Here is a 56,672-nt window from a genome sequence, read left to right on the forward strand (position 1 = left end):
ATCGCGCACAGCCTCGGCGCCACGCTGGGCGGAGCTGTCGGTTTGCCGGGAAATCTCGTAGGCAACGTCTGCCGCCGAGTTGACCTGCTGCTCGTGTTCCACCTGCTCGGTGATATCCACGGCAAACTTCACGATCTTGTAAAGCTGCCCACGGGTATCGCGCACCGGGTTGTACGATGCCTCCAGCCACAGCTCACGCCCGTGCTTGTCGAGCCGCTTGAACCGCTCGGCAACGAAGCGGCCGTCATTAAGGCTGGCCCACAACTGCTGATACTCCGCAGACCTGGTGTAGACCGGGTCGCAGAACAGGCTGTGGTGCTTGCCGACGATTTCCGCCAGGGTGTAATGCACGGTGTTGAGGAAGTTCTCGTTGGCCGTAAGGATGGTGCCGTCGAGCTTGAATTCGATCACCGCCGTCGAGCGGGACAGCGCCTTGATCAGCTCTTCATTCTCGCGCGCCTGGTCGATGCCAGCCGTGACGTCAATGGCGTAGGCAGACATGTGCGTGACTTCACCTGTGGGCGACTTCACAGGGCACCAGGCTGCACGCATCCACACCATGCGGCCATCGGCGGCAAAGTAACGGTAGGCGTCGCTTACACCGGTACCTTTGGCAATAGCCGCCTGGAAGTTCTTGTAACACGGCAGCTCCTTGACGTAGCTGGGCGCCAGCGTACCCAGAGAACTGCCTACCAGCCGCGAGGCGTCGATGCCGATGAACTGTGCGAAGCGTTCATTGACTGCGGTGATCTGCATGCCCCGGTCCACGGTGATTTCAAGCATCTCGTCGGACCTGCTCTGTTCTGCAGCGCGCAGCCTGGCCAGTTCCTGCCTGAGCGCCTCGACCTCTTCCTTAAGCCGTTGGTTGAACATGGAACACCTCGCATTGTTGGGCAGCAACTCGCGGGCCTGCACAGCCCCGGTAATGGTAGGACACTGGAAACAAGCCTCAGGTTTGCCGCCCCTGCTGTAGCCACGCGGCAAGGTCCGCTGCCGGCATGGGCCTGGCGTAATAATAGCCCTGCCCCTGATCGCAGCCCCACCCACGCAACACATGGTGATGCAGGTCGGTCTCTACGCCTTCGGCAACCACGGTCAGGCGCAGGTCTCGCAACAGGCTGACCAGGCCACGTACGATGTGCCAGTCATTGCCGCCCGGTTGCAGCTCCACCAGCAGGGAGCGGTCGAGCTTTACGCTGGTGGCGGGGATTTTGCGCAGGTAGATCCAGTTGCTGTAACCGCTGCCGAAGTCATCGATGCCGATCGCGACGCCCAGGGCGCGAAAACGCTGAAGCTGCTCATGCACCGTGTCGAAGTCGGTGACCAACGCGCTTTCGGTGAACTCCAGCTCGACCTGCGCAGGGCTGACGTCATATTCAGCCAGCGCCTTGTTCAGGTCGTCATACAATTGCCCGTCACCGAGGTCGAGCGCCGAGATGTTGAGCGACACCTGCAGGGTGATCTGGTGGGCCCGCCAGTCAGCGATCTGTTGGCACACCTGCCTGATGACCCAGCGCGTGATGCCGCGGATGGACGCCGTGGTTTCTGCCAGCGGAATGAACTCTGCCGGGCTGATCTGGCCCAGGGTTGGGTGCACCCAGCGCAACAGCGCCTCCACCGCCACGCAGCGGTTGCTGTTGAGGTCCATGCGCGGCTGGTACACCAGGCTGAGCTGGTCTGGCGCGGCAAGTGCCGCTTCCAGGGCGTTGAGAATGGCGGTGTTGCGCCGCAGGCTGGCATCCACCACCGGGTCGTAGGCAAGCCAGCGCTGGTCGGCCTTGCGCGCGGCGTCCGTCATGCTCGCCATCAACCGCAGAATGTCCAGCGACGGGTCGACATCCACGCCCAGTGCAAGCACGCTGATGCCCACGTCCGGCACAACGGGCACGTTACCGCTGTGTAGCGGACCGCTCAGGGAACGCACCAGTTCACCCAGCCGGGCGGCCAACACGGACGCGTCACAGGCACCCACCACGGTCATGAAGCCCAGGGTGCTGGGCCGGTACAGGCGGCAACCCTCCGGTAGCGCCGCCATCAGTACCTCTTTCACCGCCAGCATGAAATTGGTGAAGAACTCGATACCCAGTGCCTTGAACAGGCTGTCCATGCCGGCAGCCGATATCGGCTCGATGAAGATAGCCACCTGGCCCGTCAGCGCCGCAGCATCCTTGAAGTCGGCTTCGAAACGGCGGCGGTTGGGCAGGCCGGTCATGGGGTCGTAGAAGTTCTGCTGGTGGATCGACTGCAGCCGCTCGACCACAACCCTGGCGGCGTTGCTGAGCAGGTTGCGGTCCCGCTCGGACAACGCCGGCCGAGTCTCATGGTCGATGATGCAAAGGCCACCCAGGCTCACCCCGGGGCGAATCACCAAGGGGGCACCCGCGTAATAACGAATATGCGGGCTGGCCTTTACCAGCGGGTTATCCACAGTGCGGGCGTCCTGCAAGGTGTCGCAGATTTCCAGCACCGACTCCTGCCAAAGCCCGTGAGCACAGATCGACACTTCCCGGGGGGTACGGTCATCCGCCAGGCCGATCTTGGCCTTGAACACCTGATAGTCGCGGTCTACCACGCTGACCAGTACGGTGGGCACGTCGAAGTAGGCACACAGCATGTTGACTATGCTGTTGAGTACCGGGTCGGAGCCGCTCGCCAGCTCGGAAGTCAGGCGGTCCACTTCAACCAGGCGCAAGCGCTCGTCTTGCAGGATCGTTAAATTGTCCATGAAAACTCCGGTTGAAGTACCTTTGAATCGTAGCCTATAAGGCACAATGCCAGCTTATCTGGCATTTATTGTTAAGGACAATGAAAGCCCGAGAGGGCTGCGGCCAAAAAAATCTATTGGACGGTGCCTGTTATCTCGCCTATGAGTCCCTGAGGCTCTGCTGTTGTGTTGCAGGTTCGTACTGATGAATTCCAGACTATTCCGGAGTGATTCTTGACCTGGTTGAAACGTGTAATCGTCGCCCTTTTGCAGCGCCTGGAACGGGTGCAACTGAGTGTTGCCAGCCGTTACCTCGGCGCCGTGCTGGTAGTGGCCTTGTGTTGCGCCGCCCGTGCGCAGATGTCGCCTGCCGCACTCCCCTACCTGTTCTTCATACCCGGCCTGATGCTGATCGGCTTCTGGTTCGGCGCCGGGCCTTCGGTACTGGGTTGCACCCTGGCGGTGCTGGCTGCGCAGTACTTTTTCATCGGCCCACTGGGGTTCGCCGCAGACTGGACAGCCTGGGCCAACAGCCTGAGTTTTGGCCTGGTGACGCTGGGCATGGCGACGATCTGCTCGCTGCTGCGCAGCAACCTCAACGCCGTGGACCATTTGAACAGAACCCTGGAAGACGAAGTGGAACGCCGTACCGATGAACGGGACAGTATCTGGAACGTATCCCCGGACCTGATCTGCACCCTGTCCGACAGCGGCCAGCTACTGGCCATGAACCCGACGTGGCAGCTGGCGACAGGCTGGAGCGAGGAGCAGCTCAAAGCCGGCGCATTCTACAGTTTTATCTCGCCAGCGCAGCTGGCAGATGCATTGCGCGAACTCAACGGCAAGCCCATCGCCGAACTGGACACGCAAAGCGTGCGCAGCAACGGCCAGCCTTTGCTGCTGAACTGGCGCATCACCAGCCTTGCCGGCCTGTATTGCGCCGTAGCCCGGGACGTTACCCAGTACCGCGAGCGCCAGCAGGCCTTCGAGCGGGTGAGTTCGCAACTGCAGCAAAGCCAGAAGATGGAGTCGCTGGGGCAACTGACCGGTGGCCTGGCCCATGACTTCAACAACCTGCTGACCGTGATCAGCGGCAGCCACGACATGATCGAGCAGCGCCTGGCCCAAGGCCGCCACGGCGAGCTGGACCGCTACCTCGCGCTGGCCAGAACAGCCACGCGCAAGGCCAGCACCCTTACCCACCGGCTGCTGGCGTTCGCCCGCAGGCAGCCGCTGGCCAGCGCGACCGTGGATGCGGTGTTGTTGATCGAGGACATGAAAGACCTGCTGTCCAGAACCCTTACACCGCGCATCGAATTCCAGTTCGAGCCCTCGCAGGGTTCGGCGCTGTGCTACTGCGATGCGCATCAGCTGGAGAACGCCCTGCTGAACCTGTGCATCAATGCCCGCGACGCCATGCCACAGGGGGGCCGCCTGCAGGTGCAGGTGAGCAAGGTGGCGATCGGGGCGGGCCATGCCGAGCTGGCAGCCGGCGAATACGTGGAAATCTGTGTGACCGACACGGGCATGGGCATGCCGGCCAGCGTGGCGGAGCGAGCGTTCGAGCCGTTCTTTACCACCAAGCCGCTAGGCTCGGGTACCGGGCTGGGGCTGTCGATGGTCAAGGACTTCGCCCGCCAGGCGTCGGGCACGGCCCTGATTGACTCGGTGATGGGCGAAGGGACGTCCGTCAGCTTGCTGCTGCCAATTTACCGTGACCCCGCACCTGCCGCTGTTGCGGCGCCTGTAGACGAATCAGCAGGTGAGCCCGCCAGCCAGCGTGGGTGTGCCATGGTGATCGAGGATGAGGCAGCGATCCGTGAACTGGTTGCCGAGTCCCTGAAAGAGCTCGGCTTCGAGGTGATCGAGGTGACCGCCCCTGCTGAGGCCTTGCAGCACATCGACCAGCGCCCAGACCTGCAGCTGGTGGTGACCGACCTGGTGCTGCCTGGCAGCCTGGCCGGTGACCGCATTGCCGAAGGCGCCAGGGCACGGGTGCCGGGGTTGCGGGTGCTGTTCATTTCCGGGTTGATCGACGGTGCCGCCGAACTGGCAGAGCGCCAGGACCGCACCCGTCTACTGCCCAAGCCGTTCACCCTGCAGCAGTTCAAGGCCTGTGTGGAAGGCATGTTTACCGAGGCGAACACCACAACCCAACCGTGATCGCAGGGCGACTGTACGGCGCCCGCACCCGGTCACCGACAAATCAGAACGTACCCCGCAAGGTGAGGGCAAAGTTACGCGGCGCGCCATACCAGTTGCCGTAGGAACTGGAATCAACCGTCTGGTAGTACTTCTTGTCGAAGATATTGTTGGCGTTCACCGCTGCCGTCCAGTGCTTGTCGATGCGGTATTCGACCAGGCTATTCCACACCGCGTAGCCAGGCTGAATGTAGTTGTAGTCATCCACCGCATCGCTCAGTGACCCGTCTGCCAGCCGACGCTGCACCGAGCCACTCACATAGTTGGCACTCTGGATGGTCGCGCCGAGGCCGACCTTGAAGCGCTCAAGGTCCCCGCGCAACTGGTAGGTGGTGAAGAACTTGAACAGGTGCTTGGGCGTTTGGGTGCTGATCGGCTTGTTCTGGTTGGCCGCGTTGGCGGCGTTGGTCTGGCGGTTGATGTTGAAGGTGTAGCCAGCGCTCACCATCCACCCCGGCATCACTTCACCGCTGATTTCAGTGTCGATACCTTTGCTGACCACCTCGCCGGAGGCACTGTAGCAACAGTTGTTCTGGTTACCCGCAGGGCCCGAACCGTAGAAGTCGGCGATCGCCTCGTTGTTGCGCTTGATGTAATAAAGCGCGGACGAAATGTTCAGCCTGCCATCCAGCAACTCGCCCTTGGTACCGAACTCGTAAGTGTTGCCCGTGATGGCTTTGAGCGGGGTGAATGCGCTGTCGATGTACTCGGTTTGCGGTTTGTAGATTTCCGCATAGCTGGTGTACAGCGACCAGTCGTTACCCAGGTCGTACACCAGGCCGCCGTAGGGGGTGATGATGCCGCTTTCTTTGCCGCCGCGGGTGGTGTCGGCGTCTACCGAGGGCACCAGCACCTGGTTGAAGCCGTTATAGTCGGTATAGCGGGCGCCAACGATCAGTTTGAGCGGGTCTGCGAGCTGGGCCTTGAGGGTGGTGTACACACCGGTTTTACGCGCTACCCACGACGGGGTGTCGTAATACAACGGCGGCTTGGCACCCTTGGGCATGCTGGTGAGGTCTGCGTACGGGTCTACGGCAGGCGCCGAGGCGAAGTCGCTGTGGTCAGTGTAGGTGCGCCGGCTTTGGGTGTAGTCGCTGCCCACGATCCATTCATGCGTGCGGCCAAAGGCTTCGAAGGTGCCATCGAAGTTGACGTCCACCAGGTCCTGGTTGTTGGAGAAGTCACGCACGAAGCGCTGGAACGTGCCGCCCTTGGCCACCGTGGGGTCGATCGGGCCTTCCAGCTGGCCCAGGTCTGCGTGGCTGTCGAACTTGGTCTTGGTGTAACTGGTGTTGAACTTCCAGCTGTCGTTCAGCTGATGTTGCAGTTTGAAAAAGCCTTCGGTCTTTTTGAAGTTACCTGAGGACCAATCGGCGCTCGTGGACCTACTGCGGCTGATGTGCAGAGGGTCACCGGTCACATAACGCGGCAGGCCTTCATCCCAGTAGCCGTCGATGTCGCGCCACTCGTAGGTGCCGCCAACCGTTACCAGGGTGTCGGGGGTTACGTCGGCTTCCAGGGTTGCAAACACCACGTGCTTTTCGCTGTGGTAGTTGTCGTAGAAGGCCTTCTTGTCATCGTAGGCCATGGCCACACGGCCGCGCAGCTTGCCGTCGAAGCCCAGCGGGCCGGTGACATCGACTTCCTGGCGGTAACTGTCCCAGCTGCCAGCGGAGGTCTGCACCACCACCTGGTTGTGCGCCAGGGCACGCTTGCGCACCAGGTTGATGGTGCCGCCCGGGTCGCCGGTACCGCCATACAGGCCATCGGACCCACGCAGCACTTCGACGTGGTCGTAGGGCAGCATGTCCGGCAGGCTTTCGTAGTTTTGCTGGCGCAGGCCCGCGGCGCCGCCATCGGTTTGCACGTTGGTGAGCGCGAAGCCACGGGAGAAGATGCCGGTATTGGCGTCGTTACCGCCCGTGAGCGTAACGCCGGTGATCTGGTCCAGCGTGTCACGCAGGGTATCCAGGTGCTGGTCCTTGATACGCTGCTGGGTCATGACGGTGACCGACTGCGGGATTTCCCGCAGGGCCTGCTCGCCCTTGCCACCTACCTGAGCCAAGCCCGTGGTGTAGGCGCCGCTGTTCTCGGTCATTACGCCAAGGGGTTCCAGGCCCACCACATTGGTCGGCGACAGTGCGATGCCGCCATCGGCAGTACGGCCAGACACCGGCGCCAGTTGATAGCCACCGGTGCTCAACGGCTGGGCCTGCAAGCCCGTGTCGCGCAGCAACTGGTGCAAGGCCTGGTCGACGCTGTAATGGCCGCTCAACCCCTGGCTGCGCTTGCCGGCCAGGTCAGCCGGGTCGAAAACGATATTAAGGCCGGTTGCCCGGCTCAGCTGGGTCAGCGCTGCATCCATGGAGCCTGCAGAAATAGACAGCGCGTAAGCAGCGCCAGCCTGCGCAGGTTCGGCCGCCTGGGCGCAAGGCAGCGCAACGAGGCCAAGCCCCAGGCAGACGACAGCCTGGCGAACAGCCAGGCGCAGAGAGAGGTGGTGGGTCACGATAAATCCCGAGGCAGATGAAGGGGTATGATCTGTATGCCGGGCCAGATCCGATTTCCCCTCACGCCCCACGGGAGTTTTTTATCGGCTGGCTTCAAGCGCTCAACCGCACCCAATAGCGTGTGAGTGAGTGCAGGCGCAGCCCGTGGGCATTGGCCAGAAACGCCAGCGTGGCGTCGATATTCCGCACGTTGAAATTGCCGCTGATCGGGCGCTGGGCAATACCCGGTTCACAGCCCAGGTAGCCTGCGCGATAGCGGCTGAGTTCGGCCAGTACGTCGGCCAACGGCATGCCCCGTGCCACCAGCAGGTCATCTGTCCAGCTCACCGCCTGCGCAGCCATGCCAGCTTGGCGCTGGACACCGTTGCGGCTGAGGTCCCACACCTCGCCAACCTGGGCGACAGCACCCTCACCCGCTTGCGGCTGCATGCGTACCGCCCCTTCGGTCACCCCCAGGCGGCAGGCGTGGTCGTAAAGGCGCACCGTGAAGCGGGTACCCAACGCCTCGAACTGGCCCATCGACGTCAGTACGCGCAAGGGCCGGTGGCGTGAGGCGACCGGGTCCTTGCCGCTGACGAGGTACAGTTCGCCGCGCAGCAGCTCGACCACACGGGCGTCGCCATCGAAGCGCACCCGCACGGCGCTGTCGGTGTTCAGTTCCAGCAGGCTGCCATCGGCCAAGGTCCAGTGACCGTGCTCGCCCACCTGGGTGGTGTAGTCCGCCAGCAGGCGTTGCCACGGTTTGGTCGACTGGGTGGCCCAGGCGGTCACCCCCACAGCGCCCAGCAGCGAGAGCAGCTTGAGCATCTGGCGCCGCTGTAATCGGGCTTCCGGCAGTTTCTGCAAGGTCAGGCGAGTAAGGCTGGCTGGCACGGCTTCGAAGTGGCCGCCCAGGCTCTGCATGCGCGCCCATGCCTGGCGGTGGGTTTCTGCAGCGGCCAACCAGTGCTGGAACGCCTGGCGGGTGCTGGCGTCGGGCTGGCTGTAGGTGATACGCACCGACCAGTCGATCGCCTGGTCCACCACTGCCGGCGGCAATGACGTGAGGGCAGGCTCGGTCACTGGTCCGCCTCGAACTGCACCCGGTAACAGTGGCGCAGCGCCTTGGCGATATCCCGTTCAACGGTTGCCAGCGAAACGCCGAGCCGCTCGGCGATCAGCGGGCATTTCATGCCATCGAGCTTGGCCAGCAGAAACGCGGTGCGCACCCGCCCTGGCAGGTCGTCCAGCAACCGGTCAATCGCCACCAGTGCCTCGATGGCCAGCAACCCGACCTCGGGGGGCGGCACCTGGTCTTCGGGCAGATGGGCCAGGGTTTCCAGCCAGGCCCGCTCGATATCCCGATGCCGCCACAGGTCGATCACCAGGCCGCGGGCGATGGTGCGCAAGTAAGGGCGCGGCTCATGCACTGTGTACATCTGACGCCGCTGCATCACCCGCACGAACGTGTCCTGAGCGAGGTCTGCGGCATCTTCGGCATTTTTCAGCCGCTGCCGAAGCCAGCTTTGCAACCAGCCATGGTGGCTGACATAGATGTCTTCGAGCGAGGAAGCACCAGGCATGTCGAGTCTTCCGTTAAGAGCATGAATGATAATATGTCGTATTATCACCCGCCCTCTACAAAAGAAACCAGTGCCCTACCCCTGGCAAAACCGAATACGGTTGCCAAACGGGTCGTAAACCTCCAGCACCTTGCCCCACCCTTGCTCGACAATATCCGGCCGCCCATACCCATACCGCTTGGCGGCCAACTCATCGCGCAGGCGTTCGATGTTCACCATGGGTACAAACAGCGTGCTCCCCGGGCTGGCATCCCCATGGTGCTCGGACAGATGCACTTTCAGCCCGTCGCGCTGAATACCCATATACAACGGCAGGTCCGCTTCAAAGCGGTGTTCGAACTCGACTGTGAAACCGAGGAACTCCAGGTAAAACTCCCGGGCTTTCGCTTCATCGAACATACGCAGAATGGGGATGGCTGTTTCGAACCGGATTGCTGAAGGGTCGGGTGCCGGGGGGAGCATTGCCGAAGCGGTGTTCCAGTCCTTGTAACCCAACTGTTGCGCCACAATTTCCAGCGCCGCGGAATGGGGCAGGTTCTGGTCCCGGGTTGCCAGGGATGCACGCAGTGCCTTGGCCATGCGCTTGGCGGTATCAATAGTCGACATCTTGCCTCCTGAAGCCGAAGCAGACCGGTGCTCGCCTTGCCAAACCTCGGCTGAAGAGAGGATGTGCAGGAATGAGGTGTTGAAATGCTTTCACCTTTCCGGGACGGAGCGAGCGGCAGGCAGCATTGGCCTGGGGGCGATAGTACAGGGTGTGAGGGTGGGCCGGAAGGCGGGGCGGTGTTAAGTGAGCACTGGCCCTACTGACGCCAGAAACTCTGTGGTTTCCCGGTTGGAACGCAAGCGCACCACCCGGCAACCCGCAGGTGCGGTGGCCGCCAACTGTTCCATCTTGGCACGCGCAGTGTTTCTCGATGACCAGATGTACTTGAAGAACTCGGGAAGGTTGCCGAGTAATTCCGGGCAATTCTCCGGCAGGTCTGGGCGCGTGTGGCCCCGGTTCGACAAGGTTCTGAAAACCACGCGCCAGCACCTGAGCGCGAGGGAGCGGTCGACCCAGATGAGAACGTCGGCACGTGCCAGGCGGGTATCCCAGGTTTGCGAGTGACCGCCTTCGAAGATCCATCGCTCACCGGCTTCTACTTCATGGCACAGGCGGGTTTTCTCGTCCCGGCTGCGTTCTACCCAGCCAGGTTGCCAATGGATGGTATCGATGTGGATAACCGGCAGGCCCGTGCGCTCGCCCAGTTGGCGGGCCAATGTGCTTTTGCCGGCGCCGGGTTGGCCGACGATCATGACCCTTTGCACGTGAACTCCTTTTCTAATGGGGGGTGTTGATGTCGGTGCGGGAACGGCAACTTCGATAAGGGTTGATCATTGGCCTCAAGACCAATGATCAACCCTTCGTCACTACGCTTCGCCAGCAGATGATCCCATCGAGCTCATGAGCTTGCCGCAGTGTTCGCTGGCGCTCTGGCTGATGATACGGACTGCCTGGTGAATCCCGGCCGTGTTGCGAAAGCTCAACTGCGGGTTGTGCTCACACTCCAGCATTTCGTCGTGTTGCACCAAGGCTTCGCCCAACAGCTCGAGGGTCCAGGCGTAGCTCTGGATGATGGTGAGGCGTTCTTGGTCAGTCATGGCAAACCTCCGACAATTCGATTGAGAAGCGTGATCGATCGTAGGACAACTTAGCCGTGTGCGACGGGCTGTAGCGGAGGTGACCGGATACGGGGATTTTCAGCGGGTTTGCGGTAGTCATGCATGAGTTCCTTTCGTGATGGAACTGCCACCGCTCGCGGCCAAGCAAGTTGAGGTGGCAGCAGTACGCGGGTTGGCCGACCGGGACGAAAGGAGCCCGGCACACCCGAAGGTGTCCCGCGCACCACCGCCATAACGCAACATCGCTGGCACAAAAAAAGCGCCTGCGATGAAGACTGAGCGCTGATGCGCCTTTCGATTCCGACCGGCCAAGGTCGCATCGCCGATGCTTCGGCGACTGCAAGACTTTATTACCCTATGGCTGTCTAGGCAAGTTTCCAGATGTCGGAGAGGACGCACCTTGCCGTAGGAAAACAGAGTTTGCCGTTGACACCCGCGCTGAACGCACTAGCATGGGATATACAGACAACATATCCCAGGAGATAGACCATGGAGCAAGGTGCCGTTTTTCAAAGCAATCGCAGCCAAGCGGTGCGGCTGCCTAAAGCAGTTGCGCTTCCTGACGATGTGAAGCGCGTCGATGTGGTGGTGGTGGGCCGAGCCCGAATCCTCACCCCGGCGGGTGAATCATGGGACAGCTGGTTTGACGGCAGTGATGTGAGTTCCGACTTCATGGCAGACCGTGAACAGCCAGTAGATCAGGAGCGAGAGGCGTTCTGATGCTCAAGTTCATGCTGGATACAAATATCTGTATTTTCACAATCAAGAACAGGCCCCAAGAGGTTCGGGAAGCCTTCAAACTGCACCACGGCCAGATGTGCATTAGCACGGTGACCCTGATGGAGTTGATCTACGGAGCGGAAAAATCCTCCAATCCGGAGCGTACATTGGCGGACGTGGAAGGCTTTGCCGCTCGCTTGGAAGTCCTTAAGTACGATCACGATGCCGCAGCTCACACAGGCCAATTGCGCGCTGAATTGGCGAGAATTGGCAAGCAGATAGGCCCGTATGACCAGATGATCGCGGGGCACGCCCGCTCTCAAGGTCTGATTGTCGTTACCAATAACCGGCGAGAGTTTGATCGCGTTCCAGGTTTGAGAGTCGAGGATTGGGTCCACAGCGTTGAGTAACTGTCGATCCACGAGTTCAAAACTAGACTCATCGCCCCATCAATGCTGATGCCGATGATGAATATCCGGAAAGTGCGCATGGCTGTGGCGCATCGGCAGGTGCTCATGCCGATGGCTGTGAGGCTCCGCCCCATCCCATTCGAAGTCATGGTCGTGCTGATGGTGTTCATCATGTACATGCCGGTGATCATGTAGCTGGCGCAGGTGCTGGTGTTCGTGGGCATGGCTTTCGGTCAGGTGTATCCAGACGCCAAGCGCCATCAGCGCAGCAGCTACCCAGAACAACCCGGTCACCGCCTCGCCCATGAACAGAATCGAGATGGCAGCCCCAAGGAACGGCGCAATCGAGAAGTACGCCCCCGTACGTGCAGTCCCAAGTCCTCTCAACGCCAGCACGAAGAGCACCAGGCTGAAACCATAACCCAAAAAGCCCACGATCAGGATCGGCCCAAGCCGCGCCAGTTCTGGTAGATGCGCGCCAAGCGCAATGGCCAGCACTGTGTTCACCACACCCGCTACCACGCCTTTGGTGCCCGCAATGAACAACGCGTCGGACGCCGAGATCTTGCGCGTCAGGTTGTTATCCACAGCCCAGCACATGCACGCGATCGCCACTGCAAATGGCCCCAACCAGCCCTGGACGCCAGTGGGGCCCTGCGGCCAGGCCAGCAACACGCCCCCCGCGACAATGGCCACCATGCCAGCGACAATCCGGCGGTCGGCGTTTTCCTTGAACACGATCCAGGCCAGTACCGCCGTCAGCACGGCCTCAAGGTTGAGCAGCAGCGACGCGGTAGTCCCTGAGGTGAGGGCCAAGCCAAACATCAATGCGACCGGCCCCAGCACTCCACCAAAGGCGATTGCGCCCAAAAACCATGGCCACTCTGCTGCTGCCAGGCCGGTAGGCGTCCAGCCACGGTCGCGAACTAGCCGGGTGATGGTCAGCCCTGCGCCGCTACCCAGGTAGAGCAAGCCGGCCAGCAGGACCGGAGACATGCCCAGCCCCAGGAACTTGGCCAGTGGGGTACTCGCACCGAACAGTAATGCGGCGCCCAGCGCGTAGACGATGCTGTTGGTCATGGTACGGTCCGTAGTGCAGTTGGCTTGGTATGAACGATACCCCTCCCATGCCCTGCCCGCACGCACGCACTAGCCATCCTTATCAGGGAGCAACCTTCGCGGGATCCACCTGTAGCATCCAGCGGCTCCGCTGGGACTGGAGCGCATCCTCAAGCACCGAGGCTTCCCAACCGTTCTGCGCATGGCGGCTCTGCTCAAATGTATCGTTCAGAACCTTCAGCAAGTTACGCGACTGAGTAACAGCTTTGGGCGTGGTCACATCGTCCTTGAGATCGCCCTGGATGTAAGTAAGCACTCGCTCTTTCTGGCTTGCCTGCTGAGTGGCGCTGGCCTCTACCAGAATCCCCTCATCGTAGGCCAGGCGCGTACTGCTGCTCGCCTGGTCATCGATCAGGTGATAGGTGTAGTTCTGCGACTTGCGGTCGTTATCCAGATTGAGGGCTCCCTGCTGGCCAATGGCGCGATGGAACGAAGCCTGCAGTTTGCTCTGCTGATGCTGCTCAACGGACAAGTTCTGCAAGGCCCGCCCATTGATAGACGTGGTCTGCGACAGGTTGAAGCTGAAACTGTCCACTTCATCTGGCCGCATCGGGTTTGAACTGCGTGCGCTCTCGCTGATCGATGCTTTGAAGTCTGCCAAGCCACTCAACAGGGCACGGTCCTTATCGGTCAGCGGCAACGGCCGCTGAGTAACCGGCTGGCGGTTGTCATCCATGCTGTTGAGCGCGGTGAATGCATCCTTGAGCAGGCCCACCAGGTGCCTGTCGCCATGCCCTCGATCCTGTGCCGCGTCAAACTGGTTCAGGTAGTTGTCGATTGCGGTTTTGCGTTGGGCGCGGTTACCCAGTAGTTCAGCATCCTGTGTGTCCAGGCTAAGTTTCACCTGGCCGGATGGGCCCTCGAGGCTGAGGCTTCGCGCCTTGTCATTGAGTGCCAGATCAAAGGCCTGCTCGCCGCTAGGGGTTTCCAGCTTTGCCGTCATTTGCAGTGACGTGAACACCGCTGGATCAAGCTTTACCAGGCTGCCCAATTTCAGTTGCGGCGGTACTTCATACAAGCCGTCGATAGCGGACTGGAATGAATCTGCGAGTTCGCCTAACCCCTTCAGCTCATCAGCAGTGAGTTCAGTACCTTCAACTTCGGCGCTGACAGCCAAGCCCTTTTCGCTGCTGGCCAACAACAGCTTTACAGTGGCCCCGGAGGCGGTGGTGAGGTTGAACGTAACGCCGTTGTCCGGGTGATTGCGCAGGTTCTGTTGCTGGAGCTTGAGCTCATCCGCAGTTAGCGGCGCGTTATCTGTGTAGGTGAATAGCGACTGGGAAATGCTGTTACCGCCATTCAGCGCCAGCTGCTGCATGAGCGCGCCGCCGATACCCTTGAAGCGGCTGGCGGTTCTGGACGACTCGAACGCAGTTTGCAGGGTTGTGGATAACGTATTCTGGCTGTCACTTTCCCAGGCATAGCGGGTGCGGGCTGAGAGCAGGCTATGGCGGGAATAGATGTCTGGATCATTGCCAGTGGGGATCTGGCCGAGAACGACGTGGCTGCTCGGCGAGGATGGCGTATCGGCGACTGGGGTAGCGGCCTGCTTGCTCGCGATCGCCGGAGATGAATGCGAAAGGGTGGCGCTTTGGTCCAGGTGATAGGTTGCTGTTATCGAAACCATGGGGGCGTCCTGCCGGGCGTGGGTGTTGCAATGATATCGGCAGGCCATCATGTTTCATTAGGGGAACGACGGAGCTCGTGCAGATTGCCCCTACATGATCCAGCGAGAAGCCTTACAGGAGCGCGACTTGCGAACAGCCACAGCCAGCGATACGTTGCTTTAGTCGACGTACATTGCCTGATCGCGCTCGGCGACCTGAACGAGAAGGCGCGACAGCATTACAACCACAACTGCAGGCGCTTTTTTAGGGGTGCTGTTTCGAGTAATGGCGGCTGTGCGTGGGAGACCTTGGGGTCTGCCGGGTGCCTTTTCCTCGGTTCGCCAACCTGCGTACAGCGGCCACCCTAACCGTTCGGCGACGGGGGTGGGGGGTGAGGACTTATGCGAGGTGCAACATGGAGAAGTCTAAAGTAATGGCGAGTGGCGAGGACCAAGCACTGAACCAGTCCGATGCGGTTTCGCTGACTGACGGTTCAGCGCTGGATGGTGGGATCAACGCAGATCGAGACCAGATTACAGCCACCGGTACCGAAATATGGGACGCTTGGTTCGACGGGGTTGGCATCAACGCCGATGCCATGACGGATCGCAAACAGCCGCTCATTCAGGAACGTCAGAAACTTTGAAGGAGCGGCGGACTCGTCACCATGATCCATGTCTGGAAGGATTTGACCAGACATGGGCCCTCCCCTTCTAGCCCTTGTCCTGAACAGAGTCTGGATTGCTTTCGTACCGCAACCACCCCGCAACATTGGAGCCTCCCCCTGCGCGATCCTTGGGATGAACGCGCCCTTCATTAACAGGCACCTCTGCAAAATCAAACGGGCTCATTCCCTCAATGCACGCAACATTGACCCCGTACTGGTCGGGCGAAGAGCGGCGCTGGTGGAAGGTATAGATACCGCACTTCGAGCAGAAGTAGTGCTTGGCTTCGCGAGTGTTGAACTGATAAAGGGCTAGCGCCTCTTGCCCTTGAGTAACAGTGATATCCCCCAGATTGGCCGATACCGCCACAGCGCCTCGCATACGGCAAAGCGAGCAGTTACACCTGCGTGCGGTTCGCAGGCCGTGGGTCAAGCGCAGCGAAAACCGCACTGTCCTGCAATGGCAGGCTGCTTGGTAAACAGGGCGATCATCGCTTTTTTCATCAGTCATGGTGTTTCTCTAATATAGGAAACTAACTTGAAGACTCACGGCACAGGCTCTGAATGTATACCCATCGGCCTGAACCGTGAATGCCTCCCACGCGCAGCCGCTAGCGCAGCAGGTTGGTCTTCGCCAAGTCCAGTACCTCGTCACCACGCCCACTCATTACCGCTTTGAGCATGTACAGGCTGAAGCCCTTGGCCTGCTCCAGCTTGATCGCCGGCGGCATGACCAACTCCTGAGTAGCGGTGACCACGTCGACCAGCACCGGGCCATCGTGCGCCAGTGCACGGCGCAGGGCGTCTTCCAGGTCTTCCGAGCGCTCTACGCGAATCCCCAGGATGCCCATGGCATTGGACATGGCGGCGAAATCAGGGTTGTGCAGGTCGGTGCCGGTGTCGAGATATCCAGCCGCCTTCATTTCCATGGCGACGAAACCCAGTGAGGCGTTATTGAACACCACTACCTTCACAGGCAATTTCAGCTGCGAGAGCGAGATAAAGTCCCCCATCAACATGCTGAACCCACCGTCGCCACTCATCGAGATGACCTGACGACCCGGGAAGGCTGCCTGCGCGCCCATGGCCTGGGGCATGGCATTGGCCATCGAGCCGTGGTTGAACGAGCCGACCAAGCGACGCTGCCCATTCATCTTCAGGTAACGCGCCGCCCAGACGGTAGGCGAACCCACGTCAGCGGTAAATATCGCGTCTTCGGTGGCCAGTTCGCTGAGCAGACGCGTGACATATTGCGGATGGATCGGCCGGTCGCCCTTGGATGGCTCCGCCAAGTCGTCCAGGCCCTGGCGCGCCTTGCCGTAGGCTTTCAGTGAGTCGTCCAGGAAACGGCGATCAGTTTTGCGCGTCAGGCGCGGCAGTAGCGCGTTGAGGGTTTCGCCGACATCGGCAGCGATGCCAAGCGACAGGGTTGCGCGGCGCCCCAGCGCTTGCGGGTCACGGTCAACCTGTACGATCTTGGCATCGCTCGGGTAGAACTGCCGGTAAGGGAAGTCGGTGCCCAGCATCACCAGCGTGTCGCAGCCCAGCATCGCGTGGTAACCGGAGCTGAAGCCGATCAACCCCGTCATGCCAACGTCGAAGGGGTTGTCCCACTCCACGTGCTCCTTACCCCGCAGCGCATGGACCACCGGCGCGCCAAGCGCATCGGCCAACGCCACCACCTGGTCATGAGCCCCCGCGCAGCCACTGCCGCACAGCAGGGTTACCTTGTGGCTGTCTTCCAGCAACTCGGCCAGGCGCTGCAAGTCGGCTTCCGCTGGCAGGATGCGCGGCTGCTGCAAAGCAGGCCAGGCTGCCGGCTTTTCTTCAACCTCCAGCAGCGATACGTCACCGGGTATCACCACCACCGCCACACCGCGATTGAGAATGGCCGAGCGCATTGCCCGGTGCAGCACCTGCGGCATCTGCGCCGGGTTGCTGACCAACTCGATGAAATGGCTGCATTCCTTGAACAGTTCCTGCGGGTGGGTTTCCTGGAAGTAGTTCAGGCCAATCTCCGAGGATGGGATTTGTGCAGCGATGGCCAGCACTGGCACCCGGTTGCGGTGGCAGTCGAACAAGCCATTGATCAAGTGCAGGTTACCCGGCCCGCAACTGCCTGCGCACACCGTCAGCTCGCCGGTGACCGCAGCCTCTGCACCGGCGGCGAAGGCTGCGACTTCCTCATGGCGCACGTGCATCCACTCGATGCTGTCCATGCTGCGCAGGGCATCGGTCAGGCCGTTGAGGCTGTCGCCGGTGAGACCCCAGATCCGTTTGATACCGGCCTGTTCGAGGGTGGAAGCCAGTTGCTGGGCCATGTTGATCTTTGCCATGAGAACTCCTGGTGCGAACGGGAAGAAGTGATCGATGGGAATAGAGACAGGCGTGGGGTGGGGGGTGTTCGGTTAGGTGTGTGAAGGAATCGTCATGTGGGGTAGCAGGGTTGGGGCGGGATGGGCTGCAGAAAGATATTGGGCCCCTTTATCGAATCTACCCCATCCCAAACGGTACCCCTAAATCGGCTGGCAGCTGCCAGACTCAGGCGGAACGCCATAACGAAAAAACCCGCCAGAAGGCGGGTTTTGCGGGGGTTCCAGAGATTTTGGTAGCCTTCACTGGAACGTGAACTGGTGCGGAGACAGGAATCAAACAATAGGCAAAAACCCCAGTGTAAAAGCCACTTTCTAGCAAATCAGAGCTAAGCGTATCCCTAAACGTATCCCTAAAGCGAAAACCACCTTCGCGGCATCGAATCGGGGATCAGGTCGAGGATTAGCTGGGCCGAGGTAGAGAAAGAGATTCTCCACCGCCTTACCCGCCTCTCTTGGATGAGCGCTCCCAGCTCAAGGCCAACCAGGATCGACGCCAAGGGTTGCGAACCGTGACGTCCTCAATTGCAACAATACAGATAGCCCGGGTAGTCTTCGCAATAGCCAAATGAAATCACCGTTCGGAAAGGATCATCCGTGGCCGACTACATCAACAAAAGCATCATCTGCCAAGCCTACCTCCACTTGGACCCCGCGCCAGAGGATTTGAACGACGATGAGCTGAAGGAGGCCCTGCAAGAATTTCTCGGCGTCCGAGCGGAGTTTTTCCTCTACAAAGAGGTTGGGACCGATGTTGAGCTGAAGGAAGGGTCGCTAAAAATCTATCTAACCATCGCGGGCAGTATATACGCAGGCATAAGCCAGTACCCGAGCTTCAGGGAGGGAATAGACCTGTTCGCGACGGATGCAAAAAGGATGTCCGAGTATGCAATATCGGAAAGCCTCTTCATTACTAAATCCCGCCACGACTGCATTTTGCGGACCGAAGCTCGAACTGGTGTATGCGGGACCCTGAAGAAAATTGCTGACGAGATTGATGCCATCAGAAGACAAAATGGTGAGATTGATCCAAGTAGGCTGATCGAGAAAATGGAGAAGCTTAAGAAGGTAATTTTTACTTTCAAGGACAATGTCAATTCGGCCGAGGATAAAGCTTGGGTTTTCCCGCAGCTAAAAGGCTATGCCGAAGAACAGATTCCGAAGCGGGCAAAAGCACGTCCTGGTGAAGCCGTGAGCCAGGAAATCCAAGAGGCGTTCACGAAGGAACGGCGGTTGTTAATGCGCTCCATGAATCTTGACGGCTAGCTAAGAAGACCGCATTTGCAGCCCCGCGCAGGCCAATAGGCTGAGAGTAAGCGGAGCTCATTCTTGCAGTTGACAAGATAATTGACAGTTAACCCGCCATTTGAGGGGGTTCACCCAGTGAAACAGTTCACTAAGCTGGGAGCTCTGTCGCTAACAAGAAAGCGCGGGTTTCCTGCCCCGTATGCTGCCCATACTCCCAGGGTCCCCGGCTGGTTACAGAAAACGGGAGATCGGGACTACCTGTACCGCTGAAGGCGTGAACATATAGGGGCATGGGGTTCCTAGCTAGCCAACTCTATCCAGCGGTGTAACAGGTGTAATCCGTGTAACCAGCACTACTAATCTATTGATTTTAAAGGCCGAAAGCATAGTTAGACGCTAGCTTGGCCGCTCGTGCCTTGCAGTGTAACGGTCGGATCGGTGTAACCACCGATAATGAGGTTCTGTTGCTGAGCACTGACAATAGGTCTTTACCATTCTATTTGCCGTTAACACCACGGCATGCGGGCCTGTAAGCTGTACAGGAGGCGGGCTACCAACTCTCTCAGGATCGTTAGCGATTCGTCACAAATCCTGACAGAGCCCCCATGACTACACCCATCCGCCGAGCAACATCCCTTCGCCCAGAACAGTTCAAGCACCTGATCCTCGTAGCATCCGTGACTGGCCGCCTACCAGAGCGCGACGTGATGCTTGTATGGCTAACACACATGACTGGCGTTCGCGTTACCGAGCTGGCCTTGCTGGAAGTCGCAGACGTGCTGTATCCCAGCGGGGCTATTAAACCCGAGGTGTATCTACGCGCAGCCATCACTAAGGGCTGCCGATCGCGCAACGTGTACTTGACCCATCCAGGATGCGTCGCCGCCTTGGAAGCGTGGATCACAATCCGCTTGCGGCGCCGCTGGGGTCTTTCCGACACTGACGAATACCGAGGTCTGCGCCCAAATTCGAAACTGGTCACCACACACAAGGGCCATGCCTTTGAACTGGCGTTCAAACACCGTGAACTCGCGGGGGGACCAAAAGTGTACCGGGCTTGTGATTCGCTGCAGCAGACCATCAGCAGGCTATACCGGCAGGCAGATATCAAGCTGGGATCTTCTCAAAGCGGCAGGCGCTCCCTGGCAGCCAAGGTGCTGGCGCCAACAGGAGATGTTGAGACGGTGCAGACTATTCTTGGCCATTCCAGTCTTGATCACAGCAAGCCTTATATGGCCGTGGAGCAAGAGACGGTCCGGTATGCATTCGAGGTTGCACTAGCATAGTGACATCAGTAGTGTTTATTGAATCCATCTTTGCACTGGAATCGACCCTATGCACCTTCAAGACCGCTCTGTGCGGGCCGAGGGTCCCCCGGCTTTCCGAACCACGCCAACTAGGCTGCACACCCTTCAAAGATTAAGGAAACCGCGGCCATGAAGACAATCACACAAAAGGTTCTTGCTGAGGGTGGACCCAGCTGACCCAACCAAAGCGCATTCGTCCTCCTCCCCACTGCCAACAAAGGACGTTAAATCCTTTAAGGCTGAGTGCGGACAGAAGTACGAGGCAATCTGGTTGAAATACGACGTGAATGGCTGCGTCCCGAACGCGGCTGTGGCAGCGACTTCACCTGACAGCCAATTTGGCTAAGGTTTTCCGATGGATGATTTGGGCTTCGCCGATGACAAGCCGATCTCTTCACATGATCAAGACCTGCTTGGGCGGTCTGCATTTGCGGCTAATTTGGCAGCGGCTATTGCCAGCTGGAAGAACAAAGAAAGCCTGGTGATCGCATTGATGGGGGCGTGGGGCAGTGGCAAGAGCTCGATCAAGAATCTGGCACTCCAGCATTTCAGCGCAACGCCTGAGCATCAAGTCATCGAGTTCAACCCTTGGGAATGGGGTGGTCAGGAGAAGCTGAGCGCGTCCTTTTTCGATGAGGTTTCTCTCGCCATCAAGCGCAAGGACAAGAGCAACGAAGGCAAAAAGCTGGCCAATGTGCTGCGCCAATATGGACAGAAGCTCAACGCAAGCGCGGCGCTTATGGAAGGATTCGCCAAGTACCTGCCCCTTTTTCTTGGTTCAGCGTTTGTGACGTCGACACTTGGTGCATGGCTTGAGGAGCCAACGGTTAAGACGGCAATGGCCGTACTGACTACGTTGTCCGTACTCGCAGCCGGTGCGCCAACGCTGAAGAAGATCGGTAAGTTCTTGTTGGATCGTGCAGAGGGTATGGACAAGTCGTCGAAGGAAGCCGAGCTCACTTTAAGCGAAATCCGCTACGAGCTATGCGCCTTACTGGCGAAGCGTGACCATCCATTGCTGATCGTGATGGACGACATCGACCGGTTGTCTCCGGAGCAGATGAAGGCTTTGTTTCAACTGGTGAAGGGCAATATGGACTTCCCAAACGTAGTGTTCCTACTGCTGTTTCAGCGAGACATCGTCCAACTAGGTCTTGAGCGCGCCGGCTTCAAAGGGGCTGAATACCTCGAAAAGATCATCCAAGTACCCTTCAGCGTACCGGCATTGTCCTCTGAGCGGCTAGAGTCGGTGCTGTTCGAGCGACTCAACGCGATCCTGGCCAGCGAGCCACAACTGGCGGCCCAATTCGATGCTGGTTACTGGGGAAGCGTGTACCGGAAGGGACTTAATCAGTTTTTCCATAACCTTCGTGATGTCTATCGTTACACCTCCACGCTCGCCTTCCATTGTCGGTTGTTGCGCGGTGTCGACGTAGCCGAGATCAACGGAGTGGACCTGTTCGCTCTGGAGTGCCTTAGAACCTTCGCCCCGTCCAGTTACGAAGCCTTGTCTCAGCACAAGCGGGTCTTGACCGCCAGGGGGCGAGAAGCAGGACATGGTGAAAAAGACCGCATCAGAACGCAGGTCGAAGGTATCTTCGCACTCGCACCTCAGGACTGTCGCGAAGGAGTAGAACGGATCATCCAGAAGCTATTCCCGACCCTAGATTGGGTCTTCAGGAACACGACCTACGATGGAGCCACGCATGCTCAATGGCTGCGCGAATCTAGAGTGTGCAGCGCCGAGGCCTTCGATCGCTACTTCGAGCTGGCACTTCCGCTTGATGGTGTGTCGAACTCGCAACTCCAGTCGCTGAAGTCGCTGCTCACGGATAGTGAGAAATTTTGCGACATATTGCGCCATAAGGACGAGTCCCAGCAGCGAGTGATAGTGGGTAGATTGGAGGCTTACGTAGACGACTTTCCTATCGAACAATCGGATTTGGTGATAGAGACCCTTTTAAACGCCGGAGAGGTCGTAGTTAGTGGCGAATCAACCTTCACATCACTGTCCCCAGATACGCATTTGTGGCGTTTATTGACGCTCTTTTTAAACCGCCATCAAGAACCGGAAATACGCAGCGAACTACTCTTGCGCGCGTTCGAACGAGCAAAGGGGTTTAACGTTTTCATGCATCTATTGAGCAGGGAATCCTCGCGTCGACTCAAGTCGGAGCACTGCGAGCTAGATGATGCGGGCTTCGAGCAGCTCAGGCAGCTGTTTGTTTCAGAGCTGCTTAAGAAGGCCGACATAAATCCTGAAGCCTTTCTTGAACATCGGAACTTTGCGTTGTTCGCCTATCGGCTGAATGCCATGGCGCAAGGGGCAGGAAGCCAATGGATTAAGCGCCAGATCACTACCCCTCAGCGTTTTATTCTCTTTGCCCGGTCCGTTGTGGATAAAACCACGCAGTGTGCGGGCGATGTCGTTTCTGAGCATTACTCCATTCGGAGCTCGAAGCTAGACGAACTGCTCGGGATCGAGACTTGTCGAGACTGGATGAGCCAGATACACCAACACACGCTGGATGGGCCGGCCAAGCAGGCTGTCGAGCTGGTAGACCATGCCCTGGAAAAACATCAACGAGGGGATATGTCCGATTGGGACTGACTCGACAGGTGAATGATTTGCAGGGGCCACCGCCCCGGTTAGCCGGCAGCCAGTGTGGCTGCTCAACCGAGGTCGGGTCCGTGCCCCTCAAGTATTGAGGAAAAAATGGTAAACATACTTGTAGAGCGGGTCGTCAACAGAGCTGGGATTGCTTGGGTGAGAACGCATGCAACGGATACTGAGTTGTTCGCGCTGTGCTCCAGTGAGCTTCATCCAGAAATCAAGGGTGTTGAAGAAGGATTGGGGCAGGTTACTTGTCCCGATTGTGTTGCGATTGTTAGGCGCTGCCATGAGGTAGACCAATCCGACCTAGCTCCTGAGTACGAAAATGAACTGCTTGCAAAAAAATGGGAAAGGTAACAGAAACCTGCTCAACTGCACCCAAGCCCCGACCTAAAAAACCGGGGCCGAGGCCGTAGAGAGGGATGCTTTTCGCTCCCATAGATTGAGCAAGAAAGACCACGGAAAAGACCATGGCACGTGTACTCACCACCGAACACATTAAGTGCGCTTACAGTATAGCCGGCCAGGTGATGGACCACGGCTTTTCGCTGAAGCAAGGCGTTGCTCAACTCGTCTTCGAAGGTGTGGGAGCTACCTATGCCCAAGATCTCATTAACGTATATCGGTGCATGCGCATGGGACGCTGCTACCACCGCACGATCAACGTCGAAGCGACTGATTATTTTCTACGCCAGTTATTTGAGGACGGTGGGGCGGAGTATCTTTCGCTAGCCATCAACGCTACCCATCAGCACATCAATTATTACGAAGAGCTTCAAAAGCTGACGCTTCACCGCAAGCGAAAGGTGGTGGCAGACCTTGAGCATCTGCTAGACGGATCGGTTATGTCGCACTTGGCTGCGTTTGAGGAGCAGGTAGAAGCTGCCCTGCAAGACAGTTCTGAGGCACGTAAAGCTCGTTTGGCGTCTAGGGCTTATCTGATACCTGAGAAAGTTGTCCTGACATCAACGATATTTGTCCGTAACCCTGACGTGGTTGCCGAAGCGCTCCATCGTGCTGCCGGCGTTTGCGAAGCATGCATTCAACCCGCGCCCTTTACTAGAAAGTCAAACGGCACTCCCTACTTGGAAGTCCACCACAAAATCCGTCTGGCCGATGGTGGCCTTGATACCTTGGAGAATGCTATTGCATTGTGCCCCAACTGCCATAGGGCCTCCCACTACGGGTAGGCAACTGCTCAAGGAAAGTCGCATGGCTATGATAGAAATTAATATTATTAAACCGTCAAACGACGCGGTTCAGGCCGCTGACAAGTTACAGAAGGACGCTAACAACCATTTGACCTGGCTCCGAAAGGAAACACCTGGCGACTCCGAACAGATCCGCAAAGCCGAGCGAGCATTAGAAGATGCCCGCGAGGTGTATACGCAGGCTCTATACACGCTGTCAGTGAAAGTTAATGAAGTGATCAATCAGGTCACCTCTAAAAATTAGGAATAATGGTATGAATGAAGGCCGCTATCTACTGTACCTCGACATTCTTGGCTTCACAAACTTGGTAGAGACCAAGCCTACCAAGGAAATTTACGATGTCATCGATAGTGCGTTGAATGCCTTCGGGCGTTGGGAAGAGCTGAACGGGCAGTTCAAGACCATTTATTTTTCAGACACTTTTCTTTTCTATCAAGACCCCAAAGGCTATGGCGATTGGGCGTTTTTAGACGTATACGCCATTGGCTCAATGGTTTTATCTGCGCTTCTGGCAGCAGGAATCGCTGCAAGAGGTGCGATATCGTTCGGAGAGTTCGAGGTAGAACTCGATTCATCAGGTCGACACCAAGTTTATTTTGGCAAGGCACTGATCGAAGCTTACAAGGCAGAGCTACAGGAAAAATGGATCGGGATCACGATCCTACCTTCCGCATGGAAGCCCTACGATGCTGCTAATCCAGGAGTGATTGAGGCTTTCGCGAAGGAAAATGTATGGCGCCGCAGAGCGGACGGGGTTTTGCTTTTGAATCCGTTGATCAAGCTGCGCGGCTGGTATGGCTTGGCTCTCATGGGTGACGTCGAAAAGCCGTATTCAAAATGGAATGCTCCTGAGTTTCCAAATGATATTCTTGCTCTCAAATTTATCCGGGAAAACGCGGAGTCATTTGCAGCCCTCCAAGACTTCACTAGTCCAGTAGCTATTAAGTATCACACGACCCTTCAATTCTTAAAGGATGTTTTGGGTGATGGGTGCTACGCATGGGGCCACGAAGCATCGCTTGCTGGAAATTTCTGAAACGGTGGGCACGGACAGATTATTAACGAGCAACAACGCTCGACTCGTCTTGGAAGCCAATCCAGACGGCTAATTGGCCTTGATGCCTGATGATTGATGATTGATGATTGAGCAGGGCCGTCGAGGAACATCCCCCACAACTCACGGAAATTCGTAATGCTAACCACCGATGTAGACAGGCTAGAAGTGATTGAGCGCGTTCGTCAGACAATCACAGGCCTAAAAACGCGAATGCTTGTTTCCCTAGATGACCCGGCGCAATGGCAGGATGAGTTTGGGCAAGCTATAGCCAATTTTGGTGACTTGTTGGCCAAGGGACGTATTCAAAAGGCGACATTTGAGCGACTGTGCAAAGAAAAGCTTATTGAGCGTTAATGAAGGGAAAAATCCCGCCGCAACCTCAATCGAGCGCGAAGATCGTTGCACCATCAAGCCCGTCGATGCGGGCTGAGTCCGAATTAATGGGCACTTTCGGTCCTGGGAATTGGGCAAAATGACACAGCAAAAAATCACGCTTTCTGATCAATGTTCAAATGTCGGCTGGTCGCTGACTGAGGTCTTGGCACAGAAGCATGACAGGCGCCTCTGGTCGTTAGATGGAGGTCCAGCCGAGTTGCCAGAGGAAGTTGTCAGCCAGATGTTTACCAGGAGCGGAGCTAGGGTGAGTTATTGCGAGGGAGGCTCTGTCCTTTTGCTAATGAAAGCTGCTGCGCTGGAAACGCTGACTGCAAGGAATTTTTTTGGCAATCGGGTCGATGCGGTTAACAGGTACCTGGAAGCTCAGATGACGATTCTGGCGGAGCACACGTCTGAGATCGTCGAAACCGTCAGGAGTATTTCCCCGGATACACTTGCGCGGAACGTGAATGAACTGTCCAAAAGCTCGACCCTCGCATCATTCTTCCCGAGGGTTAAAGAAGCGTTCATGCTGGAGTTATTCGATCACTTGGGCAGTAACAAACTGGCTGACATCCTATCGGCATTCTCGGTAGCTCCATATGAATACCGTGCTGGATGGCCAGACCTGATCGTGATTCAGAGCGCGGGCATAAAATTGGTGGAGGTAAAAACAAGCGATAAGCTTTTGGACTCCCAGCTGCGGTTTGCAGAAGGCATTGCTTCACCCATGGGTTTTGACTGTAGGGTGATCCGTCTGAAAGCTATGAAGTAGTGACCCGATCCATGGGAACAGTTGATCGCAGTCCGCTTACGCCGCCGCTGTGGGGGCGACACTGACGAATACTAAGGTCTGCATAGTGGGCATATACAAATGCGCTCCAATCACCAGTGGATAGGCTCTAGAAAAAGCCTCGCCTGTAGGACAGCCCGCAACTGCGGGCTGTTTCAGGGTTACACGTCGATCAGGTCCATTAGGGTGATGCCTTGTAAGCGCTCCATGAACCCTACATTCATAGCGCTTACCTGATCCCCGATGCTGTGCTCCCGATTTCTTTCTGGAGCTCGCTCACCATGATGCGACCCGACGCCAAAGTCGAAAAAGTTTACCTCTATCCCAAGCCCGTCGACTTCCGAAAATCCATCGATGGCCTAGCCGCGCTGGTCGAGCTCGATATCAAAGTGGCGGTGTTCGACCCGGTGCTTTTCGTCTTCCTCAACAAGCCGCGCAACCGCGTGAAGATCTTGTACTGGGAACGCAACGGCTTCTGCCTCTGGCTCAAACGCTTGGAGTCCGAACGTTTCAAAACCTCGCCCGATGTCACTGACGAAGTCATTGTCCTGACCGTCCAGGAACTGAACTGGCTACTCGACGGTTTCGATCTCTGGCGTAACCGTCCGCATCAGGTTTTGACCCCTCGCTTCGTCGCCTGATTCGGTATAATCCGCGGCATGATTTCCATGCCCGAAGACCTTCCTGACGATCCTATTCTGCTCGAGCAACTGCTTGAACAGATGATCAACGAGCGCGCGTCCGACAAGGGTAAGATCGTTCATCTCGAAGAGGAAGTTGCGCTGTTGCGCCAGCGCCTGTTCGGGCGCAAGAGCGAGCAGACAGGCGATGCGGCGACGCCACAGTTGCCGCTCTTCGACGAAGCGGAAAGCCTGGCTGAGCCCTTGGATGAGGCCGGCGACGAAGAAGTCGTTGCACCCACCAAGCGCCGTGGCAAACGTAAGCCACTGCCGGCTGATTTGCCGCGTATCGAAGTTGTCCACGAACTGCCCGAGCATGAGCTGACGTGCGCTTGTGGCTGCCGCAAGCATGCCATTGGTGAAGAAGTCAGCGAACAGCTTGAAATCGTCCCGATGCAGATTCGCGTCATCAAACATGTTCGCAAGGTGTATGGCTGCCGCGACTGCGAGTCAGCGCCCGTAACGGCGGACAAGCCCGCCCAGGTGATTGAGAAAAGCATGGCCAGCCCGAGTGTGCTGGCCATGCTACTGACCACCAAGTACGTTGACGGCGTGCCGCTTCACCGCTTCGAAAAAGTGCTGGGGCGCCACGGTATCGATATCCCGCGCCAAACCCTGGCACGCTGGGTGATTCAATGCAGCGAGCACTTCCAACCGCTGCTGAATCTGATGCGCGAAAGCCTGTTGAGCAGTCGGATCATCCACTGTGATGAAACACGCCTGCAGGTGTTGAAAGAGCCTGGGCGTGAGCCCAGTAGACAATCCTGGATGTGGGTACAAACCGGCGGCCCACCTGATCGGCCAGTGATCCTTTTCGACTACGCCACCAGCCGAGCGCAGGAAGTGCCGACGCGCCTGCTGGATGGCTATCGCGGTTATGTCATGACCGACGACTACGCCGGTTACAACGCGCTGGCTGCACAGGACGGCGTGGAGCGGTTGGGCTGCTGGGCGCACGCACGTCGTAAGTTCGTCGAAGCGCAGAAAGTGCAGCCCAAGGGTAAAACTGGCCGGGCAGACGTCGCACTGAATTTGATTAACAAGCTCGATGGCATCGAGCGCGACCTTAAGGACGGCAGCGATGAAGATCGTAAGGCTGCCCGCATGGAGCGCAGCCTGCCATTGCTGGCTCAGCTGAATAGCTGGGTAGAGAAATCGCAACCTCAGGTCACAACGCAGAATGCCTTAGGCAAGGCCATCGGCTACTTGGCCAGCAACTGGAGCAAATTGGAACGCTACGTCGAGCACGGCTACTTGCCGATCGACAACAATGCAGCCGAGCGTGCGATCCGCCCGTTTGTCATCGGGAGAAAGAACTGGTTGTTCAGTGACACGCCCAAAGGCGCCACTGCCAGCGCACAACTTTACAGCCTGGTCGAGACGGCCAAAGCCAACGGCAAAGAGCCTTACGCGTGGCTGCGCCACGCACTGGAACGCCTGCCGCAGGCGTGCTCAGTGGAAAACTACGAAGCGCTGCTGCCTTGGAATTGCAAGCCTAAAATACCTCGTTGAGTGCTCTGCCCATTGTGGGTCAGCCTTGAAGAACAAGAGCGGAGTAACGACCATGGAATACGACGATAGACTGATTGAAGACGCAGTGCTTGTCCTGTTGGCAGCCTATAGCTCCGACAAAGGTAACGCATGGAAAGGATTCGACTTCGAGATCATGAATCGACTGCACGAGCGGGGTTTGATCAGTGATCCAGTTAACAGAAACAAATCCATCTGGTTGACGGCGGAGGGACTGGAGCAAGGCCGACAGCTAGCTGACCAGTTGTTTGGGTTAAGGGCTCAAGCGGGGCAGGCGCCCGACTCGAATACCTGATTTTCCCGTCCTTCATGTAACGGGTGGGGTTCATGGATCGCTTACGGTCATCAGACCCCCCTCTGTGGCGGGCATTCTCGCCTAAATGGGCGTCCGGTTTCATTAGACCACTACACACCGCCTACAGAACGCAATTCTAAAAAGCTTTGTAATTGGAAAATGATTATCTCATCATTAGCATCCACTCTCACTGCCTAGCAGTTTTTAATAAAAACAAATAAAGATCAAGCATCTATGGAACATTACATGAAAAAGAAATACAAGTATAAAATAATTATCGCCATACGTGATTCAGCCTCATCTGATGTGCTGTATCAAGGCACCTCACAGTATCCAGGAGGCAGGTCGCGCTTTGATAATGTCTTGATCAAAGGGGATAGTCTTAGTCTTGAATGCGACAGAGTAACGCTTGTGGACTTAGAGGGAATATTTGAAAATTACCAAAGCGGACTATATGGACAGATATCTAAGAGCATTTTGTTTTATATTTCTACGATGGGAACCATTCCTAATATCGAAAAAATATCGATAGCCGTTGAGCGCGGCGGCATTGTCGTGAAAAACAAGGTCATAAATTCTGATGAGTTCAAAGGCCACCCGAAGCTGCTGTCACCGCTTAGGACGTCCTTTGATGCTGGCTCTCTAAAAACCATATTTGATGAGTCGGATAAAAGCTCTGCTATTTTAAAATCTATATCTCACTTGATACGATCAAAAACAAAACAAGATCCTTTTGATCGCTTTGATTCACTTTGGAAATCTTTTAATGGCCTATATAAAACGATAACACAAAAGTCAAAAGACTTCGACTGCCATCTGGAGCTAAGAAAATTTATAATTAGCAATCCATCAGCCTCAAAAAATATTGCGCACCTCACGAGCAAAATGACTGCTCTGGATTTGAGAAACCAGCTACGGTGGCGTGCACTTATACTAAATGATTTTGACACCATTAAAAAAACCAAAGCATTCTATGAATTTGTTACCCGATATACCGATGCTCGCTTGATGAAGGTCTTTGAAGAAACACTCCCTTATCGCAAAGATTTTTTGAAATCAGAGAATCGCTTATCGGATGTGGAAAAACACATAAATACTCACCTGAACGCTGGCGTGAAAAACGAGCAAGAAGTGGTTGCCATATTGTGCATTAAGTACATGTACTTCGTGCGTAACAAGTCCGCGCACGGTGAGCGCATGGATAGAATTATCGGGCTAGGCAATAAAGAAGTAAAGGAGATCAATTGGCTTGGTGATTTATTGGAGATACTAATAATAGATCTCGTCAACGCCAGTAGGCTCTATTAGTTTCAGCTTGGTATATTTCTCGGAAACGGCAGCTTTGACAAGAAGCTGCCAAAACCATCTGTCAACTGCAGCTTTCTTTAGATCGATGCAGCACATAAATTAGACAGCCGATAAGGCAGAACAATTAGGGCATAGTCGCACGAAACGCGCTCCGCATAAGCTTACAGATTTCATTTTATATAATGACCGTTTCTATCGTAAGCGATGCATAAACCCCACTGTGACATGAAGGACGGGGAAACCAGGTATTCGATTCGGACACCTGCCCCGCTTGAGTCTTTAGACCGAACAAATGGTCAGCTACCTGTCGACCTCACTTCAGCCCCTCCGCCGTCAAACAGATGGATTTGTTTCTATTAACCGGATCACTGATGAGGCCTATACAAAAAAGGCCTGCAGCTAAATCTGCAGGCCTTAGAAATTTTCATTCTCCAGATTACTAACTCTCCCCTAAAACTTCATCCGCACTCATCTGAATCGGTCCGAATGCCAAGCTTCCTGTGCTCAGCATTTTGTCCATGATGCCGCCTAAATATGGATTTATGGTGCTTGCCAGAATCTCTTTCTTTCGACCACAAGGCTTAACAAAGCTTGAACTTCCGCCTTTTTCAGCGGGCTTATCATACCAATAACATTCGAATCCCGAAGAGTTTTCTGCATCATCACTCCAGAACATCAAAGGAAACAGCGGAAGTCCAGTCTCTGATTCTGGATCGAAAATTATCGGCGTTTCTCTAGCCAGATGAGAGTTAGAACTAAAGCCAATTGACTCAATGAATGGCTGAATATCATTTGCAACTTTAAAAAGCCCTACATAAGCCCCAGGGTTAAATGGCATCGGCTTAACATCAAAAGCATAGCCAAATTTTCTCCCCTGCATCAACTCCAAGCAAAGATTCATTATTATATATAAATGCCCATGACTGTCAAAATCCTCATCTGATAACTTTTCATGTTTATGCTGGGTAAATTCCCAAACTGCTTTTTCCAGTTGATCAAGATGCTTAGGCAATATATCAGCAAGACGCCTACAAAAAACAAGTCTTTTCCCACCGAGCTCAACAGACCTTATCAACAAATCTTTCAGCGGCCCCATAGATCTATGCTGAAAACTTTTAAAAAAGCGCTCCTGTGAACCTAGAGATAAAGCCTCAGCTGTAGATGCATACGCAAGAAATGCTAACGCAGCTTCGAATGCCTCACGAGCCACAGCAGTTGACTGACCAGAGTTCTTAACGTCTAGATACTTCCTTAATGGATAGGCCACTGGATAAGGAAGCTTAGACAGTGAATCACTTAGCTCAAGCCAAGATAACTTAGAGCTCCGCAAACTGGTTGTCTTTACTTGATCTTGAGTAATCATACAAATGGCAGAACAACTAGTACCAAAGTCGTAACCAATGTAATTAGCAGCCGGCTTGCTTTTAACGGTCGGGGCTGTCATATCTATTGCAAAAGACTTCCCCTCCACAATGTTACCGACAACTCCAAAATCCGAATTAGGAGCCTTATAAATAAATAGCGGCCTTGCTGTACCATCTTCACTTACGGTCAATTCAACTGTAATGGATGAGTCAAATTGCTTACTATCACGGGTATGTACTACTTGCGACTCTGCATTATATACATCATCCTCCCCGTCTTCCGATGGTTTAGAGAATATGTACCGAAGACTGCTTTTCGGCGGACTACTTAATCGTATCTTCCATTGTAGCGGTTCATTAATAAAATTATTCAGTGCAAGAGCTGACGGCATCAAATCTGCCGACTTGGCGCCCTTCATATCAACCTTATCCCCGACAGAGATAAAAGTTTTATTAACTTCAAAACCTTTATCATCTGGATTTAGCTTTAGCCGTATTGGATTGTACGTCACTCCAACAAATTCTGACTCTTCCTCATAAAATCTTCGCGCACACTCTATTGCCAGCCCGGTAGCAACAACTTCCTGGAATGACTGACTAATGGGAATAGGCTCTGCACCGGATAATTCTTCGTCAAAATCCCGTTTTAGAAGCTCAAGCAACCATCTTAAATTAGACGAACCCCCCGATATCAACGTTGTTGTGATTTCTTTTCCGATCAGCTCTGGCTGGGCAAGTTTGAAAACCTTCTTAATTACTTTATGAAGATGTAAGTCCCAAACTTTTTCAACAAAAACTGATCTTAGTTGATGTGCAAATAACTCATCTTGCACCCACGCCGCTTCAGCAAATGGATCTTTCGGCAATGAGATGCCAACTCGTTCATAGGCATCATTATGCAAACCCCAGCTTTTGACTGAGGACGCCAACTCAATTTTATATTTTTCACACGCATGAATTAGCTTTCTATAGTTCCTGATAAAAATCTGCTTTCGCTCGCTTAGGCTCTCAATCGGCAGTTCCCCAGCACGAATTCTTACATAATTTTTTATGCAGTTATCAGCATCCGCCTTATTCCTTGGATCGATATTCCGTTTTATCAGGTATTCAGCGAGGCATTGATTAATATAAAAGCCGCCGCGCGCAACCGAGTCCGCACCCAGAGGCTTTGAGTGCTTTCCAGAAAGACTAATGTCTCCTTTATTGGTAGACTCAATTATACAACCATCGAACGTACCTCCTCCAAAATCCAAAACCAAGGCTACATGCTTTGCGTTTTCTTGAAGATGCGGAATTCTCTGCCCATAACGATAATATTGATATACAGCAAAAGGCTCAGGTAAAAACTCCACCTCTTCGTATCTGCTTAGAATGCGCCTAATATTCCCTCTATAGTTTTGAACCCAGGCCTTGTAATTTTCCTGAATTTGAAAATTTAGAGGTTCAGCAACAATAATCTTAGCTGGAACCTTTATATTGTTCTTTGGATTTAATTCCTTTTCTACCGACAGCAGCGATAGCTCGAAAAAATCCTTACTTAACTCATAAGCACTTTTATCCATGCCCGCATCCGTCGGGAATAATTTTCTGGAATTCGAGCCTGGAGTTATATCACCCAAATCAATTTTAAAATTATTATTTAATATACCCACAGGAGATGCTGCAGCAGAATGCCCGAACGTTATATGTCCATCCTTATCATAAACGAGCGCTGTAGGGATATATCGACTTCCGTCGATCTCGACAGGTTGTACTCCAGTGACCCAGAGAGTCTTTTGAGTTTTTTTTGTCATCACATTCCTTGAGACTTTATAACTAATTAAATTACTCCTAGCCACCTCAAACCACGCACAACTACAAGAACCACAAAATCAACCCAACAATTTCGGAGCGAGTAAAACAAGCTAGCGCACACACAAAAACAATAGCAAAATGCCACTTCCCCGTCAAACACAGGCCACACATATTTTTTAGAGAATCCTATCAATATTTACCTTACGATTCGTAGCAATCCAAGTAAAGCGTTAACCTTGAAATCTAAGCTGCTATTGACCAACACTTGCCTGAGCCTGCGAGCAGAGCGCTTCCAATAGCTGTGAATGCTTTCAGCATGTTGAATTAATGACAACCAAATAACAACGTTATATTACAACCCCCTTAGCCCGACTCATTCGAACTCGAAGTTCCTCAATGGCGAGCTTAGGAACTTTCCTTTGCAGCCTCGCGTGGCAGTTCGGCCAAAATAATCGACAGTGGGATACCGAATCGAGCGCATAAACTTTCCAAATTTCAGAGAGCGGGTTCAAATAATGGACATGAATGAGGTCTTAACCAACTACCCACAATTTTCGCAAATCGAACTGTTAGACAAAACACTTCCAGCCCCAGTGGTGGGCGCATCTGAGGCCAACCCGGCCCGGCTCCACTGTTTCTAGATTACGGTTTTTTTCAAGAAGCACGTCGGCATTTGATTGAAAGACTTTTGATAAATCTCCCAGAAGACCTCACCGGCGAAGTGCCGGACACTTGTTAAGCGCTATTCAACGCCTGCAAAGGTAAACGGCTTATGGTCATCTAATCGATACAATCCGTATGTACGGCCTATGGGCTTTATGAGTCTCTGGATTGAGTTGTGTTGCGTTTTTGACGGACGTTTGCCAGATCACACCAAGCGATTACCTTCAAAATAGTTTCCTTAATAATGGCCTGCTCCTCCGGGAGCTCCAAAATCGCAAAATATTAAGATATTTTCATCATGTTCTGTATAGCCAATTAACCAAGCACCACCAGCAGCAAGAGGAAATCGTCAATACTATATTATTCATCCAAGGTAAATTTTGGATACGGTGCTAAATTTTTTTGGTGTGTAGGTGAGCCTGTTAAGGAAACTCCGAACAAGTTGCTCATCAGCCGGAAGTGGGCGGCTGAGGGATGCCGAAAAGCCAGATTTTAAGTCGCTGATTATTGGATAACCAAGGCAAAGCCTCGATTTTCTGCCCTCACGGGCGCACCTCTCCCGCAGCAGGCAATAATTGCCGGCGCACCATGCACAGATTCGACAGGGCAAACAATGTGGTCAGTTGCGCCGTGTTCTTGGCCAAGCCACGGAATCGGGTTTTCACATAGCCAAACTGACGCTTGATCACACGAAATGGATGTTCGACTTTCGCTCGCGTCTGCGCTTTGACCTTCTCGATCTTGCGTCTGGCTTTGTAGAGTAAGCTGCGTTTGCTCAAGTGCTTGTAGGTACTACGGCGGGCTGCGACCTGCCAGATCACCGGCCGCCCGTCATGCTCCGGTCGCTTCTCTACGCACGTATAACCCGCATCGGCACAGATAACATTTTCGTCGCCATGCAGCAGGTGAGCGACCTCCGTTACATCAGCCACATTCGCCGCTGTGCCGTGGACGTGGTGCACCAGGCCCGATTCAGCATCGGCACCGATATGCGCCTTCATACCAAAGAAGTACTGGTTGCCTTTCTTCGTCTGATGCATCTCGGGATCGCGCTTGCCGTCCCTGTTCTTGGTCGAACTGGGCGCGTGAATCATGGTGGCATCGACAATGGTGCCCTGGCGCAACGACAGGCCCTTGTCTCGCTGGTAATTGTTGATGGTTTCCAGAATGCCCGCCGCCAGTTGGTGCTTCTCCAGCAGGAGCCGGAAATTCATGATGGTCGTGTCTTCGGGGATCGGAGCGCTGAACGTCAACCGAGCAAACTGGCTCATCGAAGTGATCTCGTACAGCGCCTCTTCCATGGCTGGGTCGCTCAACGAGAATCAGTTCTGCGGTAGGTGAATGCGTAGCATGATTTCCAGGGGATACGGCTTGCAACCACCGCCGGCCTTTGGGTAATACGGCTCAATTAACGCCACCAAACTGCTCCACGGAGCCACCTGCTCCATCTCGGCCAGGAAACGCTGGCGGCGGGTTTGCTTGCGCTTACCGGCGTACTCGAAATCGGAAAAGCTCATCTGACTCATGGAAGGGCGGGCTTGTAGAGGGCAGTTGGACGGAGGGCTATGTCAGCACAGGTCAGGAGGCCTGTGCTGACTTGATCGGAGAATCCCTAGGCGGTCAAGGGAGAAGTAGGATGAGCCATGAGGGTAAACGCCCTTTATCGAATCGACTTAATCCCAAACGTTACCCCTAAATCGGCTGGCGGCTGCCGGACTCAGACGGAACACCATAACGAAAAAACCCGCCAGAAGGCGGGTTTTACGGGGGTTCCAGAGATTTTGGTAGCATTCGCTGGAACCTGAACTGGTGCCGGAGACAGGAATCGAACCTGCGACCTTCGCGTTACGAGTGCGCTGCTCTACCGACTGAGCTACACCGGCGTGTAGCGCAACGTACCACTGCCGCACCCGTTACGCAAACCTCTGTTTCCGCTAGCTTATTCCCCTGCCCTCATGGCGCTTTGCACCCCTTGGGCGCCAGCTCTTCCTCGATGTCGGTACTGCACGCCCAACCACTGGCAGAACGGGTCAGGGTCAGGGCCTTGCCGAGCACGTTGGCCGGAGCATCGACCAGGGTGCAGACGATGCTGGCGGTGGCGTCTGCGGCCTTGCCGCTGGCGGTGATGGCGCAGTGTGCGGTGGTGGGCTGGCCGCCCAGGCTAGCGACGTCGGTGACGTCGCGGCCGTCGTTCAGCCGCAGGTCCATCGGGGTTTTGAGCGCGCTGATTTCCAGCAGGCCGGCGGCGGCCTTGGAGCGGGCCTGGTGGTTGGTGTACATCGGTAAGGCGATGGTCGCCAGAATGCCGATGATCGCGACAACGATCATCAGTTCGATCAGGGTGATACCGCGTTGCCCTTTCATGAACAGTTTCCTTTTCGATACGCATGCACTTAGAAAGCCGGCGCGCCCCACCGGCAGCGGCGCAGTAGGCCTGAACAGACACCTTTTGTCACCCCTGCCTGCGTGGGCTTCGCCATCGCTGATCTACTCTAGTGAGCATCACGGACGCGCGCCCTTCCATGGACGGGCAAGCTGTTTCCAGGCTTGTCCCACGGGCAGAAAAGGCCTTTTTATGAACGCGACAACACAGCGCTACACCTGGCGTGGCACGGATGCCCACGGCGCGCCGGTCACTGGGCAAACGGCGGGGCGCAGCCCTGCCTATGTGCGGGCGGGGCTTATACGCCAAGGCATCAATGTGGTGAGTCTGCGGCCTGCTGGCGGGCTGGCGCTGGGGTTGCCCAAGCGGCAGGCGAAAGCGGACCCGGCGGGTTTCAGCCGGCAACTGGCAACGTTGCTCAAGGCCGGCGTGCCGCTGTTGCAGGCGCTGGAGGTGATGGGGCGCAGTGGTTGCGATGCGGGGCAGGCGCAGTTGCTGGGTAAATTGAAACAGGATTTGCACGCGGGGCTTGGGCTGGCGGATGCACTGCAGCGCCACCCGGGGTGGTTCGATGCGCTGTACTGCAACTTGGTGCGGGTGGGTGAGCAGTCGGGCACGCTCGACCGGCAACTGGAACAGCTTGCCGGCATGCTGGAGCAGCGGCGGGCGCTGCAGAAGAAGGTGCGTAAGGCGATGATCTACCCGTTACTGCTGTTGCTGACGGGGCTGGGGGTGTCGGCGGTGTTGTTGCTGGAGGTGATTCCGCAGTTCGAGTCTTTGTTCGCGGGCATGAATACTGCGTTGCCTGCGTTCACGCAATTTGTGATCGACCTGGCGGCGGGGTTTGGGCGGCACGCACCCGGGCTGCTGTTGGTGGCAGTGGGGCTGGGTGTGGCTGTGCGGCAGCTGTATCGGCGGCATCTGCCGGTACGTTTATGGTGGGCGCACAGGGCGCTGCAGGTGCCGGTGTTCGGGGCGCTGCTGGGGCAGGCGGCCCTGGCGCGGTTTGCGCGCAGCCTGGCGACATCGTACACGGCGGGCGTACCGTTGCTGGATGCGCTGGGCACGGTGGCCAAGGTGTGCGGCGGGGAGCTGCACGAGCGAGCGGTGCTGCGGCTGCGCCAGGGCATGGCCAATGGGCTGGGGCTGCATCGGGCGATGGCTGGGGAGGTGCTGTTCCCGCCGTTGCTGGTGCAGTTGACGGCTATCGGCGAATCCAGCGGCACGCTGGACCAGATGCTGGACAAGGCCGCCAGCCATTATGAAGAACAGGTCAGCCAGACGCTGGACCAGATGAGCAGCCTGCTGGAACCGGCCATCGTGCTGGTGCTGGGGGTGCTGGTTGGTGGCTTGGTGGTGGCCATGTACCTGCCGATTTTCCAGTTGGGTAGTTTGATCTGACGATGACTGTATGGAACTTGCTGGCGGTACAGCCGGCGTACTTCATTTCCCTGGTGGCCCTGCTTGGTTTGTTGGCGGGTAGCTTCCTGAACGTTCTGGTGCACCGCCTGCCGATCATGCTGGAGCGGCAGTGGCGGCGTGAAGCGCAAGCGGTGTTGAACCTGCCGGTTACGCTCTACCAGCGTTTCGACCTGTGCCTGCCGGCCTCGCACTGCCCGGGGTGCGGGCAGCGCATTCGGGCGTGGCAGAACATTCCGCTGCTCAGTTACCTGGCCTTGGGTGGGCGCTGCGGGGCCTGCAAGGCCAGCATCAGCCTGCGCTACCCGTTGGTTGAAGCAGCCTGCGCGTTGTTGTCGCTGGCCGTGGCGTTGCGCTTTGGGCCCTCGGCCCAGGCTTTGATGGCACTGCTGCTGACCTGGTGCCTGCTGGCGCTGAGCCTGATCGACGCCAGGCACCAGCTGCTACCGGATGTGCTGGTGCTGCCAATGTTGTGGCTGGGGCTGATCGTGAACTGCGCCGGGCTCTATGTGCCGCTCTCCGATGCGCTGTGGGGTGCGGTGGCGGGGTACTTGAGCCTGTGGGCCGTGTACTGGGCGTTCAAGTTGCTCACCAACAAAGAGGGCATGGGCTTTGGCGACTTCAAGCTGATGGCGCTGATTGGGGCCTGGGGCGGGTGGCAGGTACTGCCGTTGACGTTGCTGTTGTCGTCGGTGGTGGGTGCGGTGGTTGGCCTGTGCCTGGTGGGTTTGCGCAGGCATGCGCTGGGTACGCCCATCCCCTTTGGGCCTTATCTGGCCATCGCGGGGTGGATTGCTGTGCTCTGGGGTGATGAAATACACCTCTCCTACATGCAACTGCTTGGATACCGATGACCACTGCGGCCTTCACCCCCTGGATTCTTGGCCTTACCGGCGGTATTGGCAGCGGCAAGAGCGCGGCTGCCGAGCGCTTTGTCGAGCTGGGCGTGCACCTGGTTGATGCCGACCAGGCGGCGCGCTGGGTGGTGGAGCCCGGCCGCCCTGCCCTGGCCAGCATCGTCGAGCACTTCGGGCCCGGCGTGTTGCAGGCAGACGGGCAACTGGACCGCGCCGCGCTGCGGCAGCTGATTTTTGCCGACCCGGTACAGCGCAAATGGCTGGAGCAGCTGCTGCACCCGCTGATCGGGCAGGAGATTTTCAGTTACCTGGCCAAGGGGCAATCGCCCTATGCGGTGTACGTATCACCTTTGCTGATCGAGTCGGGGCAGTATCAGAAAACCCAGCGGGTGTTGGTGATCGATGCACCGCACCACCTGCAGGTGTCCCGCACCCTGGCCCGCGACAACACCAGCGCCGAGCAGGTACAGGCCATTCTCAAGGCGCAACTGAGCCGGGAGGATCGCCTGCGCCATGCCGACGATGTGGTGGTGAACGACGGCGACCTGGCCACGCTGCACGAGCAGATTGACCGCCTGCACCATTTTTACCTGACTTTACGAGGAGGCCAGCCATGAGCCAGCCAATGACCGTGGATTGCCCAACCTGTGGCGCACCTGTGGAATGGAATGAGAAAAGCGCCTTTAGGCCGTTTTGCTCGGACCGATGCAAACTGATCGACCTGGGGGCCTGGGCTTCGGAGGAACACAAGATCCCGGGGGCAGAAGAGTCGGAAGATGAGCTGTATTCCGGCGACCTGGAGCCACGCCACTAACCCCATCCTGATACTCAGCGGTCCTCTTCCTTCCACGGCGCCTGCAAATAGCGGGTGCGGTTGAAGGTTTCCAACCACTCCGGGCAGAACACCACCAGCGCACTGATAATGGTGCCGTTGATAAATGCCTCTGGGAACATCATCAACCACAAGAAGCCGGCAAAATCGCTGAGCCACTCGGGCATGGCGAAAATGCCGTCCAGCCACAACACACCCAACGCAGCGGCCAGGCAGGCGACCACCGTCAAGGCTGCCGGGAAAAACCCGGAACAGAAGATATACACGAACAGGTTTCTGGGTTGGGCGCGCTCTACCCACAGGGCGCAGGCCTCGGTAATCAACACCGGCAGGCCCACCAGCAGCAGGCCGTTAACCCCTAGTGCCGCCAGGTCCTGCCGCCCCAGCGCCAGCAGGCCTAGCTGGGCCAGGAACCCGCCCACCACCGCCAGCGGCCAGTCCAGTATCAGGGTCACGGCCGTCATGCCGATGAAGTGGTACGACACGCCGGTATCAAAATCACGCCGCACCAGCCACAAGGCAAACAGGCAGACCACTGTGCCAAACAGCAGGTGCTGGCGGCGCCGGTCGGTTACCAGCTCTACCCAGTACACCCGGCTCGCAGCCCACACCAGTAATGGCACATAACCGAGCCAACCCAATGCCAGGGTGGTGCCGGACAAAACGTGTGCGCTGATCACCTGCCAAATACCCCTGAAAAAAGCATGGACAAACCTGAGTCTACACCCATTCCACGCCTGCCCAGGCGGCTGGCCCCGGCCAAACCGATTTCTGCGCACAAACAGCATCTTATCGTCATCGAATAGCAGCTAAGCTAGCTACATGGATGACTCAGACTACCTGCGCCTGCTTACCATCCAGGCCGAACAAGCCAATGCCTTTCTTTCCAATGCACGCAAATGGGAGCGTGAGCGTTGGGTGTGCCAGCGCCTTTTGCAGGGCCTGAACATCCCCTACCGCACTGACGACTTCACCCCCGCCGGGCAGGAGCCACCTGACGTATTGTTCCGTGATGCGGCGTTCGAGGTGTTTTTCGTGCTGGATGAGGGCCGCCGGCTGAACGATGAATGGCGTGAAGAGCTGCAACGCCGGCGCAGTGCATTCTCCCTGGCGCAACTGGTACGCCGCGAAGCCAGGCCCCGGCGTATCAGTGCCACCGAGCTGCTGGGGCGGCTGGCGCCCACGTTGCGCAAGAAGGCGCACAATTACCGCGAGCGCGGGCTTGAGCTGAACGAGCTGGACATCATTGCCTTCGCCAGCCTCAAACGCGAAGTGCTGGACCTGAACACGCACTTCCCGCCACCCACCGAATACCTGCGCCAGGGCTGGCGCTCGCTGTCGCTGGTGGGGCCGACCTTTGCCCGGGTGCTGTTCGCCCACCCCGATGCACCGGATTTTCTGCGCGGCAACCTGGGCCGCAGCATCGTGTTCGATGTGGGTATCAGCCTTTGATCCTGTGCCGCCGCTGATCAGGATGCCGTACACTCGGCGGCCAAGATAGAAAGCATTATCATTTGTTTCATGCGCCTGCACGAACACTGTAGCGTTTGCGCAGTCACAAACGTCTATCTGACGAGGCCCACCATGACCAGCCGCCTGAACCCTGAAGATCAGCGTCGCGTCGATGAATACCTGCAAGCCCCGCAACACCAGGTGCAGCGCCGGCCCTTTCGGCCATGGTTGCTGCTGGTGGTGGTGCTGGCGGTAACCATCGGGTTGGGCCTTGTCAGCCGCCTGCTGAGTGGACTGGTGCTATGAGCTGCCTGGCGCTCGCCCTCCCCTCGTGCACGGTGCGGCCGGCCCATTGGGCCAAGAATTCCGTAAACCTTATGAGATACCCCCATGACTCATCGCATCGTGATTGTCGGCGGCGGCGCCGGCGGCCTGGAACTGGCGACCCGCCTGGGTAAAACCCTGGGCAAGCGCAAGCAGGCCTACATCACCCTGGTGGACGCCAACCTCACGCACATCTGGAAGCCCCTGCTGCACGAAGTGGCGGCCGGCTCGCTGAACTCTTCGGAAGACGAACTGAACTACGTGGCCCAGGCCAAGTGGAACCACTTCAATTTCCAGCTGGGCCGCATGAGCGGCCTGGACCGCGAAGGCAAGCAGATCCAGCTGGCCGCTACCCTCGATGAAGAGGGCCGTGAACTGCTGCCGGCCCGTACGCTGGGCTACGACACCCTGGTGATTGCCGTGGGGTCCAACACCAACGACTTCGGCACCCTGGGCGCGGCCCAGCACTGCCTGTTCCTGGATACCCGCAAGCAGGCCGAGCGTTTCCACCAGCAACTACTCAACCACTACCTGCGCGCTCACGCCGGAGATGTAGCCAGCGAGAAGATCAGCGTTGCCATCGTCGGGGCCGGCGCCACGGGTGTGGAACTGGCCGCCGAACTGCACCATGCTGCCCACGAACTGGCGGCCTATGGCCTGGACCGCATCCAGCCCAAGGACATGCACATCACCCTGATCGAAGCCGGCCCGCGCGTGCTGCCGGCGCTGCCCGAGCGCATCAGCGTGCCGGTGCACCAGACCCTGGAAAAGCTGGGGGTCAAGGTGATGACCAATGCGGCGGTGAGCGAGGTGACGGGCGACTGCCTGAAGACCAAGGACGGCGAGGTGATCCAGGCCAGCCTGAAGGTATGGGCGGCGGGCATCCGTGCGCCGGGCTTCCTCAAGGATATCGACGGGCTGGAGACCAACCGCATCAACCAGCTGGTGGTGCGCCCTACCCTGCAGACCACCCGCGACGACGACATCTTTGCCTTCGGCGACTGCGCCGCCTGCCCACAGCCTGGCACCGACCGCAATGTGCCGCCACGTGCACAGGCCGCGCACCAGCAGGCGTCGATGCTGGCGCAAAGCATCAAGGCAAGGCTGGAGAACAAACCGCTGCCGACCTATGCGTACAAGGACTACGGCTCGCTGGTCTCGCTGTCACGCTTCTCGGCAGTGGGCAACCTGATGGGTAACCTGATGGGCAGTGTGAAGCTGGAAGGCTGGCTGGCGCGCATGTTCTACGTGTCGCTGTACCGCATGCACCAGATGGCCCTGTACGGGTTTTTCCGCACGGCACTGATGATGCTGGGCAGCAAGATTGGCCGGGGTACAGAGCCGCGGTTGAAGCTGCACTGACCCCAGCTGCACCTGCCCGGTGGTGCCCATTCAGCCATCGTTGAGCGATGCGTTGTTGGCCGCCGCCGGGCCACGCAGCAGTAGCAACAGGCACCAACCAGCCGTTGCCAGCAGCACCACGCTGGTAACGCCGAACACAAACCGCAGGCCCAGTGAGCCGGCCGCAAAGCCGCCCAGCACCGGGCCGGCGACCTGGCCCAGGTATTGGGCTGAGGTGGAATAGCCCAGCATCTTGCCCACCCTGTTGGCGCCGACGTTCTGCCGGATGACAGCCGATACACAGGGGATCAACCCGCCCAATGCCAAGCCCATGGCCAGGCGCAACACGATCAGTTGCCAGGCCTGGGTGACCAGCGCCTGGGGAATCAACAGCAACCCGGCGATGCCCAGGCATACCACCACCACCTTCAACGCCCCGACGCGGTCGGCCAGCTTGCCCAGCCTGGGTGCCGAGATGATGCTGCCCAGCGCCGAGGCCGCCATGCACAACCCCGCCAACCAGGTGACAGACTGCGCGCCCACATCCAGGCTGCGGATATACAGCGTGACGATCGGCTCGATCGACATGTTGGCCATCATCAGAATCATGGCAACGAACAGCATGGTGAAGACGACAGACATGTCTGGCCGGGGCGCAGGCGCGCTGTCGGCCCGGGCCTTGTCGGCTTTGCCCTGACGGGGTGGCGAGGTAATGAACAGGCACGTCGCCAGGAAGTTGAAGAAGATCAGCCCGCTGGCGCCCAGGAAGATGGTGCGGATATCCATGACGGTCGGCAGAATGCCGCCGAGCAGCGGCCCCACCAACCCACCGGCCATGATGCCCGACGAGAGCATGCCTAGCGCCCAGCCGGAGCGCTCTTTCGGCGTTTGCGCCGCCACCAGCACGTACGATCCCGAGGTATAGCCACCGGCAAGGCCGACCAGCAAGCGCAATACCACCAACTGCTCCACAGTCTGCGCCATACCAATCAGAGCCATGCTGACAACCATGCCGAAACTGGCCCGGATCAGGTTTTGCCGGCTGCCGTAGCGGTCTGCCAGGTGCCCCCATAACGGCGCTACCAACGCGGCGCTGAAAAAGGTCGCGGCATAGGCGATGCCTGACCAGCGGGCAATGTCTGCATCGCCCGTGGCACCTAGATGTTCCACGTACACCGGCAGAAACGGTAGCAGCACGGTCATGGCAACGATATTGACGAACGATCCAAAAAAACAGATTGCCAAGTTACGTTGCCACTGCATTACTGCGCTCCTGCGAAGGGTGTTGGGGAAGCAGCCTCAAGAGGGCATGGAAACCCTCAACACCCATTGCAGCAGTTGCACATCGGCCACGTCCAGTTAAAAACACGGCCTAGCACCCGGCCTGGACGATTTCCTCGGCAGCCAGGCGGCCCAGGTACGGCGCCAGGATGACCCCGGGGTGGGCTATCAGCGCATACACCCCATGCGCGCCCGGCAAGTAACCCCGCACGGGTTCGCCCCCTTGGGTCATTGGCCGCTGGCAGATGCTGACGGCACGCAGCGACAGCCCAGAGGTGCCGATGAACATGCGCTTGATCGCCTCGGCGGTGTGTTCGGCAAGGGCCGGCAGGCCTGCCTCCCCCTCTGCGGGGGCATCTTCCGCGCAGGCCACACCACCTTCCAGCGCCGGGCGCAGTTCCAGGCCATTGCCGTAGACCAGGTGCCTAACCACACCGGCAGGCGCCGAGAAGCGCATCAACACTGCAGGCTTGGTGAGGATGGGCAATTGAAATGCCTGCTGCCCGGCCAGGCCAATGGCCGCATCGGCATTGGCCAATACCACGCTGTGTGCGGCGAAGCGTTCACCGGCGCACAGTGCTGCCGTGACACGCCCGTTGTTCAGCTCCAGCCCATCCACGCAACGGCCATACAGCACCTGCGCACCCGCTTGCTTGGCGCCATGGAGCAACTGGCGGGTCAGCGCGACGGGCTCGACCGCAAAATCGTCAGGGGCCCAGGCGGCCAGCCTGGGTGGGGTTACCAGGCAGGGCTCCAGGGCACTGACCTGCTGGGCATCCAAGGGGTGCAGCCGCACACCCGCGGCCTGCTGCTGGTCGATGAGGCAAGCAGTTTGCTCGTCGCTGTCCAGCCATACCAGCGCCCCACGGGCAGCGACAGGCAGGGGCCCGAGGTCGAGTGCCAGGCGGCGGAAGTCGGCGATGGCCTGCAGCGTTGCGTTAAGCGCAGCCGGGTTTTCAGAGGCAGAGGCGCTGGCAGTACCCACCCAGCCATACGACCACCGGGTAACACCTGCTGCGGGCCTGGCCCCCTGCTCCAACACCGTGACCCTGGCCCCCAGCCTGGCCAGGTGCCAGGCAACGGAGGCCCCCATGATGCCCGCGCCTACAACCACGACGCTTGATGTATTGGCTACCATGCCAAATCGTCCTTATACCGCCCAGTGACACGAGGCAGGATAGCGGATTTACGGCACAACCAAGGGTTTGGAAAAATCGAGACAAAAGAAAAAGGGCATCTCATTTGAGATGCCCTTTTTACATGGTGGGTCGTGTAGGATTCGAACCTACGACCAATTGGTTAAAAGCCAACTGCTCTACCAACTGAGCTAACGACCCTAAAAATGGTCGGGGTGAGGGGATTCGAACTCCTGACATCCTGCTCCCAAAGCAGGCGCGCTACCGGACTGCGCTACACCCCGAGATTGGCTCCGCGACCTGGACTCGAACCAGGGACCCAATGATTAACAGTCATTTGCTCTACCGACTGAGCTATCGCGGAACTGAACTTCGGTACAACTTTACAACTTTGTTGCTACTTCGAAGCTTGTGTTAGCTTCGGTCTCTTTGGCTATCCGCTTTCGCGTTGTCGCTGCTGAGGCCGGCTATTCTACAGTCTTCGTTTTGCTTGTCAACCACTTTTTTTCATTCAACTTACTGATTTGTAAGTTGTTTTGCGGTCACCGATGTCGCTGGTGATTCGCTTAGTGCCTGACAACGCGGCGTATATTAGGGGCACTCTAGAATTGATGCAAGCAAAAATTTCAAAATTTTCAGCAAGTTAACAAACCCGCCCGGAAAGGCCCGATTTTACTGGGGTTGTGCTGGCCGCATCGCGATCAAACCCACCCCCACAGGTACTGAATAGCTCGAGGAGATGGCGCAATCGCCCCAAAAAAACCCCGCCGAAGCGGGGCTTTCAAACGAGGTAATCAGCTGAAGACGATTTCGTCGCCCTCTACCTTGGCGGTAATCGCCGTCCCGGGGATGAACTTGCCGGCCAGAATAAGCTGCGCCAAGGGGTTTTCGATCCAGCGCTGAATCGCACGCTTCAACGGCCGTGCGCCGTACACCGGGTCGTAACCAACCGCAATCAACTTGTCCAACGCCTCTGGGCTCAGGCTCAGCGACAGCTCGCGCTCCAGCAGGCGGCTGCGCAGGCGGCCCAGCTGGATCTCGGTAATGCCGGCGATCTGCTCGCGGCCCAGCGGTTCGAACACCACTACCTCGTCGATACGGTTGATGAACTCGGGGCGGAAGTGCGCCCCTACTGCATCCATCACCGCCGCACGCTGGGCTTCACGGTCGCCCACCAGTTCCTGGATCTGTGCAGAGCCCAGGTTGGAGGTCATTACAATGACCGTGTTGCGGAAGTCCACGGTGCGGCCGTGGCTGTCCGTCAGGCGGCCATCTTCCAGCACCTGCAACAGCACGTTGAACACATCTGGGTGCGCCTTCTCCACTTCGTCCAGCAGCACCACCGAATAAGGCTTGCGCCGTACGGCTTCGGTCAGGTAGCCGCCCTCTTCATAGCCCACATAGCCTGGTGGGGCGCCGATCAGGCGAGCCACGGAGTGTTTCTCCATGAACTCGGACATGTCGATGCGCACCATGGCCTCTTCGGTGTCGAACAGAAACTCGGCTAAGGCCTTGCACAGCTCGGTCTTGCCCACACCGGTAGGGCCAAGGAACAGGAACGAGCCGCTTGGCCGGTTGGGGTCGGACAGCCCCGCGCGGGAACGGCGCACGGCGTTGGCCACCGCGGTAACCGCCTCGCCTTGCCCAATCACACGCTGGTGCAGCAGGTCTTCCATCTTCAGCAGCTTCTCGCGTTCGCCCTCCAGCATCTTCGACACAGGGATGCCGGTCCACTTGGAGACCACTTCAGCGATTTCTTCCTCGGTGACCTTGTTACGCAGCAGCTGGTTATCGGTTTTGCCATGCTGGTCGACCATCTGCAGGCTGCGCTCCAGGTCCGGGATTACCCCGTACTGCAGCTCGGCCATGCGGCTGAGGTCACCTTTGCGGCGTGCGGCTTCCAGCTCCTGGCGGGCCTGCTCGATCTTTTGCTGGATCTGCGCCGAACCCTGCACTTCGGCTTTTTCCGATGCCCAGATCTCTTCCAGGTCGGAATATTCGCGCTCAAGCCGCTCGATTTCTTCGGTCAGCTTTTCCAGGCGCTTCTTCGCAGCCTCGTCTTCTTCCTTCTTCAGCGCCTGGGATTCAACCTTCAGCTGAATAAGGCGACGGTCCAGGCGGTCCAGCACTTCCGGCTTGGAGTCGATTTCCATGCGGATGCGGCTGGCCGCCTCGTCGATCAGGTCGATGGCCTTGTCGGGCAACTGCCGGTCGGTGATGTAACGGTGGCTGAGCTTGGCGGCGGCGATGATTGCACCGTCGGTGATGGCGACCTTGTGGTGCACTTCATAGCGCTCTTTAAGGCCACGCAGAATCGCAATGGTGTCTTCCTCGCTGGGCTCTTCCACCAGTACTTTCTGGAAGCGGCGCTCCAGGGCTGCGTCTTTCTCGATGAACTGGCGGTACTCGTTCAGCGTGGTAGCGCCCACGCAGTGCAGTTCACCACGGGCCAGTGCCGGTTTCAGCATATTGCCGGCGTCCATGGCGCCCTCGCCTTTACCGGCACCGACCATGGTGTGCAGCTCATCGATGAACAGGATCACCTGCCCTTCCTGTTTGGACAGCTCGTTCAGAAGGCCTTTCAGGCGCTCTTCGAACTCGCCCCGGTATTTGGCACCGGCGATCAACGCGCCCATGTCCAGCGCCAGTAGGCGCTTGCCTTTCAAGCCATCGGGCACTTCGCCGTTGATGATGCGCTGGGCCAGGCCCTCGGCGATGGCCGTTTTGCCCACGCCGGGCTCACCGATCAGCACAGGGTTGTTCTTGGTGCGGCGCTGCAGTACCTGTACGGTGCGTCGGATCTCGTCGTCACGGCCGATCACAGGGTCCAGCTTGCCCTCTTCGGCGCGCTTGGTCAGGTCGACAGTGTATTTGTCCAGCGCCTGGCGCGACTCTTCGGCGTTGGCGTCATTGACGGCAGCGCCGCCGCGCAGGTTATTGATTGCGTTTTCCAGGGCTTTCTTGCTCACGCCCTGGCTCAGCAGCAGCTTGCCGAGCTTGCTGTTCTCGTCCATGGCCGCCAGCACCACCAGCTCGCTGGAGATGAACTGGTCGCCTTTCTGCTGGGCCAGGCGGTCGGCCTGGTTGAGCAGGCGCGCCAGGTCCTGGGACATGTTCACGTCGCCAGTGGGGTTCTGGATTTTCGGCAGTTGGTCGAGTTCTTTTACCAGCGCCTGGCGCAGGCTGTGGATATCGAAGCCCACCTGCATCAGCAGTGGCTTGATGGAGCCGCCCTGCTGCTCGAGCAGTGCCTGCAACAGGTGCACGGGCTCGATGGCCGGGTGGTCCATGCCAACGGCGAGGGATTGCGCATCGGATATTGCAAGCTGCAGCTTGCTGGTCAAACGGTCTATTCGCATGGGTTACCTTCCTTTAAAAGGGCAGGTCGGAGCGATGGACAGCGCCTGTTATGAAGAAACCTGCCTGAGATGCCTTATAGATAAGGCTGATTCTGGAAGATTCAAGCTTAGCGGGGTTGACCGAAGTCATTGTGATGGATTAGTGCAGGCGATGAAGCCAGAGCGGTTAGCGCTGATCGAGCCAGACCAACGATGCAAAACGCCCACCTTGCGGTGTACGGCGGTAAGAGAAGAACCGCTCATCAGTGACGGTGCACAGCCCGCCGCCATAAACAGCCGTTACACCGCTGGCTGCCAGGCGAATACGCGCCAGCTCATAGATGTCGGCCATCAACTTGCCAGGCCGCGCGCCCTCGACGAAAGCCCGCGCTGCCTCGGGGTGCACGGCGGTGAAGGCATCGCGCACTTCCAGCCCCACTTCGAACGCTTGCGGGCCGATAGCCGGGCCCAACCACACCAGCACCTCTTCAGGCGCCAGGGCCAGGCGTTGCAGCGTGGCCTCAAGCACGCCACCTGCCAGCCCGCGCCAGCCGGCATGGGCTGCGGCCACACGGGTACCGGCGCGGTCGCAAAACAGCACAGGCAGGCAATCGGCGGTCATGACCGTGCAAGCGATACCGGGCTGGTGTGTCCAGCTGGCGTCCGCTTCGGCTACCTCAGTGGGGTCGGCGTCGGCGACCTCCAGCCCGTGCACCTGTTTGAGCCAGGCTGGCTGAATGGCAAACTCACGGCTCAGGCGACGACGGTTCTCGGCAACCGCAGCAGGGTCATCCCCCACGTGGTCGCCCAGGTTGAACGTGTCGTAAGGCGGCAGGCTGATGCCGCCCCGACGGGTGGTGACGCAGGCGCGAACCGAGGCTGGCGCGGGCCAGTCAGGTATCAGCAGCGTCTGCGTCAGCGCGCTCATCCGATGAAGCTCTCGCGGTCCTGGTTCAGCAGGGACAGCAACCACACGAAGTCGTCCGGCAGCGGCGATTCCCACTCCATGCGTTCACCGGTGGTCGGGTGGTGCAGCGCCAAAAAGCGTGCATGCAGCGCCTGGCGTGGGAAGGTTTTCACGGCCTCGACCATGGTCGGGCTGGCCGCCGGCGGAATGCGGAAGCGCCCGCCGTAGGTCTGGTCACCCACCAGGGGGAACCCGACGTGGGCCATGTGCACACGGATCTGGTGGGTACGCCCGGTTTCCAGCTTTACCCGCACATGGGTGTGCGAGCGGAAGCGCTTGAGCACCCGGTAATGGCTGACCGCAGGCTTGCCGCCGTCGGTGACTGCCATGCGCTGGCGCATGCCGCCGTGGCGGCCGATGGGGGCATCGATCTTGCCACCTGCGGTGACCACACCGACCACGATGCATTCGTAGATCCGGCTGACCGAGCGCTTTTGCAGCTGGTCGACCAGGTTGGTCTGCGCCTGCAGGGTCTTGGCCACCACCATCAGCCCCGTGGTGTCTTTGTCCAGGCGGTGAACGATACCGGCACGGGGCACGTTGATGATGTCTGGCACATGGTGCAGCAGGGCATTGAGCAAGGTACCGCTGGCATGCCCGGCAGCCGGGTGCACTACCAGACCGGCGGGTTTGTTGATGACCATGATCTGGTCGTCTTCATAGACGATGTCGAGTGCGATGTCCTCGGCTTCCCACTCGCCCTGGGCTTCCTGTTCGGCCTCAAGGGCCAGAACGGCGCCACCATGGACGGTGTCACGCGGGCGCAGGACAGCGCCATCGACCGTCAGACGGCCTTCTTTGATCCACGAAGTCAGCCGCGAGCGCGAATACTCGTCGAACAATTGGGCGGCGACCTGGTCGAGGCGTTGACCGCCCAGTTCGGACGGTACCTCTGCGCTAAGTTGAATGATCTCGGACATGCTCGATTCGGCGGGCGCACAGCCTTTGGTTTCGGCTGCGAGCTTGTGGTTAAATACGGCTTCTTTTGTCCCGGGGTTGGCCGGGGCGCTCATCATAACAGGACGGCCCCGCCCAAGACAGCGGCCGTCAAAGGGACGCAAGCCGCCATGCAAGTGAAACACCTGCTGCTGATCGCCATCCTCGGGCTCACCGCGGCCTGTTCCTCTAACAAGGAAGTCATCGACGAGAACCTCAGCGAGGCCGAGCTGTATCAGCAGGCCCAGGCTGACCTCGACAATTCCAGCTACACCAGCGCCGTGAACAAGCTCAAGGCCTTGGAGTCGCGCTACCCGTTCGGCCGTTATGCCGACCAGGCGCAGCTCGAGCTGATCTACGCCAACTACAAGAACGCCGAGCCGGAGGCTGCCAAGTCGGCTGCCGAGCGGTTCATCCGCCTGCACCCGCAGCACCCGAACGTGGACTACGCCTACTACCTCAAGGGCCTCACCTCGTTCGACCAGGACCGCGGCCTGCTGGCGCGCTTCCTGCCGCTGGACATGACCAAGCGTGACCCGGGTGCCGCCCGCGACTCGTACAACGAGTTCGCCCAGCTGACCAGCCGCTTCCCCAACAGCCGCTACGCACCGGACGCCAAGCAGCGCATGATCTACCTGCGCAACCTGCTGGCCTCGTACGAAATCCATGTGGCTGACTACTACCTGAGCCGTCAGGCTTATGTGGCAGCGGCCAACCGTGGCCGTTACGTGGTCGAGAACTTCCAGGAAACCCCTTCGGTTGGCGATGGCCTGGCAGTGATGGTGGAGTCGTACCAGAAGATGCACTTGGACGACCTGGCGGCCACCAGCCTGGAAACCCTCAAGCTCAACTACCCTGACCACCCGAGCCTGGCCGATGGCGAGTTCCAGCCCAAGCAGACCGAGTCTGATGGCCGCGGCTGGCTGTCCAAGGCCACGTTGGGCCTGATCGAAACCGACACGCCGCTGCCGCCAGGCGAAACCCGCGCCAACCAGGACGTGGTCAAGCAGTTCCAGGACGCGCGCGACGAAATCCCGAAAGAGCTGCTGCCCAAGGACGAGAACGGCGACCCGATCGAGCCGCAAGGGCCGAAGGAAGCCGAGAAGGATCGTTCGTGGTTCAGCTACATGACCTTCGGCATGTTTGACTGATCTGCCGAGAGGGAGGCCTGGGGTGACCCCGAATTAGGCCTCCCTTTTTCTCTGGCGCCGTCCTAGACTGTCGGCTTCATCATTCGACAAGCTGAACACCATGGTTCGCCTACTCTTCTGGATCGTCTTGATCGCCGCCGCGTTCTGGCTGTGGCGCAAGTTCAAAGTCAGCCAGCAATCCCGCCCCGAAACGAAGCTGGATGCGCCCCTGAAAATGGTGCGGTGCGCCCACTGCGGCGTGCACTTGCCCACCGACCGTGCGCTCACCCAAGGCAACGAGTGGTATTGCAGCCAGGCCCATCTGCAACAGGGGCCTGGCCGTCAGGGCTGAAACTGCGCCCGGGCTGCTAACCCAAGCGCCCCTGCGGGGCATACGGTGCCGGGTCGATGATGGGCTCGGCCCCGGTCAGCAGGTTTGCAAGCAGCTGGCAGGACGCAGGCGCCAGTACCAGCCCGTTGCGGTAATGCCCACAGTTCAGCCACAACCCATCATGGCCGGGCACTGGCCCGATGTACGGAATGCCTTCAGGCGAACCGGGCCGTAGCCCCGCCCAATGCGCCACCACGGGCGCCCCTTCCAGCTCGGGCAGCAACTCCACCGCCGACGCCTTCAGGCTGGTCAGCGCTTCGTCCGTCGGGGTTTTGTCGTAGCCGGCGTGTTCGAGCGTGCTGCCCACCAGAATGTGGCCGTCTCGCCGGGGGATTGCATATCGCCCTTTGGCCAGCACCATGCTCGGCAGAAAATGCTCGTCGCATTTGAACAGGATCATCTGCCCCTTCACCGGCTCGACCGGCAATGCCAGGCCCAAGGTGCGCAACAGGTCGCCACTCCAGGCACCGGCACTGAGCACCACATCATCCGCTGCCAGCACCTCGTCGGCCAGTTGCACACCGGTAACCCGCCCGCCTTGCTGGACGAAGCCGGAGATCTGGCAGTGTTCACGCAGCGTGACGTTGGGCAATGCCAGTAGCGCTGCCTTAAGCGATTTCACCAGGCGCGGGTTGCGCACATTGGCTACGCCGGCCATGTAGATGGCCCGGCCAAAGCCCGGCCCCAACACCGGCACTGCAGCGTAAACCGCTGCAATATCCACGGCACTCAAGGGCCGCTGCTGACGCGCCGCCCAGGCGAGAGCCTCGGCCTCGTCGTCCAGGTCCAGCCAGTACAGGCCGGTGGTGTGCACTTGCGGGTCAACGCCGGTGGTGGCGAACAGGTGCTGGCCCAGCTGTGGATAGAAATCCTGCGACCAGTGCGCCAACGCGGTGACGGCAGGGCTGTACCGCCACGGGTACAGCGGCGACACGATGCCACCGCCGGCCCAGGACGACTCACGGCCAACTTCGCCCTGATCGCACACCACTACCTGCCCGACGCTCGCCGCCAGGTTGTATGCGGTCAGCAGGCCGATCACCCCGCCCCCGACCACCACTACTTGCTTGCTCATGTGTAGATCCAACACCTGAAGTTAAACTGCGATGCACCGGGCATCATTGAACCTTCAGCTTCCCCAGCAATGCGTGCTGTCGATGGCACCTGGGTTGCCGCGTACCCCAGCATGGTCGAGCTGGAAGTCGCCACAACGGTCGTCGGCCATGCGCCCCTGCGGCAGCCGCAGGGCGCGCAGCGTGAAGGCATCGCTGCCACGCAGGGCCTGCAGGCTGTAGTCACGGTTACCGGCGGGCAGGTACAGCTCGCCCTCGGCATACTGGCCGGTGAGCATACGATGCCGCTCAAGCCGTAGCGCAGCGTCGTGCAGCAGGCCGGCCACTTCGCTACGGGCGGCCTGCCGAAGGTGGTCGCTGTAAGCGGGGTAGGCAATGGCTGCCAGAATGCCGGTCACGGCCAGCACAATCAACAGCTCGATCAAGCTCAAGCCTTGCTGCATGTCAGTCTCCCTGCACTCTTTGCCGCCATGCGATGCGGCGGGTTTGATCGCCGTTGGTGGCGTAGACCGCCTCCAGCACCTGTCGCGGACGCGCCTGCAGGCTTACGGCCGTGACTCTGAACAACGTGACAGGCAGCCCCTCCGGCACATGGGCGGCACGCGTGCTGATACCCAACTGCTGTATCTGATAGAACCCCTCCGGCGCTTTGTGCCAGTGGCCCTCAAGTGCGTGGGGGCGCTCAGGCGGGGCGCACGGTTGGCACGGTGCAGGCGCCTGGTGATGCAAAGCCCCCTGCCCTGCCAGCAACGTTGCCTCGGCCTGCTCAAACGCCAGCAAGCCATCACGCAGCACCCCGGCCATTTGCGTCTCAACCAGCGCGGCACGCAAGGCCGAGGCTGCGAGTACGCCCAGCAACAGGCTGATGACCAGCGCCAGCAACAGCACCACCCCGCGCTGACGCTTCATGGCAAAACAGGGTTGCGCAGGGCAACACTCAAGCGGTGCCGCTGCTGCAGCTGCAAGGCGGGGTCATGCAGCGCAAGGTCCAGGTCGATACGCTGGCTGCCAGCGCTTGTGAGGTAGGCGATATCCAACGCCCGCACGTGTTCCATCAGCGGCTGGGTGCTGTTACTGCGAGTGAAATACAACGTGCTGCCCCTTAGCTCGTAACGGTGCAGGCTAATGGGAATAGCCAGTTCACCGCTGCCCTGCACCTGCCCCACGGCAACCTGGGCGTGGTCCCGACAATTGGTAAGCACGGTCCAGTCCGGGTGCAGAACGTGGCCGGCCACATCCGCCACGACCAGGTTCAGGCTCGACGGGCCTACCTCCACTGGCCGGGTGAAAGCCAGGCGGGTGGCACTGTCGGGAAAGTCGCCAGGCAGCAAGCGCAGGCAACCGAACATGCCAGCCATGCGAATATCCTGGGCCATGCGCAGCAACGCCAGGCGTGCGTCCTCCTGCATGCGCAAGGCAGCGCCTTGTAGCCGCCACACCTGATGGGCAGAAGCGAAGAGTTGGCTGGCAGTTGTCAGCAACATCAGCCCAATCGCCAGCGCCAGCAGCAGCTCCAGTAAGCCGAAGCCCCGTTCGACGCGCCTCATGGTTGCGCCCGCTCACGATCGCTGTGAGCCGCCAGCGCCACCTGCACGTCGACCCTGGCCCTGTCGGTGGCCTGCAGCGCCTTTACCTGGAGCGCCGCTGCCGCGAACAGGCCGGCGCCCAGTACCAGCACTGCCAGCAGCACTTCCAGCAGGGTCATGCCTTGTTGCCTTGCGTGCATCCTTGCACCTCCTGTGACTTTTCGCGCAGGTGTGGTGTACACCTGCGACTGGCAGGGTTGCTCAACGCCCCTGAAGCTACAGCCAAGCACTTCCCGGGAGGAATGCACGGTGAAGCAACGTGGCGTAACACTGATACAAATGTTGTCGGCACTGGCCATCGCGATGCTGCTGGCACAGCTGGGCATGCCGGCCTACGCCACGTTCAGCGACGACCTACACAGGGCCGCTGCCGCGCGGGACCTGGCACAAGCCCTGCGAAGCGCTCGCGGGCACGCCATGCTGCAGGGCCAGCCGGTACGGGTACAGGCACTGGACAACGCGTGGGGCAATGGTTGGGTGGTGATGCTCGAGCACAATGGGCAGGTGCTGCGCGAACACCGCCTGCCACGGCCACTGCGCATTGCGGGCAACATTGGCGCAACCCTGAGGTTCAGCGCGGTGGGCATCCCCATGAGGCCTGGCGGCGGCTGGCTGGGGGGCACGCTGGACATCTGCGAGCGGGGCACCGCGCTAAGCCGGCATCAGGTGGTGCTGGCTTCGAGCGGCAGGGTCAGGGTGGCGACCGAAGTGAATGAGACGCCACAGTGCCGGGGCAGCTGACCAAAGACGGTAGTTGAGGCCCGCCTTAAAGCAGGGAGCGCACGCGCAGCTCTTTGGGCATGGAGAACGTGATGTTCTCCGCACGCCCGTCCAGCTCCTCGGCACCGGTTGCGCCCCAGGCCTTGAGCTGTTCGATCACACCCCGTACCAATACCTCGGGGGCCGACGCACCTGCCGTGATGCCAACCCGCGCAGCCTCGGTGAACCAGCCCTGTTGCAGGTCCTCGGCACCATCGATGAGATAGGCCGGTGTACCCATGCGCTCGGCCAACTCGCGCAGGCGGTTGGAGTTGGAGCTGTTGGGGCTGCCCACCACCAGCAACACGTCACACTCGTCGGCCAGTTGCTTCACAGCGTCCTGGCGGTTCTGCGTGGCGTAGCAGATGTCATCCTTGCGCGGCCCGCCAATGTTCGGGAAGCGTGCACGCAGGGCGTCGATCACCCGGCTGGTGTCGTCCATGGACAACGTGGTCTGGGTCACGAAGGCAAGGTGGTCAGGGTCTCTGACCTGCAAGCTGGCGACATCGCTCTCGTCTTCGACCAGGTAGATGGCACCGCCATTGCTGGCATCGTACTGCCCCATGGTGCCTTCCACTTCCGGGTGCCCTTCGTGGCCGATCAGGATGCATTCGCGGCCGTCACGGCTGTACTTGGCCACCTCAATGTGCACCTTGGTCACCAGCGGGCAGGTAGCGTCGAACACCTTCAGGCCACGGCCTGCTGCTTCCTGGCGTACGGCCTGGGAAACGCCGTGGGCGCTGAAGATGACGATGACGTCATCCGGCACCTGGTCCAGTTCTTCGACGAAAATGGCGCCACGGTTGCGCAGGTCTTCGACCACGAACTTGTTGTGCACCACTTCGTGACGCACATAGATCGGCGGGCCGAAGACTTCCAGCGCACGGTTGACGATTTCGATCGCCCGGTCGACCCCCGCGCAGAATCCGCGGGGGTTGGCGAGTTTGATTTGCATGCTCGGCTCCAGGCTTACAGGGCCTTCACTTCGAGGATCTCCACCTCGAACGTCAAGGTCTTGCCAGCCAGTGGGTGATTGAAGTCGATGGTCACCTGGTCATCATCGAACGCTTTGACCACACCGGGCAATTCGGCGTTGGCGGCATCCTTGAAAATGATCAGCAGCCCTTCGGACAGCTCCATGCCCTCGAACTGGGACCGCGGCATGACTTGCACGTTCTGCGAATTGGGCTGGCCGAAGGCGTTCTCCGGGGCAACCACCACCGTACGCTTGTCACCGGCCTTGAAACCGAACAGTGCGGTTTCGAAACCGGGCAGCAGGTTGCCATCGCCCACCTTGAAGGTGGCCGGGGCCTTGTCGAAGGTGCTGTCGACGGTGTCGCCGTTTTCCAGGCGCAGGGCGAAGTGCAGCGTGACTTCGGTGTTCTGGCCGATACGAATGTCAGTCATGGGCCGGCTCCTCGGTCTTCTTGCTCTTGAACATGTCCAGCGCCAGCATCACCGCACCGACCGTGATTGCACTGTCGGCCAGGTTGAACGCCGGGAAGTAATGCCGGTTCTGCCAGTGCACCAGGATGAAATCGACCACATGGCCCAGCACGACGCGGTCCCACAGGTTGCCAATGGCACCACCCAGCACCAGTGCCAGCGCCACGGCCAGCCAGGTTTCGTCACGCCCAAGGCGCTTGAGCCACACAACCAGCACGGCACTGACCACCACCGCGATGAGGGCGA

At 58.3% G+C, this 56,672-nt stretch carries 54 protein-coding genes, 4 tRNA genes and 2 pseudogenes (2 of these 60 running past the window's edge); 26 read left to right on the top strand and 34 right to left on the bottom strand.

Translation table 11 applies throughout. The features are described from left to right. The 3 genes and pseudogenes from IAE36_RS24045 to IAE36_RS10415 form a co-directional block, all read right to left on the bottom strand. Nucleotides 1–120: the beginning of a methyl-accepting chemotaxis protein gene (locus tag IAE36_RS24045; protein ID WP_442967448.1), read on the bottom strand. 456 nt of this gene lie to the left of the window's left edge; 120 of the gene's 576 nt are visible here — the first part of the coding sequence; the start codon lies at nt 118–120; its stop codon lies off the left edge, out of view. Continuing rightward, nucleotides 97–1,056 (bottom strand): annotated as a pseudogene (locus IAE36_RS24050) (PAS domain-containing protein); the annotation flags it as partial. The pseudogene IAE36_RS24050 and the gene IAE36_RS24045, both read right to left, overlap by 24 nt. Then, a complete protein-coding gene (locus IAE36_RS10415; protein ID WP_201212239.1) occupies nt 950–2,725 on the bottom strand; it encodes a putative bifunctional diguanylate cyclase/phosphodiesterase in 1,776 nt (591 codons plus the stop codon). The gene IAE36_RS10415 and the pseudogene IAE36_RS24050, both read right to left, overlap by 107 nt. Nucleotides 2,726–2,938: 213 nt before the next feature. Here IAE36_RS10415 and IAE36_RS10420 point away from each other — a divergent pair, with 213 nt between their 5' ends. Next, the gene (locus tag IAE36_RS10420; protein WP_201212241.1) at nt 2,939–4,867 is read left to right on the top strand and encodes an ATP-binding protein; all 1,929 of its coding nucleotides are present in this window, start codon (nt 2,939–2,941) and stop codon (nt 4,865–4,867) included. A 43-nt stretch (nt 4,868–4,910) separates the two neighbouring features. Here IAE36_RS10420 and IAE36_RS10425 read toward each other — a convergent pair whose 3' ends face one another. The 6 genes from IAE36_RS10425 to IAE36_RS10450 form a co-directional block, all read right to left on the bottom strand. Continuing rightward, nucleotides 4,911–7,415 carry a TonB-dependent siderophore receptor gene (locus IAE36_RS10425; protein ID WP_201212243.1) on the bottom strand — a complete coding sequence of 835 codons (2,505 nt, stop codon included), beginning with the start codon at nt 7,413–7,415 and terminating at the stop codon, nt 4,911–4,913. A 94-nt stretch (nt 7,416–7,509) separates the two neighbouring features. Continuing rightward, nucleotides 7,510–8,478 carry a FecR domain-containing protein gene (locus tag IAE36_RS10430; RefSeq protein ID WP_201212245.1) on the bottom strand — a complete coding sequence of 323 codons (969 nt, stop codon included), beginning with the start codon at nt 8,476–8,478 and terminating at the stop codon, nt 7,510–7,512. Next, nucleotides 8,475–8,978 (bottom strand): sigma-70 family RNA polymerase sigma factor, encoded by a 504-nt coding sequence (locus IAE36_RS10435; RefSeq protein WP_201212247.1) that lies wholly within the window; start codon nt 8,976–8,978, stop codon nt 8,475–8,477. Before IAE36_RS10435 ends, IAE36_RS10430 begins: the two co-directional genes overlap by 4 nt. Nucleotides 8,979–9,053: 75 nt before the next feature. Beyond that, a complete protein-coding gene (locus IAE36_RS10440) occupies nt 9,054–9,584 on the bottom strand; it encodes a glyoxalase superfamily protein (RefSeq protein ID WP_201212249.1) in 531 nt (176 codons plus the stop codon). 180 nt (nt 9,585–9,764) lie between these two features. Beyond that, nucleotides 9,765–10,289: an AAA family ATPase gene (locus IAE36_RS10445; RefSeq protein WP_201212251.1), complete on the bottom strand. Its 525-nt coding sequence runs from the start codon at nt 10,287–10,289 to the stop codon at nt 9,765–9,767. A gap of 102 nt (nt 10,290–10,391) precedes the next feature. Continuing rightward, on the bottom strand, nt 10,392–10,622 hold the full coding sequence (locus IAE36_RS10450) for a hypothetical protein (RefSeq protein ID WP_201212253.1): 231 nt from the start codon (nt 10,620–10,622) through the stop codon (nt 10,392–10,394). A 510-nt stretch (nt 10,623–11,132) separates the two neighbouring features. Between IAE36_RS10450 and vapB the strand changes: the two genes are divergently transcribed. Then, nucleotides 11,133–11,363: a type II toxin-antitoxin system VapB family antitoxin gene (gene vapB, locus IAE36_RS10455; RefSeq protein ID WP_201212255.1), complete on the top strand. Its 231-nt coding sequence runs from the start codon at nt 11,133–11,135 to the stop codon at nt 11,361–11,363. Continuing rightward, on the top strand, nt 11,363–11,773 hold the full coding sequence (gene vapC, locus IAE36_RS10460; protein ID WP_201212257.1) for a type II toxin-antitoxin system tRNA(fMet)-specific endonuclease VapC: 411 nt from the start codon (nt 11,363–11,365) through the stop codon (nt 11,771–11,773). Before vapB ends, vapC begins: the two co-directional genes overlap by 1 nt. 39 nt (nt 11,774–11,812) lie before the next feature. Here the strand turns inward: vapC and IAE36_RS10465 are convergent, their stop codons facing one another. Beyond that, nucleotides 11,813–12,853, bottom strand: coding sequence for a DMT family transporter (locus IAE36_RS10465; RefSeq protein ID WP_201212259.1), 1,041 nt, complete (start codon nt 12,851–12,853; stop codon nt 11,813–11,815). 82 nt (nt 12,854–12,935) lie between these two features. Then, on the bottom strand, nt 12,936–14,570 hold the full coding sequence (locus IAE36_RS10470; RefSeq protein WP_201212261.1) for a hypothetical protein: 1,635 nt from the start codon (nt 14,568–14,570) through the stop codon (nt 12,936–12,938). A 344-nt stretch (nt 14,571–14,914) separates the two neighbouring features. On the opposite strand from IAE36_RS10470, the gene IAE36_RS10475 reads away from it, so the two are divergent. Further along, complete coding sequence (locus tag IAE36_RS10475; RefSeq protein ID WP_201212263.1) at nt 14,915–15,145, top strand: hypothetical protein; 231 nt, start codon at nt 14,915–14,917, stop codon at nt 15,143–15,145. Nucleotides 15,146–15,212: 67 nt separating this feature from the next. Here IAE36_RS10475 and IAE36_RS10480 read toward each other — a convergent pair whose 3' ends face one another. Both IAE36_RS10480 and poxB read right to left on the bottom strand, forming a co-directional pair. Then, nucleotides 15,213–15,674 carry a GFA family protein gene (locus IAE36_RS10480; RefSeq protein ID WP_201212265.1) on the bottom strand — a complete coding sequence of 154 codons (462 nt, stop codon included), beginning with the start codon at nt 15,672–15,674 and terminating at the stop codon, nt 15,213–15,215. 100 nt (nt 15,675–15,774) lie between these two features. Continuing rightward, a complete protein-coding gene (gene poxB / locus IAE36_RS10485) occupies nt 15,775–17,499 on the bottom strand; it encodes a ubiquinone-dependent pyruvate dehydrogenase (protein WP_201212267.1) in 1,725 nt (574 codons plus the stop codon). A gap of 633 nt (nt 17,500–18,132) precedes the next feature. Between poxB and IAE36_RS10490 the strand changes: the two genes are divergently transcribed. The 12 genes from IAE36_RS10490 to IAE36_RS10545 all read left to right on the top strand — a co-directional run bounded on the left by IAE36_RS10490 (nt 18,133) and on the right by IAE36_RS10545 (nt 29,954). Further along, a complete protein-coding gene (locus IAE36_RS10490; protein ID WP_201212269.1) occupies nt 18,133–18,801 on the top strand; it encodes a hypothetical protein in 669 nt (222 codons plus the stop codon). A 587-nt stretch (nt 18,802–19,388) separates the two neighbouring features. Continuing rightward, complete coding sequence (locus IAE36_RS10495) at nt 19,389–20,069, top strand: site-specific integrase (protein WP_201212271.1); 681 nt, start codon at nt 19,389–19,391, stop codon at nt 20,067–20,069. Nucleotides 20,070–20,445: 376 nt separating this feature from the next. Beyond that, a complete protein-coding gene (locus IAE36_RS10500) occupies nt 20,446–22,701 on the top strand; it encodes a KAP family P-loop NTPase fold protein (RefSeq protein WP_201212273.1) in 2,256 nt (751 codons plus the stop codon). Between the two features lie 473 nt (nt 22,702–23,174). Further along, the gene (locus IAE36_RS10505; RefSeq protein ID WP_236408793.1) at nt 23,175–23,894 is read left to right on the top strand and encodes an HNH endonuclease; all 720 of its coding nucleotides are present in this window, start codon (nt 23,175–23,177) and stop codon (nt 23,892–23,894) included. Nucleotides 23,895–23,916: 22 nt separating this feature from the next. Continuing rightward, nucleotides 23,917–24,159 (top strand): hypothetical protein, encoded by a 243-nt coding sequence (locus IAE36_RS10510; RefSeq protein WP_201212275.1) that lies wholly within the window; start codon nt 23,917–23,919, stop codon nt 24,157–24,159. 10 nt (nt 24,160–24,169) lie between these two features. Beyond that, nucleotides 24,170–24,952, top strand: a complete 783-nt coding sequence (locus IAE36_RS10515) for a hypothetical protein (RefSeq protein ID WP_196142337.1) — start codon at nt 24,170–24,172, stop codon at nt 24,950–24,952. 156 nt (nt 24,953–25,108) lie between these two features. Continuing rightward, a complete protein-coding gene (locus tag IAE36_RS10520; protein WP_201212277.1) occupies nt 25,109–25,327 on the top strand; it encodes a hypothetical protein in 219 nt (72 codons plus the stop codon). Nucleotides 25,328–25,445: 118 nt separating this feature from the next. Beyond that, entirely contained in the window at nt 25,446–26,123 is a 678-nt protein-coding gene (locus IAE36_RS10525; protein WP_201212279.1) for a VRR-NUC domain-containing protein, read from the top strand. A 299-nt stretch (nt 26,124–26,422) separates the two neighbouring features. Beyond that, nucleotides 26,423–26,782, top strand: a complete 360-nt coding sequence (gene tnpB, locus IAE36_RS10530; RefSeq protein WP_236408795.1) for an IS66 family insertion sequence element accessory protein TnpB — start codon at nt 26,423–26,425, stop codon at nt 26,780–26,782. An 18-nt stretch (nt 26,783–26,800) separates the two neighbouring features. Next, nucleotides 26,801–28,333 (top strand): IS66 family transposase, encoded by a 1,533-nt coding sequence (gene tnpC / locus IAE36_RS10535; protein ID WP_201212281.1) that lies wholly within the window; start codon nt 26,801–26,803, stop codon nt 28,331–28,333. Nucleotides 28,334–28,385: 52 nt separating this feature from the next. Further along, the gene (locus IAE36_RS10540; RefSeq protein WP_201212283.1) at nt 28,386–28,646 is read left to right on the top strand and encodes a DUF6429 family protein; all 261 of its coding nucleotides are present in this window, start codon (nt 28,386–28,388) and stop codon (nt 28,644–28,646) included. 246 nt (nt 28,647–28,892) lie between these two features. Next, nucleotides 28,893–29,954, top strand: a complete 1,062-nt coding sequence (locus IAE36_RS10545) for a hypothetical protein (RefSeq protein WP_201212285.1) — start codon at nt 28,893–28,895, stop codon at nt 29,952–29,954. A 439-nt stretch (nt 29,955–30,393) separates the two neighbouring features. Here the strand turns inward: IAE36_RS10545 and IAE36_RS10550 are convergent, their stop codons facing one another. The 4 genes and pseudogenes from IAE36_RS10550 to IAE36_RS10565 all read right to left on the bottom strand — a co-directional run bounded on the left by IAE36_RS10550 (nt 30,394) and on the right by IAE36_RS10565 (nt 36,139). Beyond that, nucleotides 30,394–33,111: a hypothetical protein gene (locus tag IAE36_RS10550; protein ID WP_201212287.1), complete on the bottom strand. Its 2,718-nt coding sequence runs from the start codon at nt 33,109–33,111 to the stop codon at nt 30,394–30,396. A gap of 1,206 nt (nt 33,112–34,317) precedes the next feature. Next, nucleotides 34,318–35,301 (bottom strand): annotated as a pseudogene (locus IAE36_RS10555) (IS5 family transposase). A 281-nt stretch (nt 35,302–35,582) separates the two neighbouring features. After that, a tRNA-Thr gene (locus tag IAE36_RS10560) sits at nt 35,583–35,658 on the bottom strand. 70 nt (nt 35,659–35,728) lie between these two features. Continuing rightward, nucleotides 35,729–36,139, bottom strand: a complete 411-nt coding sequence (locus IAE36_RS10565; RefSeq protein WP_201212289.1) for a pilin — start codon at nt 36,137–36,139, stop codon at nt 35,729–35,731. A 211-nt stretch (nt 36,140–36,350) separates the two neighbouring features. Here IAE36_RS10565 and IAE36_RS23840 point away from each other — a divergent pair, with 211 nt between their 5' ends. The 4 genes from IAE36_RS23840 to yacG are packed head-to-tail and all read left to right on the top strand — an operon-like array spanning nt 36,351 to nt 39,248. Further along, nucleotides 36,351–37,559 carry a type II secretion system F family protein gene (locus IAE36_RS23840; protein ID WP_201212291.1) on the top strand — a complete coding sequence of 403 codons (1,209 nt, stop codon included), beginning with the start codon at nt 36,351–36,353 and terminating at the stop codon, nt 37,557–37,559. Nucleotides 37,560–37,561: 2 nt separating this feature from the next. Further along, nucleotides 37,562–38,431, top strand: a complete 870-nt coding sequence (locus tag IAE36_RS10575) for a prepilin peptidase (RefSeq protein ID WP_201212294.1) — start codon at nt 37,562–37,564, stop codon at nt 38,429–38,431. Then, nucleotides 38,428–39,051, top strand: a complete 624-nt coding sequence (gene coaE, locus IAE36_RS10580; RefSeq protein WP_201212296.1) for a dephospho-CoA kinase — start codon at nt 38,428–38,430, stop codon at nt 39,049–39,051. The genes IAE36_RS10575 and coaE overlap by 4 nt, the downstream gene beginning before the upstream one ends. Further along, nucleotides 39,048–39,248, top strand: coding sequence for a DNA gyrase inhibitor YacG (yacG, locus tag IAE36_RS10585; protein WP_028631769.1), 201 nt, complete (start codon nt 39,048–39,050; stop codon nt 39,246–39,248). Before coaE ends, yacG begins: the two co-directional genes overlap by 4 nt. 14 nt (nt 39,249–39,262) lie before the next feature. On the opposite strand, the gene IAE36_RS10590 is transcribed toward yacG, so the two are convergent. After that, complete coding sequence (locus IAE36_RS10590; protein WP_328822860.1) at nt 39,263–39,946, bottom strand: energy-coupling factor ABC transporter permease; 684 nt, start codon at nt 39,944–39,946, stop codon at nt 39,263–39,265. A gap of 142 nt (nt 39,947–40,088) precedes the next feature. Here IAE36_RS10590 and IAE36_RS10595 point away from each other — a divergent pair, with 142 nt between their 5' ends. The 3 genes from IAE36_RS10595 (at nt 40,089) to IAE36_RS10605 (ending at nt 42,404) form a co-directional block, all read left to right on the top strand. Then, the gene (locus tag IAE36_RS10595; protein ID WP_028631771.1) at nt 40,089–40,718 is read left to right on the top strand and encodes a DUF1780 domain-containing protein; all 630 of its coding nucleotides are present in this window, start codon (nt 40,089–40,091) and stop codon (nt 40,716–40,718) included. A gap of 132 nt (nt 40,719–40,850) precedes the next feature. Next, nucleotides 40,851–41,024 (top strand): DUF3094 family protein, encoded by a 174-nt coding sequence (locus IAE36_RS10600; protein WP_033727895.1) that lies wholly within the window; start codon nt 40,851–40,853, stop codon nt 41,022–41,024. Nucleotides 41,025–41,108: 84 nt separating this feature from the next. Then, entirely contained in the window at nt 41,109–42,404 is a 1,296-nt protein-coding gene (locus tag IAE36_RS10605) for an NAD(P)/FAD-dependent oxidoreductase (RefSeq protein WP_028631772.1), read from the top strand. A 30-nt stretch (nt 42,405–42,434) separates the two neighbouring features. On the opposite strand, the gene IAE36_RS10610 is transcribed toward IAE36_RS10605, so the two are convergent. The 8 genes from IAE36_RS10610 to rluD form a co-directional block, all read right to left on the bottom strand. Continuing rightward, complete coding sequence (locus IAE36_RS10610; protein ID WP_201212300.1) at nt 42,435–43,646, bottom strand: MFS transporter; 1,212 nt, start codon at nt 43,644–43,646, stop codon at nt 42,435–42,437. 109 nt (nt 43,647–43,755) lie between these two features. Further along, nucleotides 43,756–44,802, bottom strand: a complete 1,047-nt coding sequence (locus IAE36_RS10615; protein WP_201212302.1) for an NAD(P)/FAD-dependent oxidoreductase — start codon at nt 44,800–44,802, stop codon at nt 43,756–43,758. Between the two features lie 123 nt (nt 44,803–44,925). Then, nucleotides 44,926–45,001: transfer RNA gene (locus tag IAE36_RS10620), tRNA-Lys, on the bottom strand. Between the two features lie 6 nt (nt 45,002–45,007). Continuing rightward, nucleotides 45,008–45,084 (bottom strand) — tRNA-Pro (locus IAE36_RS10625). A 4-nt stretch (nt 45,085–45,088) separates the two neighbouring features. Next, nucleotides 45,089–45,164 (bottom strand) — tRNA-Asn (locus IAE36_RS10630). 430 nt (nt 45,165–45,594) lie between these two features. Further along, entirely contained in the window at nt 45,595–48,159 is a 2,565-nt protein-coding gene (clpB, locus tag IAE36_RS10635; RefSeq protein ID WP_028631774.1) for an ATP-dependent chaperone ClpB, read from the bottom strand. A 166-nt stretch (nt 48,160–48,325) separates the two neighbouring features. Then, nucleotides 48,326–49,066, bottom strand: a complete 741-nt coding sequence (gene pgeF / locus IAE36_RS10640; protein ID WP_201212304.1) for a peptidoglycan editing factor PgeF — start codon at nt 49,064–49,066, stop codon at nt 48,326–48,328. Next, complete coding sequence (gene rluD / locus IAE36_RS10645; RefSeq protein WP_028631776.1) at nt 49,063–50,025, bottom strand: 23S rRNA pseudouridine(1911/1915/1917) synthase RluD; 963 nt, start codon at nt 50,023–50,025, stop codon at nt 49,063–49,065. The genes pgeF and rluD overlap by 4 nt, the downstream gene beginning before the upstream one ends. 147 nt (nt 50,026–50,172) lie before the next feature. On the opposite strand from rluD, the gene IAE36_RS10650 reads away from it, so the two are divergent. After that, nucleotides 50,173–51,192 (top strand): outer membrane protein assembly factor BamD, encoded by a 1,020-nt coding sequence (locus IAE36_RS10650; protein ID WP_028631777.1) that lies wholly within the window; start codon nt 50,173–50,175, stop codon nt 51,190–51,192. A 100-nt stretch (nt 51,193–51,292) separates the two neighbouring features. After that, the gene (locus tag IAE36_RS10655; protein ID WP_201163542.1) at nt 51,293–51,523 is read left to right on the top strand and encodes a PP0621 family protein; all 231 of its coding nucleotides are present in this window, start codon (nt 51,293–51,295) and stop codon (nt 51,521–51,523) included. Nucleotides 51,524–51,539: 16 nt separating this feature from the next. Here the strand turns inward: IAE36_RS10655 and thiO are convergent, their stop codons facing one another. Genes thiO through IAE36_RS10680 form a run of 5 tightly spaced genes read right to left on the bottom strand, consistent with a single transcriptional unit; the run spans nt 51,540 to nt 54,361 of the window. Beyond that, nucleotides 51,540–52,637, bottom strand: coding sequence for a glycine oxidase ThiO (gene thiO, locus IAE36_RS10660; RefSeq protein ID WP_201212305.1), 1,098 nt, complete (start codon nt 52,635–52,637; stop codon nt 51,540–51,542). A gap of 54 nt (nt 52,638–52,691) precedes the next feature. After that, a complete protein-coding gene (locus tag IAE36_RS10665; RefSeq protein ID WP_201212307.1) occupies nt 52,692–53,078 on the bottom strand; it encodes a type IV pilin protein in 387 nt (128 codons plus the stop codon). Nucleotide 53,079: 1 nt separating this feature from the next. Then, nucleotides 53,080–53,544: a hypothetical protein gene (locus IAE36_RS10670; protein ID WP_201212309.1), complete on the bottom strand. Its 465-nt coding sequence runs from the start codon at nt 53,542–53,544 to the stop codon at nt 53,080–53,082. Then, nucleotides 53,541–54,182, bottom strand: coding sequence for a PilW family protein (locus tag IAE36_RS10675; protein ID WP_201212311.1), 642 nt, complete (start codon nt 54,180–54,182; stop codon nt 53,541–53,543). Before IAE36_RS10675 ends, IAE36_RS10670 begins: the two co-directional genes overlap by 4 nt. Continuing rightward, nucleotides 54,179–54,361: a prepilin-type N-terminal cleavage/methylation domain-containing protein gene (locus IAE36_RS10680; protein ID WP_201212313.1), complete on the bottom strand. Its 183-nt coding sequence runs from the start codon at nt 54,359–54,361 to the stop codon at nt 54,179–54,181. Before IAE36_RS10680 ends, IAE36_RS10675 begins: the two co-directional genes overlap by 4 nt. 109 nt (nt 54,362–54,470) lie before the next feature. On the opposite strand from IAE36_RS10680, the gene IAE36_RS10685 reads away from it, so the two are divergent. Further along, nucleotides 54,471–54,962, top strand: a complete 492-nt coding sequence (locus IAE36_RS10685; RefSeq protein ID WP_201212315.1) for a GspH/FimT family pseudopilin — start codon at nt 54,471–54,473, stop codon at nt 54,960–54,962. A gap of 25 nt (nt 54,963–54,987) precedes the next feature. Here IAE36_RS10685 and ispH read toward each other — a convergent pair whose 3' ends face one another. The 3 genes in view from ispH to lspA are tightly spaced (at most 14 nt apart) and all read right to left on the bottom strand, a layout consistent with a single transcriptional unit that may run on beyond the window. After that, complete coding sequence (gene ispH, locus IAE36_RS10690; RefSeq protein ID WP_028631785.1) at nt 54,988–55,935, bottom strand: 4-hydroxy-3-methylbut-2-enyl diphosphate reductase; 948 nt, start codon at nt 55,933–55,935, stop codon at nt 54,988–54,990. Nucleotides 55,936–55,949: 14 nt separating this feature from the next. Next, nucleotides 55,950–56,387 (bottom strand): FKBP-type peptidyl-prolyl cis-trans isomerase, encoded by a 438-nt coding sequence (locus IAE36_RS10695; protein ID WP_028631786.1) that lies wholly within the window; start codon nt 56,385–56,387, stop codon nt 55,950–55,952. Next, a protein-coding gene (gene lspA / locus IAE36_RS10700) for a signal peptidase II (protein ID WP_060482371.1) crosses the window boundary here: on the bottom strand, nt 56,380–56,672 show its 3' portion. Its footprint extends 223 nt past the window's final position; the window shows 293 of its 516 coding nt (coding positions 224–516); its start codon lies beyond the right edge, outside the window — the gene reads right to left on this strand; the stop codon is at nt 56,380–56,382. Before lspA ends, IAE36_RS10695 begins: the two co-directional genes overlap by 8 nt.

The organism is Pseudomonas sp. S36, from assembly GCF_016647875.1.
In the GTDB taxonomy this organism is placed as follows: Bacteria; Pseudomonadota; Gammaproteobacteria; order Pseudomonadales; family Pseudomonadaceae; genus Aquipseudomonas; species Aquipseudomonas parafulva.

Bases quoted from the DNA above. Each gene is read 5' to 3' on its own strand.
- IAE36_RS10415 (WP_201212239.1), bottom strand. From the start codon at position 2,725: ATGGACAATTTAACGATCCTGCAAGACGAGCGCTTGCGCCTGGTTGAA.
- IAE36_RS10435 (WP_201212247.1), bottom strand. From the start codon at position 8,978: ATGCCTGGTGCTTCCTCGCTCGAAGACATCTATGTCAGCCACCATGGC.
- IAE36_RS10440 (WP_201212249.1), bottom strand. From the start codon at position 9,584: ATGTCGACTATTGATACCGCCAAGCGCATGGCCAAGGCACTGCGTGCA.
- IAE36_RS10450 (WP_201212253.1), bottom strand. From the start codon at position 10,622: ATGACTGACCAAGAACGCCTCACCATCATCCAGAGCTACGCCTGGACC.
- vapB (WP_201212255.1), top strand. From the start codon at position 11,133: ATGGAGCAAGGTGCCGTTTTTCAAAGCAATCGCAGCCAAGCGGTGCGG.
- vapC (WP_201212257.1), top strand. From the start codon at position 11,363: ATGCTCAAGTTCATGCTGGATACAAATATCTGTATTTTCACAATCAAG.
- IAE36_RS10465 (WP_201212259.1), bottom strand. From the start codon at position 12,853: ATGACCAACAGCATCGTCTACGCGCTGGGCGCCGCATTACTGTTCGGT.
- IAE36_RS10470 (WP_201212261.1), bottom strand. From the start codon at position 14,570: ATGATGGCCTGCCGATATCATTGCAACACCCACGCCCGGCAGGACGCC.
- IAE36_RS10475 (WP_201212263.1), top strand. From the start codon at position 14,915: ATGGAGAAGTCTAAAGTAATGGCGAGTGGCGAGGACCAAGCACTGAAC.
- IAE36_RS10480 (WP_201212265.1), bottom strand. From the start codon at position 15,674: ATGACTGATGAAAAAAGCGATGATCGCCCTGTTTACCAAGCAGCCTGC.
- poxB (WP_201212267.1), bottom strand. From the start codon at position 17,499: ATGGCAAAGATCAACATGGCCCAGCAACTGGCTTCCACCCTCGAACAG.
- IAE36_RS10495 (WP_201212271.1), top strand. From the start codon at position 19,389: ATGACTACACCCATCCGCCGAGCAACATCCCTTCGCCCAGAACAGTTC.
- IAE36_RS10500 (WP_201212273.1), top strand. From the start codon at position 20,446: ATGGATGATTTGGGCTTCGCCGATGACAAGCCGATCTCTTCACATGAT.
- IAE36_RS10505 (WP_236408793.1), top strand. From the start codon at position 23,175: ATGGCACGTGTACTCACCACCGAACACATTAAGTGCGCTTACAGTATA.
- IAE36_RS10510 (WP_201212275.1), top strand. From the start codon at position 23,917: ATGGCTATGATAGAAATTAATATTATTAAACCGTCAAACGACGCGGTT.
- IAE36_RS10515 (WP_196142337.1), top strand. From the start codon at position 24,170: ATGAATGAAGGCCGCTATCTACTGTACCTCGACATTCTTGGCTTCACA.
- IAE36_RS10520 (WP_201212277.1), top strand. From the start codon at position 25,109: ATGCTAACCACCGATGTAGACAGGCTAGAAGTGATTGAGCGCGTTCGT.
- IAE36_RS10525 (WP_201212279.1), top strand. From the start codon at position 25,446: ATGACACAGCAAAAAATCACGCTTTCTGATCAATGTTCAAATGTCGGC.
- tnpB (WP_236408795.1), top strand. From the start codon at position 26,423: ATGATGCGACCCGACGCCAAAGTCGAAAAAGTTTACCTCTATCCCAAG.
- tnpC (WP_201212281.1), top strand. From the start codon at position 26,801: ATGATTTCCATGCCCGAAGACCTTCCTGACGATCCTATTCTGCTCGAG.
- IAE36_RS10540 (WP_201212283.1), top strand. From the start codon at position 28,386: ATGGAATACGACGATAGACTGATTGAAGACGCAGTGCTTGTCCTGTTG.
- IAE36_RS10545 (WP_201212285.1), top strand. From the start codon at position 28,893: ATGAAAAAGAAATACAAGTATAAAATAATTATCGCCATACGTGATTCA.
- IAE36_RS10550 (WP_201212287.1), bottom strand. From the start codon at position 33,111: ATGACAAAAAAAACTCAAAAGACTCTCTGGGTCACTGGAGTACAACCT.
- IAE36_RS10565 (WP_201212289.1), bottom strand. From the start codon at position 36,139: ATGAAAGGGCAACGCGGTATCACCCTGATCGAACTGATGATCGTTGTC.
- IAE36_RS23840 (WP_201212291.1), top strand. From the start codon at position 36,351: ATGAACGCGACAACACAGCGCTACACCTGGCGTGGCACGGATGCCCAC.
- IAE36_RS10575 (WP_201212294.1), top strand. From the start codon at position 37,562: ATGACTGTATGGAACTTGCTGGCGGTACAGCCGGCGTACTTCATTTCC.
- coaE (WP_201212296.1), top strand. From the start codon at position 38,428: ATGACCACTGCGGCCTTCACCCCCTGGATTCTTGGCCTTACCGGCGGT.
- yacG (WP_028631769.1), top strand. From the start codon at position 39,048: ATGAGCCAGCCAATGACCGTGGATTGCCCAACCTGTGGCGCACCTGTG.
- IAE36_RS10595 (WP_028631771.1), top strand. From the start codon at position 40,089: ATGGATGACTCAGACTACCTGCGCCTGCTTACCATCCAGGCCGAACAA.
- IAE36_RS10600 (WP_033727895.1), top strand. From the start codon at position 40,851: ATGACCAGCCGCCTGAACCCTGAAGATCAGCGTCGCGTCGATGAATAC.
- IAE36_RS10605 (WP_028631772.1), top strand. From the start codon at position 41,109: ATGACTCATCGCATCGTGATTGTCGGCGGCGGCGCCGGCGGCCTGGAA.
- IAE36_RS10610 (WP_201212300.1), bottom strand. From the start codon at position 43,646: ATGCAGTGGCAACGTAACTTGGCAATCTGTTTTTTTGGATCGTTCGTC.
- IAE36_RS10615 (WP_201212302.1), bottom strand. From the start codon at position 44,802: ATGGTAGCCAATACATCAAGCGTCGTGGTTGTAGGCGCGGGCATCATG.
- clpB (WP_028631774.1), bottom strand. From the start codon at position 48,159: ATGCGAATAGACCGTTTGACCAGCAAGCTGCAGCTTGCAATATCCGAT.
- pgeF (WP_201212304.1), bottom strand. From the start codon at position 49,066: ATGAGCGCGCTGACGCAGACGCTGCTGATACCTGACTGGCCCGCGCCA.
- rluD (WP_028631776.1), bottom strand. From the start codon at position 50,025: ATGTCCGAGATCATTCAACTTAGCGCAGAGGTACCGTCCGAACTGGGC.
- IAE36_RS10650 (WP_028631777.1), top strand. From the start codon at position 50,173: ATGCAAGTGAAACACCTGCTGCTGATCGCCATCCTCGGGCTCACCGCG.
- IAE36_RS10655 (WP_201163542.1), top strand. From the start codon at position 51,293: ATGGTTCGCCTACTCTTCTGGATCGTCTTGATCGCCGCCGCGTTCTGG.
- thiO (WP_201212305.1), bottom strand. From the start codon at position 52,637: ATGAGCAAGCAAGTAGTGGTGGTCGGGGGCGGGGTGATCGGCCTGCTG.
- IAE36_RS10665 (WP_201212307.1), bottom strand. From the start codon at position 53,078: ATGCAGCAAGGCTTGAGCTTGATCGAGCTGTTGATTGTGCTGGCCGTG.
- IAE36_RS10670 (WP_201212309.1), bottom strand. From the start codon at position 53,544: ATGAAGCGTCAGCGCGGGGTGGTGCTGTTGCTGGCGCTGGTCATCAGC.
- IAE36_RS10675 (WP_201212311.1), bottom strand. From the start codon at position 54,182: ATGAGGCGCGTCGAACGGGGCTTCGGCTTACTGGAGCTGCTGCTGGCG.
- IAE36_RS10680 (WP_201212313.1), bottom strand. From the start codon at position 54,361: ATGCACGCAAGGCAACAAGGCATGACCCTGCTGGAAGTGCTGCTGGCA.
- ispH (WP_028631785.1), bottom strand. From the start codon at position 55,935: ATGCAAATCAAACTCGCCAACCCCCGCGGATTCTGCGCGGGGGTCGAC.
- IAE36_RS10695 (WP_028631786.1), bottom strand. From the start codon at position 56,387: ATGACTGACATTCGTATCGGCCAGAACACCGAAGTCACGCTGCACTTC.